53 protein-coding genes, 1 rRNA gene and 1 pseudogene (1 of these 55 running past the window's edge) are annotated in these 54,053 nt (G+C 71.4%); 22 read left to right on the forward strand and 33 right to left on the reverse strand.

What is annotated here, in order from left to right:
• Both ACFXGN_RS15055 and ACFXGN_RS15060 read left to right on the forward strand, forming a co-directional pair.
• Nucleotides 1–881, forward strand: partial view of a hypothetical protein gene (locus ACFXGN_RS15055; protein ID WP_384858395.1) — the final stretch only. 1,180 nt of this gene lie to the left of the window's left edge; only the last 881 of its 2,061 coding nucleotides appear in the window; its start codon lies beyond the left edge, outside the window; it ends in the stop codon at nt 879–881.
• Nucleotides 882–885: 4 nt separating this feature from the next.
• Complete coding sequence (locus ACFXGN_RS15060) at nt 886–2,433, forward strand: ABC transporter substrate-binding protein (protein WP_384858398.1); 1,548 nt, start codon at nt 886–888, stop codon at nt 2,431–2,433.
• 85 nt (nt 2,434–2,518) lie between these two features.
• Here ACFXGN_RS15060 and ccsB read toward each other — a convergent pair whose 3' ends face one another.
• The 7 genes from ccsB to hemL form a co-directional block, all read right to left on the reverse strand.
• Nucleotides 2,519–3,601, reverse strand: a complete 1,083-nt coding sequence (ccsB, locus tag ACFXGN_RS15065; RefSeq protein WP_384858400.1) for a c-type cytochrome biogenesis protein CcsB — start codon at nt 3,599–3,601, stop codon at nt 2,519–2,521.
• On the reverse strand, nt 3,598–5,307 hold the full coding sequence (locus tag ACFXGN_RS15070; RefSeq protein WP_384858403.1) for a cytochrome c biogenesis protein ResB: 1,710 nt from the start codon (nt 5,305–5,307) through the stop codon (nt 3,598–3,600). Before ACFXGN_RS15070 ends, ccsB begins: the two co-directional genes overlap by 4 nt.
• Before the next feature lie 5 nt (nt 5,308–5,312).
• Nucleotides 5,313–6,050 carry a cytochrome c biogenesis CcdA family protein gene (locus ACFXGN_RS15075; RefSeq protein ID WP_384858406.1) on the reverse strand — a complete coding sequence of 246 codons (738 nt, stop codon included), beginning with the start codon at nt 6,048–6,050 and terminating at the stop codon, nt 5,313–5,315.
• Nucleotides 6,051–6,054: 4 nt separating this feature from the next.
• Nucleotides 6,055–6,660 (reverse strand): TlpA family protein disulfide reductase, encoded by a 606-nt coding sequence (locus ACFXGN_RS15080; RefSeq protein WP_384858408.1) that lies wholly within the window; start codon nt 6,658–6,660, stop codon nt 6,055–6,057.
• A gap of 77 nt (nt 6,661–6,737) precedes the next feature.
• Nucleotides 6,738–8,036 carry a hypothetical protein gene (locus tag ACFXGN_RS15085; protein ID WP_384858410.1) on the reverse strand — a complete coding sequence of 433 codons (1,299 nt, stop codon included), beginning with the start codon at nt 8,034–8,036 and terminating at the stop codon, nt 6,738–6,740.
• Between the two features lie 288 nt (nt 8,037–8,324).
• Nucleotides 8,325–9,059 (reverse strand): histidine phosphatase family protein, encoded by a 735-nt coding sequence (locus ACFXGN_RS15090; RefSeq protein WP_384858412.1) that lies wholly within the window; start codon nt 9,057–9,059, stop codon nt 8,325–8,327.
• Nucleotides 9,056–10,402: a glutamate-1-semialdehyde 2,1-aminomutase gene (gene hemL, locus ACFXGN_RS15095; protein WP_384858414.1), complete on the reverse strand. Its 1,347-nt coding sequence runs from the start codon at nt 10,400–10,402 to the stop codon at nt 9,056–9,058. Before hemL ends, ACFXGN_RS15090 begins: the two co-directional genes overlap by 4 nt.
• 230 nt (nt 10,403–10,632) lie before the next feature.
• Here hemL and ACFXGN_RS15100 point away from each other — a divergent pair, with 230 nt between their 5' ends.
• A complete protein-coding gene (locus ACFXGN_RS15100) occupies nt 10,633–11,235 on the forward strand; it encodes a hypothetical protein (RefSeq protein ID WP_384858417.1) in 603 nt (200 codons plus the stop codon).
• A gap of 163 nt (nt 11,236–11,398) precedes the next feature.
• Here the strand turns inward: ACFXGN_RS15100 and ACFXGN_RS15105 are convergent, their stop codons facing one another.
• Nucleotides 11,399–13,363 (reverse strand): APC family permease, encoded by a 1,965-nt coding sequence (locus ACFXGN_RS15105; protein ID WP_384858420.1) that lies wholly within the window; start codon nt 13,361–13,363, stop codon nt 11,399–11,401.
• A gap of 184 nt (nt 13,364–13,547) precedes the next feature.
• Between ACFXGN_RS15105 and ACFXGN_RS15110 the strand changes: the two genes are divergently transcribed.
• Nucleotides 13,548–13,952, forward strand: a complete 405-nt coding sequence (locus tag ACFXGN_RS15110) for a MerR family transcriptional regulator (RefSeq protein ID WP_384858587.1) — start codon at nt 13,548–13,550, stop codon at nt 13,950–13,952.
• Between the two features lie 15 nt (nt 13,953–13,967).
• Here ACFXGN_RS15110 and ACFXGN_RS15115 read toward each other — a convergent pair whose 3' ends face one another.
• Nucleotides 13,968–14,897: an ABC transporter substrate-binding protein gene (locus ACFXGN_RS15115; RefSeq protein WP_384858423.1), complete on the reverse strand. Its 930-nt coding sequence runs from the start codon at nt 14,895–14,897 to the stop codon at nt 13,968–13,970.
• A gap of 260 nt (nt 14,898–15,157) precedes the next feature.
• Here ACFXGN_RS15115 and ACFXGN_RS15120 point away from each other — a divergent pair, with 260 nt between their 5' ends.
• Nucleotides 15,158–15,400 (forward strand): hypothetical protein, encoded by a 243-nt coding sequence (locus ACFXGN_RS15120; RefSeq protein WP_384858425.1) that lies wholly within the window; start codon nt 15,158–15,160, stop codon nt 15,398–15,400.
• A 140-nt stretch (nt 15,401–15,540) separates the two neighbouring features.
• Here ACFXGN_RS15120 and ACFXGN_RS15125 read toward each other — a convergent pair whose 3' ends face one another.
• On the reverse strand, nt 15,541–16,176 hold the full coding sequence (locus ACFXGN_RS15125) for a TIGR03086 family metal-binding protein (protein WP_384858426.1): 636 nt from the start codon (nt 16,174–16,176) through the stop codon (nt 15,541–15,543).
• Nucleotides 16,177–16,344: 168 nt separating this feature from the next.
• On the opposite strand from ACFXGN_RS15125, the gene ACFXGN_RS15130 reads away from it, so the two are divergent.
• Together ACFXGN_RS15130 and ACFXGN_RS15135 are read left to right on the forward strand one after the other, a co-directional pair.
• A complete protein-coding gene (locus ACFXGN_RS15130) occupies nt 16,345–17,205 on the forward strand; it encodes a DUF6597 domain-containing transcriptional factor (protein ID WP_384858429.1) in 861 nt (286 codons plus the stop codon).
• 14 nt (nt 17,206–17,219) lie between these two features.
• Nucleotides 17,220–17,747 (forward strand): GNAT family N-acetyltransferase, encoded by a 528-nt coding sequence (locus ACFXGN_RS15135; protein ID WP_384858432.1) that lies wholly within the window; start codon nt 17,220–17,222, stop codon nt 17,745–17,747.
• Here ACFXGN_RS15135 and ACFXGN_RS15140 read toward each other — a convergent pair.
• Complete coding sequence (locus ACFXGN_RS15140; protein ID WP_384858435.1) at nt 17,744–18,193, reverse strand: GNAT family N-acetyltransferase; 450 nt, start codon at nt 18,191–18,193, stop codon at nt 17,744–17,746. The genes ACFXGN_RS15135 and ACFXGN_RS15140 overlap by 4 nt on opposite strands.
• Before the next feature lie 237 nt (nt 18,194–18,430).
• Here ACFXGN_RS15140 and ACFXGN_RS15145 point away from each other — a divergent pair, with 237 nt between their 5' ends.
• Both ACFXGN_RS15145 and ACFXGN_RS15150 read left to right on the forward strand, forming a co-directional pair.
• A complete protein-coding gene (locus ACFXGN_RS15145; RefSeq protein ID WP_384858437.1) occupies nt 18,431–19,282 on the forward strand; it encodes an NAD(P)H-binding protein in 852 nt (283 codons plus the stop codon).
• Between the two features lie 209 nt (nt 19,283–19,491).
• A complete protein-coding gene (locus ACFXGN_RS15150) occupies nt 19,492–20,229 on the forward strand; it encodes a Mut7-C RNAse domain-containing protein (protein ID WP_384858438.1) in 738 nt (245 codons plus the stop codon).
• An 81-nt stretch (nt 20,230–20,310) separates the two neighbouring features.
• On the opposite strand, the gene ACFXGN_RS15155 is transcribed toward ACFXGN_RS15150, so the two are convergent.
• Both ACFXGN_RS15155 and ACFXGN_RS15160 read right to left on the reverse strand, forming a co-directional pair.
• A complete protein-coding gene (locus ACFXGN_RS15155; RefSeq protein WP_384858441.1) occupies nt 20,311–20,793 on the reverse strand; it encodes a MarR family winged helix-turn-helix transcriptional regulator in 483 nt (160 codons plus the stop codon).
• Between the two features lie 50 nt (nt 20,794–20,843).
• Nucleotides 20,844–21,404, reverse strand: coding sequence for a TetR family transcriptional regulator (locus tag ACFXGN_RS15160; protein WP_384858444.1), 561 nt, complete (start codon nt 21,402–21,404; stop codon nt 20,844–20,846).
• Between the two features lie 89 nt (nt 21,405–21,493).
• On the opposite strand from ACFXGN_RS15160, the gene ACFXGN_RS15165 reads away from it, so the two are divergent.
• The gene (locus tag ACFXGN_RS15165) at nt 21,494–22,945 is read left to right on the forward strand and encodes an FAD-dependent monooxygenase (protein WP_384858447.1); all 1,452 of its coding nucleotides are present in this window, start codon (nt 21,494–21,496) and stop codon (nt 22,943–22,945) included.
• A 61-nt stretch (nt 22,946–23,006) separates the two neighbouring features.
• On the opposite strand, the gene ACFXGN_RS15170 is transcribed toward ACFXGN_RS15165, so the two are convergent.
• Complete coding sequence (locus tag ACFXGN_RS15170) at nt 23,007–23,468, reverse strand: hypothetical protein (RefSeq protein WP_384858450.1); 462 nt, start codon at nt 23,466–23,468, stop codon at nt 23,007–23,009.
• A 96-nt stretch (nt 23,469–23,564) separates the two neighbouring features.
• Between ACFXGN_RS15170 and ACFXGN_RS15175 the strand changes: the two genes are divergently transcribed.
• Together ACFXGN_RS15175 and ACFXGN_RS15180 are read left to right on the forward strand one after the other, a co-directional pair.
• Nucleotides 23,565–23,900 carry a YnfA family protein gene (locus tag ACFXGN_RS15175; protein ID WP_384858452.1) on the forward strand — a complete coding sequence of 112 codons (336 nt, stop codon included), beginning with the start codon at nt 23,565–23,567 and terminating at the stop codon, nt 23,898–23,900.
• Between the two features lie 67 nt (nt 23,901–23,967).
• On the forward strand, nt 23,968–24,732 hold the full coding sequence (locus tag ACFXGN_RS15180) for an SDR family NAD(P)-dependent oxidoreductase (RefSeq protein WP_384858454.1): 765 nt from the start codon (nt 23,968–23,970) through the stop codon (nt 24,730–24,732).
• An 85-nt stretch (nt 24,733–24,817) separates the two neighbouring features.
• Here the strand turns inward: ACFXGN_RS15180 and ACFXGN_RS15185 are convergent, their stop codons facing one another.
• Nucleotides 24,818–26,011, reverse strand: a complete 1,194-nt coding sequence (locus ACFXGN_RS15185; RefSeq protein WP_384858457.1) for an RtcB family protein — start codon at nt 26,009–26,011, stop codon at nt 24,818–24,820.
• 175 nt (nt 26,012–26,186) lie between these two features.
• Here ACFXGN_RS15185 and ACFXGN_RS15190 point away from each other — a divergent pair, with 175 nt between their 5' ends.
• From ACFXGN_RS15190 to ACFXGN_RS15210, 5 genes and pseudogenes are all read left to right on the forward strand, one after another.
• Entirely contained in the window at nt 26,187–27,071 is an 885-nt protein-coding gene (locus ACFXGN_RS15190; RefSeq protein WP_384858458.1) for a DUF3558 domain-containing protein, read from the forward strand.
• A 129-nt stretch (nt 27,072–27,200) separates the two neighbouring features.
• Nucleotides 27,201–27,935: a DUF3558 domain-containing protein gene (locus ACFXGN_RS15195; protein WP_384858461.1), complete on the forward strand. Its 735-nt coding sequence runs from the start codon at nt 27,201–27,203 to the stop codon at nt 27,933–27,935.
• Nucleotides 27,936–28,053: 118 nt separating this feature from the next.
• Nucleotides 28,054–28,251, forward strand: a pseudogene (locus tag ACFXGN_RS15200) (DUF2637 domain-containing protein); the annotation flags it as partial.
• Between the two features lie 207 nt (nt 28,252–28,458).
• Nucleotides 28,459–29,324 (forward strand): IS5 family transposase gene (locus tag ACFXGN_RS15205; RefSeq protein WP_384858463.1). Its coding sequence is split into 2 segments (ribosomal slippage): nt 28,459–28,822 and nt 28,822–29,324, totalling 867 coding nucleotides; the frame shifts between segments, so codons are not numbered across the junction.
• A 41-nt stretch (nt 29,325–29,365) separates the two neighbouring features.
• Nucleotides 29,366–29,638: a hypothetical protein gene (locus ACFXGN_RS15210; protein WP_384858465.1), complete on the forward strand. Its 273-nt coding sequence runs from the start codon at nt 29,366–29,368 to the stop codon at nt 29,636–29,638.
• 398 nt (nt 29,639–30,036) lie between these two features.
• Here ACFXGN_RS15210 and ACFXGN_RS15215 read toward each other — a convergent pair whose 3' ends face one another.
• The gene (locus ACFXGN_RS15215) at nt 30,037–30,900 is read right to left on the reverse strand and encodes a DUF4231 domain-containing protein (RefSeq protein ID WP_384858467.1); all 864 of its coding nucleotides are present in this window, start codon (nt 30,898–30,900) and stop codon (nt 30,037–30,039) included.
• 118 nt (nt 30,901–31,018) lie between these two features.
• On the opposite strand from ACFXGN_RS15215, the gene ACFXGN_RS15220 reads away from it, so the two are divergent.
• The gene (locus tag ACFXGN_RS15220) at nt 31,019–31,888 is read left to right on the forward strand and encodes a hypothetical protein (RefSeq protein WP_384858468.1); all 870 of its coding nucleotides are present in this window, start codon (nt 31,019–31,021) and stop codon (nt 31,886–31,888) included.
• A 72-nt stretch (nt 31,889–31,960) separates the two neighbouring features.
• On the opposite strand, the gene lysS is transcribed toward ACFXGN_RS15220, so the two are convergent.
• Nucleotides 31,961–33,685, reverse strand: coding sequence for a lysine--tRNA ligase (gene lysS, locus ACFXGN_RS15225; RefSeq protein ID WP_384858471.1), 1,725 nt, complete (start codon nt 33,683–33,685; stop codon nt 31,961–31,963).
• A gap of 232 nt (nt 33,686–33,917) precedes the next feature.
• Here lysS and argS point away from each other — a divergent pair, with 232 nt between their 5' ends.
• On the forward strand, nt 33,918–35,687 hold the full coding sequence (argS, locus tag ACFXGN_RS15230; RefSeq protein ID WP_384858474.1) for an arginine--tRNA ligase: 1,770 nt from the start codon (nt 33,918–33,920) through the stop codon (nt 35,685–35,687).
• A gap of 75 nt (nt 35,688–35,762) precedes the next feature.
• Here argS and ACFXGN_RS15235 read toward each other — a convergent pair whose 3' ends face one another.
• The 7 genes from ACFXGN_RS15235 to ACFXGN_RS15265 form a co-directional block, all read right to left on the reverse strand.
• Nucleotides 35,763–36,032, reverse strand: a complete 270-nt coding sequence (locus ACFXGN_RS15235; RefSeq protein ID WP_351789639.1) for a DUF1876 domain-containing protein — start codon at nt 36,030–36,032, stop codon at nt 35,763–35,765.
• A gap of 156 nt (nt 36,033–36,188) precedes the next feature.
• Complete coding sequence (hemB, locus tag ACFXGN_RS15240) at nt 36,189–37,193, reverse strand: porphobilinogen synthase (RefSeq protein ID WP_384858476.1); 1,005 nt, start codon at nt 37,191–37,193, stop codon at nt 36,189–36,191.
• Between the two features lie 164 nt (nt 37,194–37,357).
• Nucleotides 37,358–39,028, reverse strand: a complete 1,671-nt coding sequence (locus ACFXGN_RS15245; protein WP_384858479.1) for a uroporphyrinogen-III synthase — start codon at nt 39,026–39,028, stop codon at nt 37,358–37,360.
• Nucleotides 39,025–40,011, reverse strand: coding sequence for a hydroxymethylbilane synthase (gene hemC, locus ACFXGN_RS15250; protein WP_384858482.1), 987 nt, complete (start codon nt 40,009–40,011; stop codon nt 39,025–39,027). The genes ACFXGN_RS15245 and hemC overlap by 4 nt, the downstream gene beginning before the upstream one ends.
• Nucleotides 40,008–41,372, reverse strand: coding sequence for a glutamyl-tRNA reductase (locus tag ACFXGN_RS15255; protein WP_384858484.1), 1,365 nt, complete (start codon nt 41,370–41,372; stop codon nt 40,008–40,010). Before ACFXGN_RS15255 ends, hemC begins: the two co-directional genes overlap by 4 nt.
• Nucleotides 41,369–42,157 (reverse strand): redox-sensing transcriptional repressor Rex, encoded by a 789-nt coding sequence (locus ACFXGN_RS15260; RefSeq protein WP_384858487.1) that lies wholly within the window; start codon nt 42,155–42,157, stop codon nt 41,369–41,371. The genes ACFXGN_RS15255 and ACFXGN_RS15260 overlap by 4 nt, the downstream gene beginning before the upstream one ends.
• Before the next feature lie 272 nt (nt 42,158–42,429).
• The gene (locus ACFXGN_RS15265; protein WP_384858490.1) at nt 42,430–42,708 is read right to left on the reverse strand and encodes a glutaredoxin family protein; all 279 of its coding nucleotides are present in this window, start codon (nt 42,706–42,708) and stop codon (nt 42,430–42,432) included.
• Nucleotides 42,709–42,923: 215 nt separating this feature from the next.
• On the opposite strand from ACFXGN_RS15265, the gene ACFXGN_RS15270 reads away from it, so the two are divergent.
• From ACFXGN_RS15270 to ACFXGN_RS15280, 3 genes are all read left to right on the forward strand, one after another.
• Nucleotides 42,924–43,865 (forward strand): HAD family hydrolase, encoded by a 942-nt coding sequence (locus tag ACFXGN_RS15270; protein ID WP_384858493.1) that lies wholly within the window; start codon nt 42,924–42,926, stop codon nt 43,863–43,865.
• Nucleotides 43,866–44,401: 536 nt separating this feature from the next.
• Nucleotides 44,402–45,193, forward strand: coding sequence for an ECF subfamily RNA polymerase sigma factor, BldN family (locus tag ACFXGN_RS15275; RefSeq protein ID WP_384858495.1), 792 nt, complete (start codon nt 44,402–44,404; stop codon nt 45,191–45,193).
• A 298-nt stretch (nt 45,194–45,491) separates the two neighbouring features.
• On the forward strand, nt 45,492–46,727 hold the full coding sequence (locus ACFXGN_RS15280; RefSeq protein ID WP_384858498.1) for a DUF5667 domain-containing protein: 1,236 nt from the start codon (nt 45,492–45,494) through the stop codon (nt 46,725–46,727).
• Nucleotides 46,728–46,878: 151 nt separating this feature from the next.
• On the opposite strand, the gene ACFXGN_RS15285 is transcribed toward ACFXGN_RS15280, so the two are convergent.
• The 9 genes from ACFXGN_RS15285 to rrf all read right to left on the reverse strand — a co-directional run.
• Entirely contained in the window at nt 46,879–47,922 is a 1,044-nt protein-coding gene (locus ACFXGN_RS15285; protein WP_384858500.1) for a lysophospholipid acyltransferase family protein, read from the reverse strand.
• A gap of 15 nt (nt 47,923–47,937) precedes the next feature.
• Entirely contained in the window at nt 47,938–49,161 is a 1,224-nt protein-coding gene (locus ACFXGN_RS15290) for an NAD-dependent epimerase/dehydratase family protein (RefSeq protein ID WP_384858503.1), read from the reverse strand.
• 136 nt (nt 49,162–49,297) lie between these two features.
• Entirely contained in the window at nt 49,298–49,396 is a 99-nt protein-coding gene (locus ACFXGN_RS15295; RefSeq protein ID WP_003948845.1) for a 30S ribosomal protein bS22, read from the reverse strand.
• A gap of 164 nt (nt 49,397–49,560) precedes the next feature.
• Complete coding sequence (locus ACFXGN_RS15300) at nt 49,561–49,770, reverse strand: helix-turn-helix domain-containing protein (protein ID WP_030223786.1); 210 nt, start codon at nt 49,768–49,770, stop codon at nt 49,561–49,563.
• 127 nt (nt 49,771–49,897) lie between these two features.
• Complete coding sequence (locus ACFXGN_RS15305; protein ID WP_384858505.1) at nt 49,898–50,713, reverse strand: phosphatase; 816 nt, start codon at nt 50,711–50,713, stop codon at nt 49,898–49,900.
• A gap of 156 nt (nt 50,714–50,869) precedes the next feature.
• Nucleotides 50,870–52,045, reverse strand: a complete 1,176-nt coding sequence (locus ACFXGN_RS15310; RefSeq protein WP_384858508.1) for an acetoin utilization protein AcuC — start codon at nt 52,043–52,045, stop codon at nt 50,870–50,872.
• Complete coding sequence (locus ACFXGN_RS15315) at nt 52,014–53,219, reverse strand: MFS transporter (RefSeq protein WP_384858511.1); 1,206 nt, start codon at nt 53,217–53,219, stop codon at nt 52,014–52,016. The genes ACFXGN_RS15310 and ACFXGN_RS15315 overlap by 32 nt, the downstream gene beginning before the upstream one ends.
• Nucleotides 53,220–53,262: 43 nt before the next feature.
• Nucleotides 53,263–53,910, reverse strand: coding sequence for an HAD family hydrolase (locus tag ACFXGN_RS15320; RefSeq protein WP_384858514.1), 648 nt, complete (start codon nt 53,908–53,910; stop codon nt 53,263–53,265).
• Nucleotides 53,911–53,977: 67 nt separating this feature from the next.
• Nucleotides 53,978–54,053, reverse strand: a 5S ribosomal RNA gene (gene rrf / locus ACFXGN_RS15325); the annotation flags it as partial.

Raw genomic sequence — 54,053 nt, forward strand, 5'->3', positions numbered from 1 at the left:
CTCCGGCGCACTCCACGGCGCACCTCACCCCGGGGCGGCTGCTCGATCTGACGGTGGAGCTCCGCGAGGACTCCCCGCCGGTGCCGGTGGCCCCCGCCCTGCTCGCCGAGCTGCTGCCGGTGCGAAGGCCGGGGCCGTACGCCGTGCTCGCCGCCGCCCACGACGAGGAGTCCGCCCGGATGCTGGCCCGCGCCCGGCTCCAGGGCGCGTCCCTGGACGGGGACGTGGCGCTGCGGGTCCGCGATCTGCTGCGCGCGGAGGACTGGCCCGAGAGCCCCCGGCACTTCGTCGCCGACCCGCTGCTGCGGGCGCTGCTGCTGCACCGGCTCCGCTTCGAGGACGGCGACCACCCCCGGTACGCGGCCTGGCACGCCGTCCACGAGACCCTGCGACGGCACTACGGGCCCGAGCCCGGCCCGTACCGGCTCCACCACGATCTGGCGCTGGGCCGCACCGACGAGGCCGTCGGCCATCTGCGGGAGACCTTTCCCGGCCCGGACGTCCTCGGCTGGCTGGGGCGGCTGCGGTTCATCGGCTCCGCCCCCCATCCGCGCGAGCGCGCCGCCGCCGGGCCCGATCCCCGCCGGGCGGCGGCCCTCGGGCAGGGGCCGCCGGGGCCGCTGCCGCCGGAGCTCGACGCCGACGCCGTCGAACTGCACCTGGCCGTGCGGCGGCTGCTGCACGCCGTATGGCTGCTGACCGATCCGCTGGCGCTGCCCGACGAGGAGGTGGCCGACCGGCTCGCGCACGAGCTGCGCAGGCTGTCCGGCCGTCATCTGACGGGCAGCGGTTCCCTCTGGGACGCGGCCACCCACTGGCCGCGTGACATCCGTGCCTGGCGGGAGCCGTCGCTGCCGCCCGGCCGCGAGGACGGAGTCTGACGTCATGCCCGACCGACTGCTCGACCCCCTGCGCCGCCGTGTCCGCACCCCTCGCCAGAAGCTCGTCGCCTCGGTCGTCGCCGCCGCCTTCGTCCTCGGGGCCGGTGGCTACGGCGTGGTCCGGCTCACCACTCCGGAGGACCGTTCCTGCGCCCCCGGGGTGGCCCGCCCGGTCGGCAGCTCCGAGTGCGTGGGCGTCAACGGCGACGGCCATGACTTCGGCGTCGCCGAACTCCGGGAGGTCGCCGGGGCCATCCGCGCCGAGAACGCCACGCTCAAGAGCGGCGAGTACGTCACCGTCGCCGTCCTGCTCCCCCTGACCTCCGCCGACGGGGGGATGCGGAACAAGGTGCTGCACGAGGTGCAGGGCGCGTACGCCGCCCAGCTCCGGGCCAACCACGAGTCCAACGGACAGCGGCCCACGATCCGGCTGGTGCTCGCCAACACCGGCCGGGGCAACGCCCACTGGAGTGCCACGGTCGATCAGGTGGTGGCGCTGGCCGGGGGTCCCGAGCGGCTGCGGGCCGTCTCCGGCATCGCCACCTCCTCCACCGAGATGCGGCAGGCGGTGACCGTCCTGACCAAGGCCAGGATCGCGGTGGTCGGCACCACGATCACCGCCGACGACATCGCCAACGGCCCGGCGGGCAAGCCGTTCCCCGGGCTCGCCCGGGTCTCCCCCACCAACAGCGACGAGGCCAGGGCGCTGGCGCACTTCGGCCGGGTCGAGGCGGCCAAGGCGCTCCTCGTCCAGGACACCCGGAGCGGTGACCACTACGTCGACACCCTGAAGGCGGCCTTCGCCACCTCGCTGAAGGACGCGCCGCTGGAGCCGCTGGAGTTCACCGCCGCGAGCGATCCCACCCAGGAGGGCACCACCGCCAACACCTTCCGCAACATCACCCACATCATCTGCGACACCCGCACCGACACGGTGTTCTTCGCGGGCCGCCACACCCAGCTGCGCCAGTTCATCAACGCGCTCGGCGACCGGGGCTGCGCGGACCGCGCCTTCACGGTCCTGACCGGTGACGAGGGCTCGTACCTGGGCGCGGACGCCAAGCTCGACAAGAACGCCCTCAAGGGGAAGCTGACCGTGCGGTACGCGGCGCTCGCCCACCCCGACGCCTGGCTGCCCGGTCCCGGCCGGAAGGTCCCCGCGACGGGCGGCTCGACCCGGGCGTACGAGGACTTCGTCCGGGACATCGCGAAGGTGACGCCGAAGGACCGGCCGGTGGCCCTCGCCGACGGGCAGGCGATCATCGCGTACGACGCCATGACGACGGCGGTGCACGCGATCCGCCAGGCCACCCCGGACGGCGCGGCCTATCCGGCGAAGGAGGACGTGGGGAACCAGTGGCCGCAGGTCAAGGGCTCGCTGCGGGTGACGGGCGCGAGCGGCTGGATCTGCCTGGACAACTACGGCAACCCGTACAACAAGGCGGTCCCGATCGTGCAGCTCGCCCCGGACGGCACCCAGCGCTTCGTCCAGATGGCGTGGCCGGAGGGCCGCCCGCCGACGGGGACGTGCCTGCCGCCGAAGCGGGGGTGACGGCGGGGGAACGGGACCGGCCCCCGGCCTCCGGGCCGGGGGCCGGGAGTACGGGGGCCGGGGGTCCGACGGCGGTGGGGCCGGATCAGACTCCGGCGTAGGAGTGCTTGCTGCTCACGAAGATGTTCACGCCGTAGTAGTTGAACAGGAAGCAGGCGAAGGCGACGAGCGCGATGTACGCGGCCTTGCGGCCCTTCCAGCCCGCCGTGGCCCGCGCGTGGAGGTACGCGGCGTAGCCGACCCAGGTGATGAAGGACCAGACCTCCTTGGCGTCCCAGCCCCAGTAGCGGCCCCAGGCGTCCCCGGCCCAGATCGCGCCCGCGATGATCGTGAACGTCCACAGCGGGAAGACGGCCGCGTTGATCCGGTAGGAGAACTTGTCGAGCGAGGCGGCCGAGGGCAGCCGCTCCAGCACCGAGCGGGCGAAGGAGCCCGGGTCCCCGCCGGTGGCGAGCTTGTTCTCGTACGAGTCGCGGAAGAGGTAGAGGACGGTGGCGACGGCCCCGAGGTAGAAGACGGCGCCGCAGAAGATCGCGGTGGAGACGTGGATCCACAGCCAGTACGAGTCGAGCGCCGGGACGAGCTGGTCGCTGGGGGTCTTCAGCCAGGTGGTGGCCACGCCCAGGTCGAGCAGGACCGTGGTGACCAGCGGCAGACCGATCCAGCGGACGTTCTTCTTGGCGAAGAGGAAGGCGAGGTACGCGCCGACCGCCACCGTGGAGAAGGTGGTGGAGAACTCGTACATGTTGCCCCAGGGGGCCCGCTGCACGGAGAGCGCCCGGGTGACCACGCCGGAGGCCTCGACCAGGAAGGCGAGGACCGTGAGCGAGACGGCGATGCGGCCGTACAGGTCGCCCTTGACGGTGCCGCCCGCCGCGCCGGGGCCGTCCGGCACGTCGCGGGCACCGGCCGCGGCGCGGGTGACGACCTTCGGCTTGTCGAGCACGGTGGTGCCGCCCGCCTTCTTGACCTGGACGGTCACGGCGGGGGCGGCGGTGGCGGCGCGCGGGGTGAGGGCGGCGGCGGTGCGGCCGACCTTGCTGCGGCTGCCCAGCACCCACTCGGCGATGTGGGCGAAGAAAGCCAGGGTGTAGACGGCCATCGAGGAGTAGATGAGCACGTCGCTCATCCGCGCCAGGCTCTCGTTGGTCGTGGCGGCGAGGATCACTTGTCGGCCTCTCCAGAAGGGGCAGGTTCTTCTGCGGGTTCGTCCGCGGGTTCCGGTGCGGGGGGCGCGTCCTGGGTGAGCGCGAGCGCGAGGTCTCCCAGTTCCTCGGGGAGCTTCGCGGACTCGCTGCGGCCGAGTCCGGCCATCTCGACGACGGTGACGCCGTCCTCGCCCCGGACGGCCCGGACCCAGATCCGGCGCCGCTGGATGAAGAGCGAGCCGGTCAGACCGGCGATGGCGGCGATGGCGCCCGCGAGCGCCATCCCGTTGCCGGGCTGCTGCGAGATCTGGAAGCTGGCCCACTCCTTGATGTCCTTCTCGAAGGTGATCGAGCCGGCGCCGTCGGGGAGGGTCAGGGTCTCGCCGGGCAGCAGTCGCTTGGCGAGCTTGCCGCCGGACGCGTCCGTGAACTGCTTCATCTTGGACTTGTCGAGCTGGTACACGTTCTGCGGCAGCCCGGAGTCGACCCGCAGGTCCCCGTGGTAGCCGGTGAGCGCCATGACGGGGAAGTCCAGTGCGGGGAACTGGGAGAACATCGTGCCCTGGCCCGCGCCCGCGAAGGTCGGCACGAAGAACGCCTGGAAGCCCAGCTGCTCCTTCTTGCCGTTCTTGTCGCGGTAGCCGTCCATCACCTTGATGGCGCCGGTGGACGTGACGTTGTTGTCGATGGGCAGCAGCGGGACGGCCGCGTTGTAGACGACCTTGCCCCGGCCGTCCCTGACGGTGACGACGGGCGCGTAGCCGTGGGCGATCAGATAGACCTTGGAGTCGCCGACCTTGAGGGGTTCGTTGACCCGGATGACGGCCTTGGTCGGCTCGCCGCCCCGCGTGTAGGTGACGGCCGCCTCGAAGGTGCGCGGGGTGCCGCGCTGGGGGCCGCTCTTCTCGTAGGTGCCGTCGAAGGCGTCGAGCTTGAAGTTGAACGGCTCCAGTTCCCCGATGCCGAACTGGGAGCCGGACTTGAAGTCGTCGTACTGGGTGAGCGTGTTGGAGAAGCCGTCGCCCTCGACGATCAGCTTGCCGCCCTCGGACTTGAAGAGCTGGCCCCAGGCGAAGGCCACGAGCATCACGATCAGGGCGACGTGGAAGGCCAGGTTCCCGGCCTCGCGCAGATAGCCCTTCTCGGCGGCGACCGCGTCCCCCGCGGTGTGGGAGCGGAACCGGCGGCCCTTGAGGAGGGCGAGCGCGGCGGTCCTGACCTCCTCGGGAGCGGCCTCGGTGCGCCAGGTGGTGTACGCGGGGAGCCGGTCCAGGCGCCGGGGGGCGCCCGGCGGACGGCTGCGGAGCTGGCCGACGAACTGTCCGGTGCGCGGCACGATGCAGCCGATGAGGGAGACGAACAGCAGTATGTAGATCGCGGAGAACCACACCGAGCTGTAGACGTCGAAGAACTGGAGCTTGTCGTAGAGCGGGCTGAGCGTCTCGTGGGCCTCCTTGAAGGCCTGCACCTTCATCTCGTCCGCGCTGTTCTGCGGGACGAGGGAGCCGGGGACGGCGCCCAGGGAGAGCATGAACAGCAGGATCAGCGCGACCCTCATGGAGGTCAGCTGCCGCCAGAACCAGCGGATCCAGCCGATGACCCCGAGTACGGGGCCGCCGACGGGGGTGTCGCCCCGGTCCTCGGTGGGGGCGGTGGAGAGGTGTTCCCCGGCGTCGCCGAGGCCCTCCTGCCGCTCCGTCGTGCCGGAAGTGTCGGTCGTACTCATGGAACTCAGATCCCCACCGTGAAACCGCTGGACCAGCCCTGCATCGTGGCGACCATGCTGTCCCACACACCTGTGAGGAGCAGGACACCGGTGACGATCATCATGCCGCCGCCGACGCGCATCACCCACACATAGTGCTTCTTCATCCAGCCGAACGCGCCGAGCGCCTTGCGGAAGGCGACGGCGGCGAGCACGAACGGCACGCCGAGTCCGAGGCAGTACGCGAAGGCGAGCACCGCCCCGCGCCCCGCGCTGGCCTCCTGGAGGGCGAGGGCGTTGACCGAGGCGAGGGTCGGGCCGATGCACGGGGTCCAGCCGATGCCGAAGAGCGCGCCGAGCAGCGGCGCGCCGAGCAGTCCGGCGACGGGCTTCTTGTGGACGCGGAACTCGCGCTGGGTGAACCAGGGCATCAGACCGAGGAAGAAGACGCCCATGAGGATCATGAGCACGCCGAGGACCGTGGTGAGCGTGCCCCGGTACTCCTGGAGGGTGGAGCCGAAGTAGCCGAAGAGCGCGCCGCCGGAGACGAACACGGCGGTGAAGCCGAGGACGAAGAGGAGGGCGCCCGCGGTCATCCGGCCGCGGCGCTGCTCGGCGAGGTCGGTGCCGGTGACCCCGGTGACGTAGGAGAGGTAGCCGGGGACGAGCGGGAGCACGCAGGGGGAGAAGAAGGAGACCAGCCCGCCGAGGACCGCGAGGGGCAGGGCGAGCAGCAGGGCTCCGCTGGTGACGGTCTCGTTCACCGGCTCACTTCTCCTTGAGGATCGGCTCGATCATCGAGCGGAGCTTCTCCTCGTTGAGCGCCATGAGGGAGCGGGCGGCGATCCTGCCCTCCTTGTCGAGGACGACGGTGGAGGGGATGGACTGCGGGCTGAGCGTGCCCTTGGGGAAGCCGAAGAGGATCAGTTCGCCCTGCGGGTCGTAGAGGCTGGGGTAGGTGACCCCGTAGTCCTTCTCGAAGGCGAGGGCGGGCTGCTTGTTGGGGTCGCGGGTGTTGAGGCCGACGAACTCGACGCCCTGGGCCTTGAGGTCCTTGGAGACCTTGGCGAAGTGCGGGGCCTCGGCCCGGCAGGGGGCGCACCAGGAGCCCCAGACGTTGAGGACGACGACCTTGCCCTTGAGGGAGGCGACGTCGAGCTGTTCGCCTTCGAGGGTCTGGCCCGCGAGCTTTCCGGGGGCCGCGCGTTCGCCCTTGGCGACGGTGGCGATGCCGCCCGCGTTGGTCACGAAGTTGGTGCCGCCACCGCCCCCGGACTTGCCGTTGCTGTCGCCGTCGCAGGCCGAGAGCGTGAGGGCGGCGGACAGCACTCCGACGGCGAGCAGGGTGCGTCGAGGGGCACGGCTAAGGCTCATGTGAAAAGTTTCGCATGGGCGTTTGGGGGATCTTGGGCACCCCCCTACGTGCCCGTAAAGCCCCTTGTCAAGATCCCCTAAGCCGTCGGCGTGGACGCGTCGGTGGTGGGGGTGGGCGGGGCGGGGCGCAGGAAGCCGTTCCAGCCTCCGGCGGGCTTCTGTCCGACGTCCAGGGTACGCAGTTTCGCGAGGATCTTCGGGTCCTGGACGTCGAGCCAGTCGGTGAACTGCCGGAAGGAGACGAGCCGCACGTCCTTCTTCCCGGCCATTCCCTTGAGGGCTTCCTCCACGGCGTCCATGTAGATGCCGCCGTTCCACTGTTCGAAGTGGTTGCCGATGAAGAAGGGGGCGCGGTTCGACGTGTACGCGCGGTCGAATCCGGCCAGATACGCTCCGGCGGCCTGCTCGCGCCAGCCCTTGTAGCGGGAGGGCATCCCCTTCGTCGTGTTCTTCGACTGGTTGGCGAGCATGTTGTAGTCCATGGAGAGGACCTCGAAGGAGCGTCCGGGGAAGGGCACCGCCTGGAGGGGCAGGTCCCAGACGCCCTGGCGCTTGTCGGGCCAGACCTGCCGGCCGCCGGGCGAGCTGGCGTCGTAGCGCCAGCCGAGCCGCTTGGCGGTGGGGAGCAGCTTGTCCTGGCCGAGGAGGCAGGGGGTGCGACCGCCGACGAGTTCCTTGGAGTAGTCGAACGGCAGCGGGTCGAGGTCGGTCCAGCCGCTGTGGGTCTTCCACTCGGTGACGAACTTCATCGCCTGGTCGATCTCGCTCTGCCACTGGGCCGGGGTCCAGTTGCCGACGGAGCCGGAGCCGCCGCAGAAGTGCCCGTTGAAGTGGGTGCCGATCTCGTGGCCCTCCAGCCACGCCTGCCGGGTGTACTTCAGGGTGTCCTTGATGTGGTCGTCGGTGAGGTAGCCGATGTCGGAGGCGCCGACGCGGTTGTTCGGCGGGCGGTAGAGGTTCTTCTTGGACTCGGGGAGGAGGTAGATCCCGGAGAGGAAGAAGGTCATCGCCGCGTCGTGGCTCTTGGCGAGTTCGAGGAAGCGGGGAAAGAGGCCGTTGCCGACCTCGCCCGCGCCGTCCCAGGAGAAGATCACGAACTGGGGCGGGGTCTGGCCGGGTTCGAGGGGGACGGGGGCGTCGGGCTGGTGCGGCTGCTTGCCGGTGTCGGCGGTGGAACCGTCGCCGATGAGCTTGACGTCGTCCTTGGTGGGGGCGGGCTTGCCGGATCCGGTCGAGGCGTCGCCGCCCTTGCCCGGTCCGGACCGCGCGGATCCGTCCTGGCCGCCCGTGCTGCACGCGGCGAGTCCCATCGCCGCCGCGGCACCGGCGCCCGCCCCGAGCAGTCCCCTTCGACTGATCCCGCTGTTCCCGCGCATGGCATCCCCATTCGAGCTGACGTACGAACTGAACGTCATCCAAACCGACAATGGGTGAGATGCCGGGAGGAACACGGAGGTTCCGGAAAATAGTACAAAAATTTTAGGGCGGTCGATTGGCATGAACACCAAACGACCGCCCCAGCACTCTGGACCGCGCGCTCCCCCCTGTCCAGAGGGGCCGGTCCGCGCCCCGGAACGTCCGGACGGACGGGACCGAGGAGCGCCCGGAACATCCGGACGGACAGGGTCGACGAGCGCCCGGAACATCCCGAGCGTCCGGACGGACTACGCGCCGAACGCCTTCGACTTCCCCTTCACCGGCTTCGCCCCCGCCAGCAGATGCGCCGGTACGAGGTCCCGGGCGGGCTCGCTGTAGCCGACCGAGACGATCTTGTCGCCCCGGTACGTGAACGAGGTCAGCGAGGCCAGCGTGCACTGCCGCCGCCGCGGGTCGTGCCACAGCCGCCGCTTCTCCACGAAGCTGCGGACGATCCAGATCGGCAGCTGATGGCTGACGCAGACCGCCTCGTGACCCCGGGCCGCGTCCTTCGCCGCGTCCAGCGCGCCCATCATGCGGACGACCTGCTCGATGTACGGCTCGCCCCAGGACGGCTGGAACGGATTGGTGAGGTGCTTCCAGTTCCCCGGCTGGCGCAGGGCCCCGTCACCGACGCCGAAGGTCTTGCCCTCGAAGACGTTCGCCGCCTCGATCAGCCGCTCGTCGCTCGCCAGGTCCAGACCGTGCGTCTTCGCCACCGGCGCCGCCGTCTCCCGCGCCCGCTCCAGCGGGGAGGCGACGACGTACGTGATGTCCCGGTCCGCCAGCGACTCCGCGACCCGGTCCGCCATCTTCCGGCCCAGCTCCGACAGGTGGTAGCCGGGGCGGCGCCCGTAGAGGACGCCCTCCGGGTTGTGCACCTCGCCGTGCCGCATCAGATGGACGACGGTGATGTCCTCGGCGCCCTTCGGGGTCTCCTTCACCGGAGCGCCCTCCTCCTCGGTCCGCGCGCGCTCGCTCATGCCGTCGCCTCCGCGGCGGCGCGGGCGGCGGCGGGCAGCGCGGCGGCGATCCGCTCGATCGCCCGCTCGTCGTGGGAGGCCGACACGAACCAGGACTCGAACGCGGACGGCGGCAGGTACACCCCGTCGGCCAGCATCGAGTGGAAGAAGGCATTGAAGCGGAAGGCTTCCTGCCGCTTCGCCTCGTCGTAGTTCCGCACCTCGTCCGCGGTGAAGAACACCGAGAACATGTTGGACGCGGTCTGCAGCCGGTGCGCCACGCCCTCCTTCGCCAGAGCGCCCGTGACCAGGCCCTGGATCTCCGCCGAGACCGCGTCCACCCGCGCGTACGCCGAGTCGTCGAGCAGCCGCAGCTGCGCGAGTCCGGCGGCCGTCGCGACCGGGTTCCCGGAGAGCGTGCCCGCCTGGTAGACCGGCCCGGCCGGGGCCAGGTGGCCCATGACGTCGGCGCGCCCGCCGAACGCGGCGGCCGGGAAGCCGCCGCCCATGACCTTGCCGAAGGTCAGCAGGTCCGCCTCGACCCCGTCCACGCCGTACCAGCCCGCCCGCGAGGTGCGGAAACCGGTCATCACCTCGTCGGAGACGTACAGCGCGCCGTTCTCCCGGCACAGGTCCGCGAGCCCCTGGTTGAAGCCGGGCAGCGGCGGCACCACGCCCATGTTGCCGGGCGAGGCCTCCGTGATGACACAGGCGATCTCGCCCGGGTGCGCGGCGAACGCGGCCCGCACGGCCTCCAGGTCGTTGTAGGGGAGCACGATCGTGTCCCCGGCCTGCGCCCCGGTCACGCCCGGGGTGTCGGGCAGCCCCAGGGTGGCCACCCCGGAACCGGCCGAGGCCAGCAGCGCGTCGACGTGGCCGTGGTAGCAGCCCGCGAACTTGACGACCTTCGCGCGCCCGGTGAACCCGCGGGCCAGCCGGATCGCGGACATCGTCGCCTCCGTGCCGGAGGAGACCAGCCGCACCTGCTCGACCGGCGCGACCCGCGCGACGATCTCCTCGGCGAGCGCCACCTCGCCCTCGCCGGGCGTCCCGAAGGAGGTCCCCCGGCCCACGGCCTCCCGCACCGCCGCGGTGACCTCGGGATGCGCGTGGCCGAGGATCATCGGACCCCACGAGCAGACGAGGTCGACGTACTCCCGCCCGTCCGCGTCGGTGAGGTAGGGACCGGAACCGGACACCATGAACCGGGGCGTTCCGCCCACGGCCCGGAAGGCACGCACCGGTGAGTTCACGCCGCCGGGCGTCACGAGGGACGCGCGGTCGAAAAGCGTCTGTGAGACTGGGGCTTCGTATGAATACGGCACTGTGATCCTGACCTGCGAGAACGACTGAGGGCACGACATCGGGAACGGACGGACGGTGCGGACATCCCCGGTATTACGCCGGGGCGTTCGCCCTCCGCGTCTGCGAAACTGGGGCGACATGGGGATGACTCACGGAATCCATGGTGTCAGAGGCCACGGCGTTCTTGCGGACAGGTGTTTCACCGTACGAACGCGGGGGAGGTCACTGACACGATGATCGGGTCGCGCGGCGGGGTCGTGTTGCCGAGAAAAAGCAGTCGGGTGGAGATATGCATCGCGGTGGCGGACCGGGCGAGGGGACGGACGATCTGGGTCCGGAGTCTGCCCGGCGGGGAAGACACCGGCGCCGACGGACCGAGGACCCGACGGCGGGCGGGCAGGGGGGCGCCACGGGCACCCCTGGCGAGCCGGCCCCCCGAAGCAGGAGCGGCCGGTTGGGAGTGACCTACAAGTACTTCGGCGCGCCCAACGGCGCCACGGCGGCCCGCGTCCCGATCTCCATGCGGCCCGAGGAGCTCGGCGGCGACGAGCTGGGCATGGGCGGCATGTTCAGCAAGATCAAGCCGGAGACCATAGCCGCGATGGTCCTCACCGGCATCCAGGGGATGCCCCTGCACAAGGTGCCGCCCCTGGAACTGGTGGTGCTGCACCCGGACTACGCGGTGGTGAGACTGCCGATGACCGTGGTCGACCCGCTGCGCGGGATCGGCGAGGAGTCGGTGGGCGCGGCGGCCTTCATCTGGTCCACGGTCCCGGACCGGGGCGGCCCGCGCGACGCGTTCGACGTCTACCAGCTGCTCCACGAGTGGCAGGACTTCTCGGTCCGCCTCCACGAGGCGGGCCACCAGCCGTACTGCCTGGTGTGGCCCTGACGGCAGGCGGACGGACCCGGGCGGGTCCGGCCGCCGCCTCGGACCCGGGTGGGCCCAGCCGTCTCGGGCCCGAGTAGGCCCAGCCGTCTCGGCCCCGGGCGGGTCCGGACGTCTCAGATCCGGGTGGGTCCCGGGCGCCTCGATCCGGGTGCGCCCGGCCGTCTCAGGACCGGCCCTCCGCCTCCCGCGCCGCCTTCGCCCGCTCGGCGGCCAGCTCACGGGCCGAGGCCAGCCGGTACGGCACGTCGATCGTCACGACGTTCTTCATGAACAGCAGCCGGGCCTTGAGCCGCAGCGCGCTCTGGTTGTGCAGCGGCTGCTCCCACCAGCGCCCCACCACGTACTCGGGGATGACCACCGAGACCACCGCGTCCCCCGTGCGCTCGGGCGCGTCCCTGACGTGCCGCAGCACCGGCTGGACGATCGAGCGGTACGGGGAGCTGAGCACCCGCAGCGGTACGTCGATGCCGTGCGCGTCCCAGCTCGCCCGGAGCACCTCCGCCTCCGCCGGGTCCTCCGCCACGGTGACCGCGGTGAGCGAGGCGGGGCGCAGGGTCAGGGCGTAGGACAGCGCCCGGAGACTGGGCGCGTTGATCGAGGCGACCAGGACCAGGACGTGGTTCTCGGCGAGGGCGCGGGGCCGGGCTCCGGCCTCCACCGTGACCTCTGCGGCGACGGCGTCGTAGTGCCGCCGCACCCCCTTCATCCCCGCGAAGAGCAGCGGCATCGCGAGGACGACGATCCAGGCGCCGTGGGTGAACTTGGTGACGAGGACGATCACGAGGACCACCGCCGTGAGGCAGGCGCCGAAGGCGTTGATGGTGAGGCGGCGGCGGATGTTGTGACGGTCCGCGGCCCCGGCGGGCGTGGCGAGTTCCCGCCGCCAGTGCTTGACCATGCCCGCCTGGGAAAGGGTGAAGGAGACGAAGACGCCGAGGATGTAGAGCTGGATGAGGCGGGTCAGCTCCGCGTCGAAGGCGACGATCAGGACGATCGCGGCGAGCGCGAGGAGGACGACGCCGTTGGAGTAGACGAGCCGGTCGCCGCGGTGGACGAGCTGCCGGGGCGCGTAGCGGTCGCGGGCGAGGACGGACGCGAGCATCGGGAAGCCGTTGAAGGCGGTGTTGGCCGCCAGGACCAGGACGCCCGCGGTGACCGCCTGGAGCAGATAGAAGAGGACGTGCCAGTCGCCGAAGGTGGCCCGTCCGATCTGGGCGAGCGCGGTGGACATCGGGGTGCCGGGGGGCAGCCCGAGCTCCGTGGGGTCCTCGGCGACGTGGACCTCGTAGACCATGGCGAGCACCGTGATCCCGAAGAACATGGTCACGGAGAGCCCGCCCATGATCGCGAGCGTCATGGCCGCGTTGCGGCTCTTCGGCCTGGCGAACGCCGGTACGCCGTTGCTGACGGCCTCGACCCCGGTGAGCGCGGTGCAGCCGGAGGCGAAGGCGCGCAGCGCGAGCAGCACCAGCGCGATCCCCGAGTAGGTGGAGACCGCCTCGACGGGCAGCCGGGCGGACTCGGCGCGGATCTCCGTACCGGTCGCCATGCGGACGGCGGCCACCGCGAACATCAGATAGATGACGCCGATGAAGGCGTAGGTGGGGAGGGCGAACCAGCGCCCCGACTCCCGTACCCCCCGCAGGTTCATCCAGGCCAGGACGGCGACGAAGAAGACCGAGAGGGCCACCGCGTGCCCGTCGAGCGAGGGAACGGCCGAGGTGATCGCGGCGACCCCGGAGACGACGGAGACGGCGACGGTCATCACGTAGTCGATGAGCAGCGCGGACGCGGCGGTGAGGGCGGCGGTCCGCCCGAGGTTCTCGGAGGAGACGACATAGGCGCCGCCCCCGCCCGGATAGGCGTAGCAGGTCTGCCGGTAGGAGGCGACGACGACCAGGAGCAGCACGACGATGCCGATCGCCGCGTACCAGGCGAGATGGAGCACCGCTAGGCCGCCGAGCGCGAGGATCAGCAGGATCTCCTCGGTGGCGTACGCGACGGAGGAGAGCGGGTCGCTGCAGAAGATCGGCAGCGCGATCCGCTTCGGCAGCAGGGTCTCCCCGAGTCGGCCGCTGTCCAACGGGCGGCCGACCAGCAGGCGTTTCGCCGCACTTCCAGCTCTCATAAGTGCTGAAGTTAGGACGAATGGTATGTAATGCGCGGAAGCCGCGCCCTGGGGGAACCCCGTACGCCTCGGGGACGCCCGCACGAGGAAGGATCTGGCCGTGAGCGGAACAGCAGAGACCCGGCAGGCCCGGGAGTTCCGGGGAGTACGGGGGCCCCGGGACGCGCGGTCGTCCGGCGCCCCCCTGCAGATCGGGGAGGTCGCCGGCCGGACCGGACTCCCCCTGCGCACCATCCGCCAGTACGAGGACAGCGGTCTGGTCGTGCCGTCCGCCGCCTCGCCGGGCGGGTTCCCGCTCTACACGGACGCCGATGTGGACCGGCTCATGGTGGTCCGCCGGATGAAGCCGCTCGGTTTCACCCTCGACGAGACCCGTGAGCTGCTGGCCGCCGTGGACCGGCTGACCGCCGACCGCGCGGGCACGGACACGGAGCTGGAACCGGAGGAGCGGGCCGCGCTGCTGGCCCGCGTCCGGCGGTACGAGCAGGCCGCGGCGGAGCGGGTCGCCGAACTGCGGGCGCAGCTGGGCCGCGCCGAGGAGTTCGCCGACTCGCTCCGCCGCACCCGTCTCACGGCGGTGCCGGTCTGACCGGGGTCCGGCCGGTCAGGGGGTGAGCGTCCGGGCCAGCTCGTGGAAGAAGCGCGCGTAGGCGGCGGGGCTGGGCGGGGTCTCGGGGTTCCAGGCGGTGCGCGGGACGTCCGCGAGGGGCCCGTCCGGCGGTGTGGCGTGGGCCCGGCTGTCGAAGAGGACCAGGTCGGGACGGAGTTCGGCGGCGCGGGCCCAGTCGGCGGTGAGCCAGTTGGCCCCGGGGCCCGGTCCGGGATCGAGCAGGCGTACGCCGAGTTCGGCGAGGCGCGCCAGCTCGGGCCAGGCGTCCGGGCGGGCCAAGTGCACCTGCTCGGGACCGGCGCCGGAGAGCGCGAGCACGGCGGCGCCGCCCCGCCCCGCGGCCTCCCGCAGCACCCGCTCGGCGACGGGCAGGACGGCGGTGGAGTGGGCGGTGCCGGACGGGGCGGTGGCGGACGGGACCGTGGTGGGCAGGGTGGTGGTGGGCAGGACGGTGGCGGGGGCCGCCGCGTCGGCCCTTCCGTCGGGGTCCGGCGGGGCGCCCAGAGCGGTGGCGAGCGCCGCGAACCGGTCGAGGATCGCCCCGAGCGCCAGCTCGCCGCCGACGGAGAGCGCCACGAGCGGCACCCCGAGCCGCTCGGCGACGGCCTCGTCCAGCGCGTACGGGCTCTTCCCGTCGTAGGTCACGTCGACGAGCACGTCCGGCCGCAGGGACCGCAGCCGCTCCTCGTCCAGGGTCCGGCCCGGCCCGAGGTACGTCACGGCCGCCGCCCCGAGCCCGCCCTCCTTCGCGGGGTCGAGCACCTCCCCGTCGTGCCCGGAGCCGTACACGGCGACCGGTGTCACCCCCAGATCGCAGAGGGCCGCCCCGGCCCGCACGTACGCCACCACCCGTCGTGGGACGCGGGCCGCCCCCAGCTCCGTACCCCTGTCGTCCGTGAATCCCCACGCCTGAGCACCGGACATGCGGCTACTCCCTCCCCGGCCGGAATGTGCCTCTTCCGCCACCTTGGAACGACTGCCCGGCCCGCACAAGAGGGCCTGCCGTCCGGTGGTGGACATCCGGCCCGGGACCAAGGTCCCGGGACCCCCTGCCGAAAGTCCTCCCCGGTGGTGTTAACTGAACAGGTCGGGAGGAAGCAGTAGGAATCGTTCGTGCCTCCGTGCCCGCGCGCCACCTGCCGGGGCGCGCCGCGCGCGGGCGGCCCCTCGCTCTGGAGTGAGCCATGTCCTTGCCCGGCCAGTTCTCCGACCCCCGTGTCCTCACCCTGTTCGGTCTGCTCGCCGTCTCGACGGTGGTGTGGCTGTCGCGCGGCCTGCGCTCCCGCGCCCGCCGCGACCGGGCTGGGGTCCCGCTGGAGCGGGTGTGGCACCCGCTGGAGTCGACGTCCCTGACGCCCGCGGAGGAACACGCCTTCGGCCAGGTCGTCTCCCGGCTCTCCCTGGGCCGGGCGGGCCGCCTCCGCTGACTTCGGGGGACGCGGGCGGGACGGGGAGCAAGGGCGATTCCGGGGCGCCGACCGGGCGGGTCGGATCTCCGGCGGCGCCCGGTCGTCCCCGGTCCCGCTCCCAGCCCTCCTCAGTCCTTTCCAGCCCTCCTCAGCCCTCCTCAGTCCTTCTCTGTCGGCGCGGAGGCGCGGGTCCCGGCCGGGCGCGGGTCGCTGATCGCGGCGGGGCGGGGGTCGCGGCCGGTCGTCGCGAGCAGCCGTTCGAAGGCGGTGGCGTCGGCGGGCGGCTCGACCGCCTCCCCGAAGACACCGGCCTTCCGGGCCATCGGCGCCATCCCCTCCACCTCCTCGGCGAGCCCCTCGACCACGGCCGGATCGGGCTCGAAGCGGCGTCCGGTGGCGCGGGCGAGGTCCCAGGCGTGCACGGTGAGGTCGAGCAGCACCATGCTGCCGACGGTCCGCGCGGGCAGGGCGAGGGACCCGGTGGTGCCCTCGTCGGCACCGGGCGCCGACCAGGCGTCCACCAGTTTCCCGGTCTCGCCCTCGAAGCTCTCGCGCCAGTCGGCGTCGGCGAGCCGGTCCGGGGCGCCGGAGAAGTCGGCGGACCGCTTGGCGGCGAGGGCCTGGAAGTTCACCACCACGTCGAAGAGGTGGTTGAGGAGAGCGCGTACGTCGTACTCGGCACAGGGCGTGGGCGCGCCCAGAGCCGTGTCGGGGGTGTCCCTGACGAGGGGCACGGCGTGCGCGGCGGCGGTACGGAGGAGGTCGCCGACGCGGGGCGGGTCGCTGTTCGTCATGAGACCGACGTTCCTGGAACATGCCCACGGCCGTCTTGAAGAAACGCGCCAGACCGAAGACTTGTCCCGCGCACGGCCCAGTACGGGGGACGGGAACGAAGACGGAGGCATTGCAGGGCCCGGGGGCGGGCTCAGGGGCGGGCTCGGGGAGACGCCTAGCATCGAAGGATGGCCGATTCCGCTCCTCGCCGGGACACGCGGGGCATCGTCGACCCCGCCGAACTGCTCGCCCGGGTCCGCTTCCGACGGTACGTCCCGGCGCCGGAGCTGCGCCCCTATCTGGAGCACTACTGGCTGATCGACTGGGATCTCGACCAGCCGTACGTCAGCCGTCTCGTCCCGCACCCGTCGGTGAACGTCGCCTTCCAGCGGTACGGGCCGATCGGCGCCCCCAGCGCCTCGGCGCACGCGTCCGCCGAGGTGTCGGGCATCGGGCGCGGTCTGTTCACCCAGGAACTGGCGGAGTCCGGCCGGGTCTGCGGGGCGCAGTTCCGGCCAGGCGGCTTCCGGCCGTTCGCGCCCGCGTGGCCGGTGTCGGTGTGGACCGGCCGCCGGGTCCCGTTGCCCGAGGTGTTCCCGCAGGGGCGGGACTCCCCGGACTCCCTGTCCCGGGTCCTCTCCCCCGACGCGGACCACGCGCGCGTGGCGGCGCTCGACGCGTTCCTGCTGGCCCACGGCCCCGCCCCCGATCCGGCCGCCGACCGGGCCATGGAACTGGTCGACCTGATCCGCACGGACCGGACGGTCCGCGGGGTCTCCCGGCTGGCGGCCTCGTCGGGCCTGTCGGCGCGCTCGCTCCAGCGGCTGTTCGCGTCCCACGTGGGCGTGGGGCCGAAGTGGGTGATCCTCCGGTACCGCGTCCATGAGGCCCTGGAACGCGCCGAGGCCGCGCGGGCTCCGGAGGGACCGGACTGGGCGGGGATCGCGGCGGAACTGGGCTACAGCGACCAGGCCCACCTCGTACGGGACTTCACGGCGACGGTCGGAGTGCCGCCGACCGCGTACGCCCGGGGACTGTCAGCCCCCTGACCTACCGTACGGACATGGAGAACGACATCTCACCCGTACGTCTCGAAGCCTGGTCCGAGGACGACGCCGAGCTGCTGCGCGCCCTGAACGCGCCGGAACTGACGGAGCATCTCGGCGGCCCGGAGACCGAGGAGCGGCTCGTCCGGCGCCACCGGCGCTATGTGGACCTGAGCGCGGACGCCATGGGAGCCGGGCGGATGTTCCGGATCACGCTGGAGCCGGAGGGGGTCGTGGCGGGCAGCATCGGTTTCTGGGTGCGCGGCGGCGACGGCGAGCCGGTGTATGAGACCGGGTGGAGCGTGCTGCCGGGCTTCCAGGGCCGGGGCGTGGCGACGGCGGCCACGCGCGCGGTGGCCGCCGAGGCCAGACGCGCGGGCCTGCACCGCTTCCTGCACGCGTACCCCTCGACGGGGAACGCGCCGTCGAACGCGGTGTGCCGCAAGGCCGGGTTCGACCTGCTCGGCGAGCGGTACCTCGAGTACCCGCCGGGCCACCTGATGCGCTGCAACGACTGGCGGCTCGACCTGGAGGGCCCGCTCTAGGAGGCGTCCCCACCCGGGGTGATCGGCCGGCTGAAGTGGAAGGCCACGATGTCGAACCGTTCGCGCAGGTAGAAGCGATGGGCGCCGGTGCGGTGGGTGCCGGAGTCGAGGTCGAGTTCACGGCAGCCCGCAGCGCGCGCGTGGCCCTCCAGATGCGCGACGAGGGCGTGACCGACACCGGTGGAGCGGCTGGCGGCGGCGGTCACGAGGTCGTCGACGTACAGCCTGCGCAGGGAGCTGGTGCTGTGGACGATCCGCCAGCCGGCCGCGCCGACGCAGCGGCCGTCGTCCGTGTAGGCGGCGCTGAAGCGCAGCCCCTGCGGATGCCCCGCCGCGTACACCTCGCGGAACAGCTCGGGGGTGAGGTGGGGCCGGAGTTCGGTGAGGACCGGAAGGAGGTCGCTCTCCAGCAGGGGGTCACCGGGCTCAAGGTCGATGATCTTCATGTGGGGACGGTACCTCGGGGTTTTGTCAGGGTTGACGGCCTGGGCACGGGCCTGGATATTTATCTGCGTTGCGCAGGTAATGCGTCACGCAGAGGATGCCCACTCCAGCTCCACCCACCTGCTCACCCCTCCCTCCTCCCTCCTCCCTCCTCCCTCCTCCCTCCTCCCTCCTCACTCACTCACTCACTCACTCACTCACTCACTCACTCACTCACTCACTCACTCACAAGGAATCCCATGACCGTCCTCGTCACCGGCAGCCGTGGCCGTGTCGCCGCTGTCCTGCTCGAACTGCTCGGCACCGCGGGGATCGAGGCCAGAGCCGGTTCCAGGAACCCCGGCGAGCTCTCCCCACCACCCGGGGTCGGCACCGTGCGGTGCGACCTCGCCGACCCGGCCACCTTCGACGCGGCCCTGGACGGCGTCGACGCGGCCTTCCTGTACGCCGAGCCGCGCCACGCCGAGACGTTCGCGGACCGGGCCCGCGCGGCGGGCGTCGGGCATGTCGTCCTGCTCTCCTCCAGCTCGGTCCTCGCCCCGGACGCCGAGCGGAACGCCATCGCCGCCTCCCACCTGACCGCCGAGCGCGCCCTCTCCACGGCGGCGGCGAAGGGAGCCTTCGAGACCACCTGTCTCCGGCCGGGCGCCTTCGCCACGAACGCCCTTCAGTGGGCCCGCCCGCTGCGGGCGGGAAGCGGGCCCGCGCTGCCCGTCCCGCAGGCGTACGGGGACCCGATCCACGAGAGGGACCTCGCCGAGGCCGCCCTCGCCGTGCTCACCGAGCCCCGGCTGCGCGGCACCGCCCACCATCTGACCGGCCCCGAGTCGCTGACCTTCGTCGAACAGCTCGCGGTCCTCGCCGGGGTGACGGGACGACCCGCCCCGCACACCGTGACCACCCCCGAGCAGTGGAAGGAGTCCGTCGCCGCCTTCATGCCGGAGGTCTTCGCCGATGCCCTGCTGTCCCACTGGTCCGCCCACGACGGACGGCCGACGCCCCTGACCCGCACCGCCGAGGAGCTGACGGGTCACCCGGCCCGCACCTTCGCCGAGTGGGCCGCCGACCACAGGGAGGCGTTCCCCGCCTGAGCACCCGGCCCGCCACACTGCCCGCGCTGCCCGCGAGGAGCGCGAGGGGCGCGCACTCGCCACCGGCACGGACCGCCCGACGGCCGAGCGGCCCCTCACAGCCCGAAGGCCCGGCCGCCCCGTCCACCGGCCCCCGACGGACCGCCGGGCCGTCCGCTTGGGAAGGAATTGCCTGGCCACCCCTCCCGGACCGGTGCCATCCTGTCCCCGTGAACGGACCGAAGATCCAGATCAGTTTCGCCCCCGGCCTCGGAGTCTTCGTCGCGGCGGAGCGCCGCACGGGCCCGACGGCCGTGACGACCGACGGCGCCTCCTCGCTCGGGCACGTCGTGGAGTCCCTCGGCGTGCCGCGCACCGAGACGGGACGGCTCCTCGTCGACGGGCGGCCCGTCGACGCCTCGCACGTCCCGGCGGCGGGCGAGACGGTCTCGGTGGAGGGTGTCGTCCGCCCGCAGCCGGTGCCGGGCGCGCCGCTCCGGTTCCTGCTCGACGTGCACCTCGGCACCCTGGCCAGGCGGCTGCGCCTGCTCGGGGTGGACACGGCCTACGAGAGCGAGGACATCGGGGACCCCGCGCTCGCCGCGCTCTCGGCCCGGGAACGGCGCGTGATGCTCTCCCGGGACCGGGGCCTGCTGCGCCGCCGCGAGCTGTGGGCGGGCGCCTACGTCTACAGCGACCGGCCGGAGGAGCAGCTCCGGGACGTCCTGGAGCGCTTCGCGCCCCCGCTCGCGCCCTGGACCCGCTGCACGGCGTGCAACGGAAGGCTGAGCGACACCGACAAGGAAGCGGTGCGCGAGCGGCTGGAGCACGGCACGGAGAAGACCTACGACGTGTTCGCCGAGTGCGTGGAGTGCGGCCGGGTCTACTGGCGCGGGGCGCACCACTCCCGCCTGGAGGAGATCGTGGCCGACGCGGTACGGGAGTTCGGCACCGCGACAACGTCCTGAGACGACGGCGGGTGTCCCTCGCCGGGGTGCCCAGCGGCGTGCCCGGCGATCCGGGCACGGGCCCGGCCGGTGGCCGGTGGGTCAGTCGAGGCCGCCGCGGAGGCGCTCGATCTGGGCGGCGCTGACCTCGACGGTCCGTCGCATATGGGCGATGAGCAGGGCGAGTTCGGCGTCGCTGTAGACCTCGAACATGGTGCCCCAGGTGTCGTTGAGCTTGCGCCACAGGTCTCCGAGCTCCGCGACCCGCTCGGGCGCGAGCGTGACCAGGACCCGACGCCGGTCCTCGGTGTCACGTTCGCGCGTCGCGTAGCCGGACCGTTCGAGGCGGTCGACGAGCCGGGTGGCCGAGCCCGTGGTGAGTCCGGTCAGCTCGGCGACCCGGCCGGTGGTCACCGGCCCCTCCTCCAGACTGAGCAGGTTCAGGCACTGCACGTCGGTCGGATGGAGCCCCAGGTGGTCGGCGACGGCCTGGTTGAACAGGGCGTAGGCGGCCATGTAGCGGCGGGCCTCCCCGAACAGCTCGTTCTTCAGGGCGGCGCGCCGGCCGGAACTCTTCTGCGGCATGTGAGGAGTGTACGAACCGGGCGTCCGACTCCCGGGGCGGGCGGGGCCGCTCAGGGGGCCTCGGCGGTCAGATAGCGCTGCACGGTCGGGCCGAGCCAGGCCACGATCTCCTCGGAGGTCATCTCGACGGCGGGCGGCAGCCTCAGCACATAGCGGGTGAGCGCCATGCCGAGGATCTGCGAGGCCACCAGCGCCGCGCGCCGGGGGGCATCGGCGGGATCGGGGCAGACGCCCCGGGTGACGGGCCCGAGCTGCTGCGCGAAGACCTGCTGCATCCGCTCGGCCCCCGCCGCGTTCGTGACGCCGACCCGGAGCATCGCGGTGAGGACCTCGTCCCGCTCCCAGCGCTCCAGGAAGTGGGTGACGAGGACGGCCCCGACGTGCCGCGCGGGAAGGGCTCCCAGCTCGGGCAGGCTGATCTCGATCTCCGACGCGGCGGCGAACAGGCCCTCCTTGTTGCCGTAGTAGCGCATGACCATCGACGGGTCGATCCCGGCGTCACGGGCGATGGCCCGGATGGTGGCGCGGTCGTATCCGTCGGAGGCGAAGCGCTCCCGGGCGGCCTCCAGGATGGCGGCCCTGGTGGCGTCGGAGCGTCGGGCGGTCTTCATACCAACAACTGTAGGCCAACAGCCGTTGACATTCCATCCGCCCGGACCCTACAGTTGCCAACAAGCGTTGACCAACAGATGTTGACCACATGGTCACGGGCACCCTGGAGGCAGCCATGAGCACCACGGAGCGGACGGACACACAGGTACTCGTCATCGGCGCGGGCCCCACCGGCCTGCTGCTCGCCGGTGACCTCGCCGCGGCGGGCATCGAGGTCACCCTCGTCGAGCGCCGCCCGCACGACCTCGGCAACCTGACCCGCGCCTTCGGCGTCCACGCCAGAACGATGGAGCAGCTGGACGCCCGGGGCCTCGCGGACGAGCTCCTCGCCACCGGCACGACCCTCGACCGCGCACGGCTCTTCGGCGCGCTCGACATCGACATCACCCAGTTGCCCAGCCGCTTCAACCATCTGCTCGTCACCCCGCAGTACGAGGTGGAGAAACTCCTGGAGCGGCGGGCCGTGAAGGCGGGCGTCACCTTCCGGTACGACACGGAGCTGCACGGACTGCGCCAGGACGCCGACTCCGTCACCGCCGATCTCACCGGACCCGACGGCGCCCCCCTCACCCTCCGGGCCCGCCATCTCGTCGGCACGGACGGCGCCCGCAGCGCGGTCCGCAACGCCTTGGGGCTGCCCTTCCCCGGCAGTTCCGTGATCCGCTCCCTCGTCCTCGCCGATGTGCGCCTCGCGGAGGAGCCCGAGGAGTCCTTCACCGTCAAGGGCTCCGGCGACACCTTCGCCTTCCTCATCCCGTTCGGCGACGGCTGGTACCGGGTGATGGGCTGGAGCCGCACCCACCAGGTGGCCGACAGCGCACCGGTCGACCTCGAAGAGGTCCGCGCGCTCGCCCGGCGCGCCCTCGGCACCGATCACGGCATGTACGACCCGCGCTGGGTCTCCCGCTTCCACAGCGACGAGCGCCAGGTCCCGTCCTACCGGGTGGGCCGGGTCTTCCTCGCCGGGGACGCCGCCCATGTGCATTCCCCCGCCGGGGGCCAGGGCATGAACACCGGACTCCAGGACGCCGCCAACCTCTCCTGGAAGCTCGCCGCCGTCCTGCGCGGTGACGCTCCCGATCCCGAGGCTCTCCTCGACAGCTACCACGCGGAGCGCCATCCGGTCGGCGCGACGGTGCTGCGCAGCAGCGGCGCGCTCCTCCGGATCGCGATGGCCCACACCCCGCTCACCCGTGGCGCCCGCACCCTCGGCATCCGCATCGTGAACAGGGTGCGGCCCGTCTCCTCCCGGGCCATGGGCATGATCAGCGGAATCGCCATCGCCTACCCGCCCCCGGCGGGCACCACCCGGCCCGCGGGCCGCCGTGCCCCGGACGCCCGGCTGCGCGAGGGGAGGCTCTACGAGCTGCTGCGCGCGGGCGAGTTCGTCCTGATCGCCCCGGAGGGGGCCCGCCCCGCGCTGCCGCCGGGCGCCCCCGTGTCCTCCGAGCGGCTCGTCCGGGCCACCTGGCGGGACCCGGGAAAGCGGGACGCGGTCCTGGTCCGCCCCGACGGCTATGTGGGATGGGCCAGCCGTTGATCCCCTGGCCCGACCGGGGGCACCCGGGAGACGGCACCCGGCCCTTCGGCGGGGCCGGGGATCAGAAGACGTAGGGGTCGCCGGTGGCGAGCACCAGGACGTGGTGCCGGTCGTTGCCCGGGTTCCGGTCGGCCACCCCGTCCCGCCAGGCCGTGGAGACGTCCACGGTCAGCTCGTCGGGGAGACCGGTGGTCCGCAGGTCGAGGGCCAGTTCACCGACGCCCCGGACGGCGGACAGCCCGCCGGTCCGGCAGGACACCACGCGGTCGCTGCTCCACAGACAGGCGGGCGGCAGCTCCTGGCCGCCCGACATCGGCTCGGAGAAGGCGAGCCGGACGGTGGCCTGGGCGAGATCGGAGGGCCCCAGGTTCTCGCTGACCAGCCAGACGCCGACCCTCCCGTCCCAGAGGGAGACATGACCGTGATGGGACAGATCGGCCTCCGGCCCGGCCACCGGCCCCCGGGCCACGGCCTCCGTCCCCGCACCCGTCACGACGACGGCCGCGAGAACGACCCCGAGCACACCTTTCCTCAATCCATGCATAAGCCCAAAATACCCATGAATCATCCGATCTTCTGACAAGCCATCAGCCCGCGTGTCCCGTGGCACGCTGCCTTCATGCTGCCCCTTCGCTCCCTCGCGCTCTTCGCCGTCGCCGCCCTCTTCGAGATCGGAGGCGCCTGGCTCGTCTGGCAGGGCGTGCGCGAGCACCGGGGCTGGGTCTGGATCGGCGCCGGAGTCATCGCCCTGGGCGCTTACGGCTTCGTCGCCACCCTCCAGCCGGACGCCGAGTTCGGCCGGGTCCTCGCGGCCTACGGAGGTGTGTTCGTCGCCGGGTCCATCGTCTGGGGCATGGCCGCGGACGGCTACCGGCCCGACCGCTGGGACGTCGTCGGCGCCCTCGTCTGCCTCGCCGGGATGGCCGTGATCATGTACGCCCCCCGAGGTCGCTGACCGAGCCCCGACCTATCCTGGCCGGGCGATCGACGAAATCGACCACCTGCGCGAGGAGCACCACGTCATGACTGCCCCCGGTACCCCCATCGCCGTCGTCACCGGAGCGAGCGGCGGCATCGGCGCCGCCACGGCCAGGCAGCTGGCGGCGGCCGGGTACCGCGTGGTCCTCACCGCCCGGCGCGGAGACCGCATCGAGGCCCTCGCCGCCGAGATCAACGAGGCCGGGCACCAGGCCGCCGCCTATGTCCTCGACGTCACCGACCGCGCCGCCGTCGACGAGTTCGCCACGGCGTTCCGCAGCCTCGCCGTCCTCGTCAACAACGCGGGCGGCGCACTCGGCGCCGACCCCGTCGCCACCGGCGACCCCGACGACTGGCGCCGGATGTACGAGGTCAACGTCATCGGCACCCTCCATGTGACGCAGGCCCTGCTCCCGGCCCTCACCGCGAGCGGCGACGGCACGGTCGTCGTCCTCTCCTCCACCGCGGGCCACGCCACCTACGAGGGCGGCGCGGGCTACGTCGCCGCCAAGAACGGCGCCCGCGTCCTCGCCGAGACCCTCCGGCTGGAGATCGTCGGCACCCCGGTCCGCGTCATCGAGATCGCCCCCGGCATGGTCAAGACCGACGAGTTCGCCACCACCCGCTTCCGGGGCGACACCGAGAAGGCCGCCAAGGTCTACGCGGGCGTGGCCGAACCCCTCACCGCGGAAGACGTCGCCGACACCATCACCTGGGCCTGCACCCGCCCCCCGCACGTCAACATCGACCTCCTGGTCGTCCGCCCCCGGGCCCAGGCCTCCAACAGTAAGATCCACCGCGAGCCGTAGGACGCGCGGGAGGGACCGGCGCACCGCACCGGCCCCTCCCCCACCCGCCACGCGGACGGCCCGCCCCAACGGGCCGCCCCGCGACTCAGCCCTTCACACAGATGACCTGCTTCAGCTTGGCGACGACCTCCACCAGGTCCCGCTGCTGGTCGATGACCTGCTCGATCGGCTTGTACGCACCCGGGATCTCGTCCACGACCCCGGAGTCCTTGCGGCACTCCACGCCCCGCGTCTGCTCCTCCAGATCACGCGTCGAGAAGCGCCGCTTCGCCTCGGTGCGGCTCATCCGCCGTCCCGCGCCGTGCGAGGCGGAGTTGAAGGACGCCTCGTTTCCCAGGCCCTTCACGATGTACGAACCCGTGCCCATCGAGCCCGGGATGATCCCGAACTCCCCCGCACCGGCCCGGATCGCGCCCTTACGGGTGACGAGCAGGTCCATGCCCGAGTACCGCTCCTCCGCCACGTAGTTGTGGTGGCAGGAGATGACCTGCTCGAAGGCCACCCGCGCCTTGCGGAACTCGCGCCGGACGACCTCCTGGAAGAGCGCCATCATGGTCGCGCGGTTGCGCTTCGCGTACTCCTGCGCCCAGAAGAGGTCGTGCCGGTAGGCCGCCATCTGCGGGGTGTCCGAGACGAACACCGCCAGGTCACGGTCGACGAGCCCCTGGTTGTGCGGCAGCTTCTGGGCCTCGCCGATGTGGTGCTCGGCCAGCTCCTTGCCGATGTTCCGGGACCCGGAGTGCAGCATCAGCCAGACCGCGCCCGACTCATCGAGACAGAATTCGATGAAGTGGTTTCCTCCACCGAGCGTCCCCATCTGCTGCCGCGCCCGTTCCTGACGGAACTTGACCGAGTCGGCGACTCCGCCGAACCGGGACCAGAAGTCGTCCCAGCCCGCCGTCGGAAACTGGAACAGCCGCCCCGGATCCACCTCCGTGCGGTGCAGACCACGGCCCACCGGAATCGCCTGCTCGATCTTCGAGCGGAGCCGCGACAGATCGCCCGGCAGGTCGTTGGCCGTCAGGGAGGTCTTCACCGCCGACATGCCGCAGCCGATGTCCACGCCGACCGCCGCAGGACAGACCGCCCCCTCCATCGCGATCACCGAACCGACCGTCGCGCCCTTGCCGTAGTGCACGTCGGGCATCACGGCCAGACCCTTGATCCACGGCAGCGTCGCCACGTTCCGCAACTGCCGCATGGCGCCGCTCTCGACCCCGCCGGGATCGGCCCACAGCCTGATCGGGACCTGCGCCCCCGGTACTTCGACGTACGACATAGCCCCTCGATTCCCCCGAAAAGTCTGAAAACGCAAAAACTGGAGCCAAAGGCCGTACAGGTGACAGCGGACCGGCATCAACAGCTGCGTGTGCGATAGACATTGTGTCCATCAGCCGGGTTCGCGCGGCAAACAGTTTTCGGGAAAGACTTTCGGGAGAAGGGAGCCTGGGACCGTGCAGCGAAAGAGGTACACCCCCGGCCGCACCGGGTCCGCGGCGCGCACCGCCGTCGTGCTCACCCTCGGCCTCGGCCTGGGGATCGGCCTCACCGGATGCTCCTCGGGCACCCCGACCGACGACGTCCCTCTCGACGCCAAGGCCGGCCCCGCCGCGGCCGTAGCGCCCCCGGGCCGCTACCGCACGCTCTTCGAGCCGTGCCGTGCCGTCCCGCAGGCCGCCCTCAAGGACATGCTCCCGGGCGCGGCCTCACTGTCCGACGCCGAGCGGAACAAGGCCTACCGGGGCGTCGCCGCCGTCACGTACGACACCGACCGGCGGGTCGGCTGCACCTGGAAGGCCGACACCCCCGACACCTCGCACCGGCTCGCCCTCGACATCGAACGGGTGGTCTCGTACGACGGCGCCGTCAGCGACGACGACCGGGCGCGGGAGGTGTACACCCGCAAGCAGGTCGCGGCGGGCATCCCGCTGCCACCTGCCGACCCGGCCACCACACCGCCCGCGACGCCCACGTCGAGCGCTCCGAACGCGTCCGCCGACGCCACCCGCACCCCGGGCGGGAACCCGACGGGCACGACCACGGCCACCGCCACGGACCAGCCCCCCACCGGCACCACCGCCGACCCCTCGAACACCGGTCTGGAACCCCGCGTCCTCGACGGGCTCGGAGAGACCGCGTTCCTCGACGAGGTCCTCAGCAAGGTCGGCGCGAGCGGACAGCAGCGGGCCGTCAGCGTGGTGTTCCGCACATCCAACGTCATCGTGACCGTCTCCTACCGGGAGCAGACCACCGGTTCCACGGAGGCCCCCGACAGCAAGGAACTGCAGGAAAAGGCCCGGAACCTGGCCCGGCTGCTCGCCGAACGACTGGAGGAGTAGCCGTCCGGCTCCGATCCGTGAGCGCGGGACGACCACGTAACGTGTCGGCGTACCCGTGGCCCCACGCCGTGGCCGCGCCCGAGCCCCACGCCGGAGCGGCCGGCCGTACGACAAGCGACTGAAGGAACCATGCAGCGATCAGCCCCGCGACTCACCCGCATACTCGCCTGCGCAGCCGTCCCGGTGATGCTCGTCGTCGCCGGCTGCTCCTCGGGCTCCGGCGACTCCGGCTCCGGTACGAGCGGGTCGAAGGACAAGGCCGCCACGGCGTCCGTGACGCCGTCGCCCTCGCAGTCGACGAAGACGGTCGAAGCGGCGAAGTTCGCGAAGCTGCCCGAGGCGTGCAAGGCGATCACCGCCAAGACCACCGCCGCCCTGGTGCCCAAGGCGAAGGCCAAGGCCGGCACCCGCGCCCCCTCCAGCGACCTCGACAGCCGCGGCGGCTGCTCCTGGAACGGCCTGGAGGACAAGGGCGTGAAGGGCTCGCAGTACCGCTGGCTCGACGTCTCCTTCTACCGCTACGCGTCGGACGTCTCCCTCGGCAGCGGCCAGGAGCGCGCCCGGAACAGCATGACGAAGGAGCTCGCGAAGGCCGAGGCCACCCCCGGCGCGCAGAAGGTCCGCGGCGCCACCGTCACGGGCATCGGCGACGAGGCGAAGACCCTGGCCTACCAGCTGCGCAAGACGAACGAGGACTTCGCCTACGCCACCGTCGTGGCCCGCACGGGCAACGTCGTGGTGATGCTCTCGTACAACGGCGCCGGATACGCGGGAGCGCCCACCCCGTCCGACAAGGCGATCATGGACGGTGCGGTGAAGGCCGCGAAGGAGGCCGTGGCCGCCGTCGCGGCAGCCAACAAGTAGTCACAAAACAGCACGGAGAGCCGTGTCGACGCGGAGCCCGTCCCTCCCCCGAGGGCCGGGCTCCGCGCACATGTGCGACTCTGTGGCGCGGATTGTCGATTGACGGGAGGGGTCGCGGGTGGCCGCGATGGAGCTGACACGCACACACCGGATACTCATCGGTCTCGTCATCGCCGGTGCGCTGATCATCGCGGGAATCGGTTTCGCGGGCTCGTACACCGCCGTGCGCGAACTCGCCGTGCTCAAGGGCTTCGGCACCTTCTCGTACTTCTTCCCGATCGGCATCGACGCGGGCATCTGCGTGCTGCTCGCCCTGTTCCGAGTCAAGTTCTTCTGTTCAACTTCTCACCTCTCCTTGGGCGGCGCTGCCAGCCCATGAAGGGGCTTCCGTTCTGGCATCAGCGGTGAGGCTGACTCACATCTTTCGGGCAGCATGACCCCGAGAGCCGCCTACGCGGGGAACCCAGGAGAGCCGCTCGACCGTCGGACTAAGACGCCGTTTCCTTTGGCTGGATGGTTCGTTATGTTGGGCATGGCGAGTCTTGCTGAGCGGTTGGTGTCGGATGAGTTGTGGGAGTTGTTCCGGCGGGTGGTGCCGGAGACGGTGGTGGTGCGGCCTCAGGGTGGTGGCCGTCGGCGGGCTGGGGATCGTGAGTGTCTTGCCGCGATCGTGTTCGTGGCCACGTCGGGCTGCGCGTGGCGGCAGGTGCCTCCGGTGTTCGGTCCGGCCTGGCCGACCGTCTACCGGCGTTTCGCGCGCTGGAGTGCGGACCGGGTCTGGGCTCGTCTCCACCAGGTCGTGCTTGATGAACTCGGTGCCCGGGGAGAACTGGACTGGTCGCGCTTCGCGATCGACTCGGCGAGTGTCCGGGCCCTCAAAGGGGGCTGTTGACCGGACCGAATCCGACCGACCGTGGCAAGAAGGGATCGAAGATCCATCTCGTCACCGACCGGTCGGGTCTGCCAGTCGCGGTCGCGATCTCCGCGGCGAACACCCACGACAGTCTCGCGCTCCAGCCGCTCGTCACGTCGATACCGCTGATCCGCAGCCGTCGCGGACCACGCCGACGACGGCCCGACAAGCTCCACGGGGACAAAGGCTACGACTATCCCCACCTGCGGCGATGGCTCCGCAGCCGCGGCATCACACCTCGTATCGCCCGCCGGGGAATCGAGACCTCACAGCGGCTCGGACGTCACCGATGGGTCATCGAGCGGACCATGTCCTGGCTCGCCGGCTGCCGTCGGCTCCACCGCCGCTACGAACGCAAAGCAGAACATTTCCTCGCCTTCACAGCCATCGCCACCACCCTCATCAACTACCGACGACTCACCAAAGGAAACGACGTCTTAGGACCTCTAAGCGCCGCCGCGTACTGGAGGTCCTAGAGTCTCTGCAGCGCTCAGGTACCAGGATTAGGTTCGCCAGAGTGGCCAAGGAGGCCGACGTCTCCAACTGGCTCACATACTCGCCTGGACTGCGCGAACGACTACGCTTCCAGCCCGGGGCAGAACTGGATCGCACCAGGAGCGGCGAACTCATTCGTCGTGTATATGGGTTGAGTAGGGAGAGCGCCTCGCTCACCAAAGAGATCCAACAAGCCCGAACAGACAACCGTACGCTTCGTGCCACGGCCGAGGGCCTGCAGGACGACCTGACCGCAGCCCGTCAGAGTTTGCGCAAGATGATGCGCAACACGTAGGAGCAGGTCCGAGCAGTGGCCGCTCAGCACTGGCAGGAAAGAAACGTCCCGTACCATGCCGGCGCTGAGCACCCGACTCCAGCAGAGGAAGCATGCCCCCGAGGAAGAGCCCGGTTCGCTTCGTCCACTTCGTCCTCGCCCCACGCATGGCACGGCGGATGTACCTGTGGACGCTGGACAACCCCGGCCTCACCTACCAGGAGGTGCTTCGGTGGGACGCCGTCTGGCTACTTGAGCGAACCAGGCTGCGACAGACCTACGGACGATGAGTTGTGGCGCTGGCAAGCGCCCTCGTTGGAACGGGCCGCAATGCGCATGAGCCTCTTCAGTCCGGCCGTCCTCGCTCGGATCCGGACTGTTCAGAGACCAACGGCTGCGAACTGAACAGGGCGCTGCCGTCATGCTCGCTCCTCTCCCGCAGAGCTCTGCTGCTCGAGTTGCAGCTCCCGCTTGCGCTGCTCTTCCTTCAGACGCTCCACGAACCGCGCGAATTTCCTCAGCCTTTCTGTCTCAGAGAGCGGATGCGCTGCATCCGGTCCTGCGTAGTCGTCAAGCATGAACTGCGAAGCGTTGTAGTGCTTCTCGATGTCATCCGCGGTTGATTGCAGGTTGTAGCCTCGTTCGCGGAACTTGAAGTAGCCAGTGATACCCGCCGATATACCCACTAGCGCACTCAATGCCGAAGTCGCGATCCCCAAAATCTGATTGGCTCCCGGATTCATCGCCACGAGCGTCGACGTCACAATCGACCCCGTGATGATGAGCACCTGGAACCAGTTGTGCACACGACGGTTCCTTGCCGCGCCATGCCGGTATTGCTCAATTAGGTCTAGGGATGCCTCGCGGTAGATCCTCAGCCCGGATGGGGAATCGAGAGGCAATTTCGCCGCAGCTGTCTGCCGATCCGACAAGGCAGTCCGAAGCGCTGCATTCTTTGCAACGACCTCTCTGCGCGTCTTCAACCACAAGCGGCCCATCAGAGTTGCCAGACCGAGCAGGATCACGAGCCCGACATACCGCGTGATGACCGGCTGGTCTCGCCACAGCCCCACAACCACGGTGTATCCAAAGAGCGCGGCAAGAGCTAGAGCACCCAATTCGCCCAGAATATAGAGTCTCTGCCATGTCTTCGCCACCCTTAGTTCGGAGACGCTTTCATCGTGGGTTCTCGTCGACTCCCGGTACTGCTGCTGGAGTTCGCGCTCCTCGGCCTCTGACATCTGGCCGGGCAGCGGAGAGCCCCCACCCGTTCCTGCAGTCATGCGTCTCCCCCGAAATCATGTCGTCGGACTGCAGGATTCTACTTCCACGCCGACGTAACGCACATACCAGCAGCACACCGCGCTGAGCAGGGGTGACGCCGGAAACATAGAGATAAGGATGAAGCTGTGGGAGCTGCGGTCGTACGAGCAGGTCATCAAGCTGGAGCAGGAGCGGATGATCTACCAGGCGCGGCTCCAGGCGCGGTACGGCCGGAGCTGGCGCCGCAAGGCGCCGGTGGAGGCCCTGATGCCGCTGCGTCTCGCGCGGTACGGGGTGCCGCTGGCGGAGACGGCCGCGGCGGGTCTGGCGGCGGCGGGCATCGATCCGGTGCTGCTGCCTCCGCCGCCGCAGGAGTCCGCGCAGCCGCAGCCGCCCGCGCTCGTCCCCTCGGCGCCGGTGCCGCAGCAGCTCCCGCAGCAGCCGGTGGAGCTCACGGCGGGACCGGTCCCGCCGCAGGGCCCGGCTCCGGTCCTCGAACAGGCCCCGGCCCCCGCGCAAGGCCCTGACCAGGGCCAGAGCCAGCCTCAGGGCCACGCACAGGCCCCCGCCCCGGTACGGCCCGAGGAGGCGGAGGAGCAGCCGACGCACCAGGAGAGCCAGTGGTTCGCGGCGCAGAAGTCCCCGGAGTCGTACGAGGGCACCTACAACCCGCGGATCGTGGAGGGTCTGGAGCCCATGCCGGTCCCGGTGCCGCAGGGGCCGGAGGACGTCCCTCCGCCGGGTCCCGAGGAGTTCGTCCCGTATCCCGAGTACGTCGAGGAGCCGCAGCCCCCGGTGGACGAGTTCGAGGAGGACGTCTTCAAGATCACCTGGACGTACGTGCAGGACAACGACCGCTTCCCGGCCGGTCCTGAGCTGGCACAGCTGGTCGCCGCGCACTACGGCCTCCGGGAGTTCCCGCCGTCCGATCTGGACATGCTGTACGGGCTGATCCCCGGCGTCCAGCAGCGGGTCGCGTCCGGCATGGCCGAGCACGACACCGCCTGACACCACGGCGCCGCGCGGTCACGGGAAAGGGCCGCCACCCGGATCGGGTGGCGGCCCTTTCGCACGTCCGGCTCAGGCTCCGAGCAGCTTGCGCACCCGGTCCGCGCCGACGGCGAGGAGCAGGGTGGGCAGCCGCGGCCCGGTCTCCCGGCTGACGAGCAGCTGGTACAGCAGGGCGAAGAAGGCGCGCTGTGCGAGCTTCAGCTCGGGCGTCGGCTTGGCCTCCGGGTCGAGACCGGCCAGCACCTTCGGGACGCCGTAGACGAGGGTGGTGAGCCCGTCGAGCGACCAGTGGGTGTCGAGGCCCGCCAGGAGCAGCCGGAGGGACTCGCGGCCCTCGTCGTCCAGGGAGCCGAGCAGTTCGGTGTCGGGCTGCTCGCGGACGATGGTGCGCTGGTCGGCCGGGACCTGGCTGGTGATCCAGTTCTCGGCGCGGTCGAGGCGCGGCCGGACCTCGTCGAGGGAGGTGACCGGGTTCTCCGGGTCGAGCTCGGTCAGGATCCGCAGGGTCTGCTCGTCGTGTCCCGCGGTGATGTCCATGACCGAGGCGAGCGTGCGGTAGGGCAGCGGGCGCGGGGTGCGCGGCAGCTCTCCGGCGGCCGTGCGGGCGGCGCGGGAGTGGGCGGCGGCGTCCGCGGGCAGCACGGTGCCGTCCGCGACCTTGGCCTCCAGCTTGTCCCACTCGTCGTAGAGCCGCTGGATCTCCTGGTCGAAGGCGATCTTGAACGACTGGTTGGGCCTGCGGCGGGCGTACAACCAGCGCAGCAGCGGGGCTTCCATGATCTTCAGCGCGTCGGCGGCGGTCGGGACGCCACCGCGCGAGGAGGACATCTTGGCCATGCCGCTGATGCCGACGAAGGCGTACATCGGGCCGATCGGCTGCACGCCGTCGAAGATCTCGCGGACGATCTGCCCGCCGACGACGAAGGACGAACCGGGCGAGGAGTGGTCGACGCCGGAAGGCTCGAAGATCACGCCCTCGTAGGCCCAGCGCATGGGCCAGTCGACCTTCCAGACCAGCTTGCCCCGGTTGAACTCGCTCAGCTTCACGGTCTCGGCGAAGCCGCAGTTCGCGCAGGTGTAGGCCAGCTCGGTGGTCTCGTCGTCGTACGAGGTGACGGTCGTCAGGTCCTTCTCGCACCGGCCGCAGTACGGCTTGTATGGGAAGTAGCCCGAGGAGCCGCCGGAGCCGTCGTCCTCGCTCGCCGCGCCGGAGCCCTCCTCGGCCTCCAGCTCGGCGTCGTCGACCGGCTTCTGCGACTGCTTCTTCGGCGCCTTCTTCGTCCGGTACTGGTCGAGGATGGCGTCGATGTCGGCGCGGTGCCGCATGGCGTGCAGGACCTGCTCGCGGTAGACACCGGCCGTGTACTGCTCGGTCTGGCTGATCGGGTCGTATGCGACGCCCAGCTCGGCCAGCGACTCGACCATGGCGGCCTTGAAGTGCTCGGCCCAGTTGGGGTGGGGCGAACCGGCGGGGGCCGGGACCGAGGTCAGCGGCTTGCCGATGTGCTCGGCCCAGGACTCGTCGATGCCCTCGATGCCGTTCGGCACCTTGCGGTAGCGGTCGTAGTCGTCCCAGGAGATCAGGTGCCTGACCTCGTGCCCCCGGCGGCGGATCTCGTCGGCGACCAGGTGCGGGGTCATGACCTCGCGGAGGTTGCCCAGGTGGATCGGGCCGGACGGGGAGAGGCCGGAGGCGACGACGACCGGTTTGCCAGGCGCACGTCGCTCCGACTCGGCGATGACCTCGTCCGCGAAACGGGAGACCCAGTCGGTCTCGGTGCTGCTCTGAGCCACGGTCGGTACGTCCTTCTTCCTGGGAGTTTCTTCCTGGGGCTGCTGCCTGAGGAGTGCTGCCTGACTTCCTGCGTCAGTCATTCTCCCAGACGGAAGACCGCTCCCCGAAGTTGTCCACAGACCGGGAAGAGTGTGCGACGGAGTTGTCCACAGGCGGGGAAACCCCGTTGTGGTGCCATGGGACACTTGACAGGCGAACCAGACCCACCGGACTCAACAGGAACGGAAGCTCATGGCCTCGGTCCCTTCCCTCGCCTCGACCGTGCAGCAGCGCCTCGCGGACGGACTCTCGGCAGCCCTGCCGGAGGCCGGCGCCGCCGACCCGCTGCTCCGACGAAGCGACCGGGCCGACTTCCAGGCCAACGGCATCCTGGCGCTGGCCAAGCGGCTCAAGGGCAACCCCCGCGAGCTGGCCACCCAGGTCGTGGCCGCCATCCCGGAGAACGACGTCCTCCGGGAGATCGAGGTCTCGGGCCCCGGCTTCCTGAACATCACGCTGACGGACGCGGCGATCGTGCGGACCCTGGCGGCCCGTGCCGCCGACGCCCGGCTCGGTGTGCCGTTCAACGAGTCGGCGGGCACCACGGTCATCGACTACGCCCAGCCGAACGTGGCGAAGGAGATGCACGTCGGGCACCTGCGCTCCGCCGTGATCGGCGCCGCGATGGTCGAGATCCTGGAGTTCACCGGTGAGACGGTGGTCCGCCGCCACCACATCGGCGACTGGGGCACCCAGTTCGGGATGCTCATCCAGTTCCTGATCGAGCACCCGCACGAGCTGGACCACTCCTCGGAGACCGAGGTCTCCGGCGAGGAGGCCATGTCGAGCCTGAACCGGCTCTACAAGGCGTCCCGCGCCCTCTTCGACTCCGACGAGGAGTTCAAGACCAGGGCCCGCGCGCGCGTGGTGGACCTCCAGGCGGGCGACGAGCGGACCCTCGCGCTCTGGCAGCGGTTCGTCGACGAGTCGAAGATCTACTTCTACTCGGTCTTCGACAAGCTCGACATGGACGTCCGGGACGCCGACGTGGTCGGCGAGTCCGGCTACAACGACATGCTGGCGGAGACCTGCCGCATCCTGGAGGAGTCGGGCGTCGCCGTCCGCTCCGAGGGCGCGCTGTGCGTCTTCTTCGACGACGTGAAGGGTCCGGACGGCAACCCGACCCCGCTGATCGTCCAGAAGTCCGACGGCGGTTTCGGGTACGCGGCGACGGACCTGTCCGCGATCCGCGACCGGGTGGGCAGCCTGAAGGCGACGACCCTGCTGTACGTGGTGGACGCCCGCCAGTCGCTGCACTTCAAGATGGTCTTCGAGACGGCCCGCCGGGCCGGGTGGCTGAACGACGACGTGCGGGCCGTCCAGCTGGCCTTCGGCACGGTCCTCGGCAAGGACGGCAAGCCGTTCAAGACCCGTGAGGGGGAGACGGTCCGGCTGGTGGACCTGCTGGACGAGGCCGTGGACCGGGCGACGACGGTCGTCCGTGAGAAGGCCGGCAAGGTGGGCCTGACCGAGTCGGAGATCGTGGAGAACGGGCAGTACGTGGGCATCGGCGCGGTCAAGTACGCCGACCTGTCGACGTCCGCCGCCCGTGACTACAAGTTCGACCTGGACCAGATGGTCTCGCTGAACGGCGACACCTCGGTGTACCTGCAGTACGCGTACGCGCGGATCAGGTCGATCTTCGGCAAGGCCGGTGACCGCACCGCGCGGGCCCACCCCGAGCTGGAGCTGGCCCCGGCCGAGCGGGCGCTCGGTCTGCACCTCGACCAGTTCGGCGAGGTGATCTCCGAGGCCGCCGCGGAGCACGCCCCGCACAAGCTGGCCGCGTACCTGTACCAGCTCGCCTCGCTGTACACGACGTTCTACGACCAGTGCCCGGTCATCAAGCCGGAGCCCGCGCGGGAGGTCGCGGAGAACCGTCTGTTCCTCTGCGACCTGACCGCCCGGACCCTCCACCAGGGCATGGCGCTCCTCGGCATCAGGACGCCCGAGCGCCTCTGACGCCGGGCCCGGGAGCGTCCCCGGGGACCGGCGCGAAAGCCCCCGGCGCGGAGAACCGTGCCGGGGGCCCCGTCGTCAGCGGATGGTGTGCGAGGTCCTGCCGGAGACCGCGTCGATCTCCGTGTGCGCCTTCTGCAGCAGTTGCGAGGCCAGGTCCATCAGGGCCCGGGCACCGGCGATCTCCTCGCCCACCCGCAGCTGGTCGGGATCGGAGGGGTGCCGGTTCGCGGTGCCGTGCGCCCGGAACTCACTGCCGTCCGAGAGCCGGACCATGGCCGCGGCCCGCGTCCGGTCGCCCTCCTCCTGGAACTCCATCTCCACATGCCATCCGACAAGCGTGTGCATCATGAGGACCACCTCCAGCGGGGTACCTGTCGGCTACCCCTCCAGAGTGCGCCGGACCACGGCCCGCCACCAGCCCGGCCCGGTCCCACCGGCCCGCCGAGGGGCCGCGCCCCGCCCCGCCCCGCCCCGCCCCGCCCCGCCCGGGAGGGAAACGCCTCAGTACCCGCCGCGTCCGAGCTTCTGCGCGACCTCGGTGGCCCAGTACGTCAGGATCGTGCCCGCCCCGGCCCGCCGGATGCCCGTCAGGGTCTCGAAGATCGCCCGGTCCCGGTCGATCCAGCCCCTCTCGGCCGCCGCCTCGACCATCGCGTACTCGCCGCTGATCTGGTACGCGGCCACCGGCACGTCCACCGACGCGGCGACCTGCGCGAGGATGTCGAGGTACGGCCCGGCCGGCTTCACCATGACCATGTCGGCGCCCTCCTCCAGGTCGAGCGCCAGCTCCCGCATCGACTCGCGCGCGTTGGCCGGGTCCTGCTGGTAGGTCTTTCGGTCGCCCTTGAGGGAGGAGCCGACGGCCTCGCGGAAGGGACCGTAGAAGGCGGAGGAGTACTTCGCGGTGTACGCGAGGATCGACACGTCCTCCTTGCCGATGGTGTCCAGGGCGTCCCTGACCACCCCGACCTGGCCGTCCATCATCCCGGAGGGCCCCACCACATGGACGCCCGCGTCGGCCTGGACCTGCGCCATCTCGGCGTAACGCTCCAGCGTGGCGTCGTTGTCGACCCGCCCGTCGGCGTCGAGGACCCCGCAGTGCCCGTGGTCGGTGTACTCGTCGAGGCAGAGGTCCGACATGACGACCAGATCGTCGCCGACCTCGGCCCGCACGTCCCGGATCGCGACCTGGAGGATGCCCTCCGGGTCCGTGCCCGCCGTTCCGACGGCGTCCTTCTTCGCGTCCTCGGGCACCCCGAAGAGCATGATGCCGGAGACCCCGGCCTCCAGCGCCTCCACCGCCGCCTTCCGCAGGGTGTCGCGCGTGTGCTGGACGACCCCGGGCATCGCCTGGATCGGCACGGGCTCGGTGATCCCCTCGCGCACGAACGCGGGGAGGATCAGATCGGCGGGATGCAGCCGCGTCTCGGCCACCATCCGGCGCATGGCGGGCGTCGTCCGCAGCCGCCGTGGCCGCGCCCCGGGAAAGGATCCGTACGAGTTCATACGCCCGAGGCTACGCCTGGGTGGACAGTGCACTTACCGACAGGGTGTTGCCGGTTCCACGGCCGCCCGCGAGCCGCCCGCACCCCGCCCACACCCCGCCCGCGCGGCCCCGGAGACGCGAAAGGTGCGGGCCCCCGAGGGACCCGCACCCCTGTCACGACCGGTCAGGTCGTACGACGCCGTCGCGCGCCCGGCCGCCGCTCGCTCGGCCGCGTCACCGGGTCGCCCGCCTCAAGGGCCGACTCCCGGCGCCGCAGCCCGAAGTCCGCGAGGGCCTCGGCGAGCTTGTGCACCGAAGGCTCCGGCGACAGCACGTCCACCCGCAGCCCGTGCTCCTCGGCCGTCTTGGCCGTGGCGGGCCCGATGCAGGCGATCACCGTCACGTTGTGCGGCTTCCCCGCGATGCCGACCAGGTTCCGCACGGTCGACGACGAGGTGAAGAGCACCGCGTCGAAGCCGCCGCCCTTGATCGCCTCGCGGGTGTCCGCGGGCGGCGGCGACGCCCGTACGGTCCGGTAGGCGGTGACGTCGTCGACCTCCCACCCGAGCTCGATCAGGCCCGCGACCAGCGTCTCCGTCGCGATGTCGGCCCGCGGCAGGAAGACGCGGTCGATCGGGTCGAAGACCGGGTCGTACGGCGGCCAGTCCTCCAGGAGCCCCGCGGCCGACTGCTCGCCGCTCGGCACCAGGTCCGGCTTCACACCGAAGTCGACCAGCGCGGCGGCCGTCTGCTCGCCCACCGCGGCGACCTTGATCCCGGCGAAGGCGCGGGCGTCGAGCCCGTACTCCTCGAACTTCTCCCGGACCGCCTTGACGGCGTTGACCGAGGTGAAGGCGATCCACTCGTAGCGGCCGGTGACCAGGCCCTTGACCGCCCGCTCCATCTGCTGCGGGGTGCGCGGCGGCTCCACGGCGATGGTCGGCACCTCGTGCGGCACCGCGCCGTAGGAACGCAACTGGTCGGAGAGCGAGGCCGCCTGCTCCTTGGTGCGCGGCACGAGCACCCGCCAGCCGAAGAGCGGCTTGGACTCGAACCACGACAGCTGGGCGCGCTGCGCCGGGGCGCTGCGCTCGCCGACCACCGCTATGACCGGCCGGTGGCCCTCGGGCGAGGGCAGGATCTTGCCCTGCTTGAAGACCTGGGCGATGGTGCCGAGCGTGGCGTTCCAGGTGCGCTGCCGGGTGGTCGTACCGCCGATGGTGACGGTGAGCGGGGTGTCGGGCTTGCGGCCCGCCGCCATCAGCTCACCGGCGGCGGCGGCCACCGAGTCGAGGGTGGTCGACACGACGACGGTGCCGTCGGAGGCTCCGACCTCGCTCCAGCACCGCTCGTCTGCGGTACGGGCGTCCACGAAGCGCACGTCCGTGCCCTGGGCGTCACGCAGCGGGACACCGGCGTACGCGGGCACGCCGACGGCCGTGGCCACACCGGGCACGACCTCGAAGGGGATGCCCTCGGCGGCGCAGGCGAGCATCTCGGCCCCCGCGTTCCCGTCGAGGCCGGGGTCGCCGGTCACCGCACGGACGACCCGCCTGCCGCCCCTCGCGGCCTCCATGACAAGATTGGCGGCATCCCTCAACACGGGGACACCGGCGGTTGTTGACGCCTCGTCAACAACTGTCAGCTCCGGCGTGCTCACCCCAGCGCGCGCGTGGCCGCGAACGACCTCTAGCACCTCCGGCTCGGCGATCAGGACATCCGCTCCGGCGAGGGCCTCGACGGCCCTGAGGGTCAGGAGCCCGGGGTCACCGGGGCCTGCGCCGAGGAATGTGACGTGCCCATGGCCCGCGAAGGCCGGGGACAGCGGGCTGGCGGTCGGGCTGGTGGGGTTCAAAGTGCTCGCTCCCCCATAAGACCGGCCGCACCCTTGGCGAGCATCTCGTCCGCGAGTTCGCGTCCGAGCGCCATGGCCTCGTCGTGCGAGGTGGGTACGGGTCCGGTGGTGGACAGCTGCACCAGCGTCGAGCCGTCGGTGGTGCCGACGACGCCGCGCAGGCGCATCTCGGTGACAACCTGCCCGTGACCGGGGTCGTCGGCCAGCAGGTCGGCCAGCGCACCCACAGGTGCGGAGCAGCCGGCCTCCAGGGCGGCGAGCAGGGATCGCTCGGCCGTCACGGCGGCCCGCGTCTGCGGGTCGTCGAGCGCGGCGAGCGTGGCGACGAGCCCGGCGTTCGCCGCCGGGCACTCGATCGCCAGGGCCCCCTGGCCGGGGGCGGGCAGCACGGAGTCGACCGACAGGCGGTCGACCGACAGGGAGCCGGTGAGCTCCTCCGTACCGCCGATGCGGTTGAGTCCGGCCGCGGCGAGGACCACGGCGTCCAGTTCGCCACCGCGCACGTAGCCGATCCGGGTGTCGATGTTGCCCCGGATCGGGACGCAGCCGAACTCCAGACCGTGGTTGCGCGCGTAGGCGTGCAGCTGGGCCGTCCGCCGGGGCGAGCCGGTGCCGATCCGGGCGCCCCGGGGCAGCCGGTCCAGCGTCAGCCCGTCGCGGGCGATCAGCACGTCGCGCGGGTCCTCGCGGCGCGGGATCGCGGCCAGCGTCAGCTCGGGGTGCCGCGCGGTCGGCAGGTCCTTCAGGGAGTGGACGGCGAAGTCCACCTCACCGGCGAGCAGCGCGTCGCGCAGGGCGGCGACGAAGACGCCGGTGCCGCCGATCTGCGCGAGGTGCTCCCGGGAGGTGTCCCCGTACGTCGTGATCTCCACGAGCTCGACGGGCCGGCCGGTCAGCCGCCGGACGGCGTCGGCCACGTGCCCGGACTGGGCCATGGCGAGCTTGCTGCGCCTGGTCCCGAGCCTCAGTGCCCTCTCGGTCATACTCGCCCTCGGTTCTTGACGTCGGCGTCATTCAGGTCGGCCCGGCTGACGGCGGCCACCGTCTCCGGGTCGAGGTCGAAGAGTGTCCGCAGCGCGTCCGCGTACCCGGCGCCGCCGGGCTCGCTGGCCAGCTGCTTGACCCGCACGGTCGGCGCGTGCAGGAGTTTGTCGACCACGCGGCGCACGGTCTGGGTGATCTCGGCGCGCTGCTTGTCGTCGAGGTCGGGCAGCCGGCCCTCCAGACGGGCGACCTCGCTCGTCACGACGTCGGCCGCCATGGTCCGCAGCGCGACGACCGTGGGGGTGATGTGGGCGGCGCGCTGGGCGGCGCCGAAGGCGGCGACCTCGTCGGAGACGATGGCGCGCACCTGGTCGACGTCGGCGGCCATGGGCGCGTCGGCGGAGGCCTCGGCGAGCGACTCGATGTCGATCAGCCGGGCCCCGGGGACGCGGTGGGCGGCGGCGTCGATGTCGCGGGGCATGGCGAGGTCGAGCAGGGCGAGCGGGGTACGGCGTCCCCGGACGGCGGTCTCGACCTCCTCGGCGGTGAGGACGAGTCCGGTGGCTCCGGTGCAGGAGACGACGACATCGGCACGTGTCAGTTCGTCGCCGACGGCAACCATCTCGACCGCGTGTGCGCTGACGCCCGTCCCGCCGGGCTCGTTCAGGATCGCGGCGAGCCGCTCGGCGCGGGCCAGGGTGCGGTTGGCGACGACGATCTCGGCGACTCCGGACCGCGCCAGCGTGGCGGCGGCCAGCGAGGACATCGAACCGGCGCCGATGACCAGCGCCTTCTTGCCCTTGGCCCAGGTGTCGACGTCGGTGGCGTCCGCGCCGTCGACGAACTGCCCCAGACCGAAGGTGACGAGCGACTGCCCGGCCCGGTCGATCCCGGTCTCGCTGTGGGCGCGCTTGCCGACCCGCAGGGCCTGCTGGAACAGGTCGTTGAGGAGGCGGCCCGCCGTGTGCAGCTCCTGCCCGAGGGCGAGGGCGTCCTTGATCTGGCCGAGGATCTGGCCCTCGCCGACGACCATCGAGTCGAGGCCGCAGGCCACCGAGAAGAGGTGGTGGACGGCCCGGTCCTCGTAGTGCACGTAGAGGTAGGGGGTCAGCTCGTCCAGGCCGACGCCGCTGTGCTGGGCGAGGAGCGTGGACAGCTCGGCGACCCCGGCGTGGAACTTGTCCACGTCCGCGTAGAGCTCGATGCGGTTGCAGGTGGCCAGGACGGTGGCCTCGGCGGCCGGTTCGGCGGCGAGGGTGTCCTGGAGGAGCTTGGCCTGGGTGTCCGGCGCGAGCGCGGCCCGCTCCAGGACGGAGACCGGGGCGCTGCGGTGGCTGAGGCCGACGACGAGGAGGCTCATGCGGGCATCACCGCGGGGACGTCCCCGTCGGGTCCCTTGCGCCCGGTGCCCGTGGTGCCGCGCGGGGTCGGCGGGGCGGGTGCGGTCCCGGCGGTGTTCGGGCCGTTCTCGGCGCCCGACTCCTCGCCCGCCTTGCGCTGCTCGTGGAAGGCGAGGATCTGCAGCTCGATGGAGAGGTCGACCTTGCGCACGTCCACGCCGTCGGGCACGGAGAGCACGGTCGGGGCGAAGTTCAGGATGGAGGTGACACCGGCGGCCACGAGCCGGTCGCAGACCTGCTGGGCGACACCGGCGGGGGTCGCGATGACGCCGATGGAGACGCCGTCCTCCTCGATGATCCTCTCCAGGTCGTCGCTGTGCTGGACGGGGATGCCCGCGACGGGCCTGCCGGTCATGGCGGGGTCGGCGTCGATCAGCGCGGCCACGCGGAAGCCGCGGGAGGCGAAACCGCCGTATCCGGCGAGCGCGGCACCGAGGTTTCCGATGCCGACGATCACGACGGGCCAGTCCTGGGTGAGCCCCAGCTCACGGGAGATCTGGTAGACGAGGTACTCGACGTCGTAGCCGACACCGCGGGTGCCGTAGGAGCCGAGGTAGCTGAAGTCCTTGCGCAGCTTCGCGGAGTTGACCCCCGCCGCCGCCGCGAGCTCCTCGGAGGAGACCGTGGGTACGGAGCGCTCCGACAGCGCGGTGAGCGCGCGGAGATACAGCGGAAGCCGGGCGACGGTGGCCTCGGGAATTCCTCGGCTACGGGTCGCCGGTCGGTGAGTTCGGCCAGTTGCCACGGTGCTCCTGCGGGATGAGCGGGGCTGCAGGCGGCCATATGTCCCAAGACCGCCCCGTCGAATGCAGGCTATGTCTTTGTGAACGCGTGCACAAAGATGGTGTCCGTTTTGTCTGGCCAAAGTGACCGGGGTCACGCGGCTGGTTCGTATCGTCGCGGAACCGCGGAGCCCGGCGGCGCGTTGAAAACGTGATGGGGGCAAAGCCGCACACTCTCCTCACGATGTCGCCCCCGGAACCCAACAAAACGTCCACGATCGTAGCCGTCTTTCGGTCACGCACCCAGTTCGCGACGGAGCCGTTCGGCGTCCACGCGCCAGAAGGTGTGCTGCTCTCCGTCGACCAGGACGACGGGGATCTGTTCCCAGTAGGCCCGGTACAGCTCCTCGTCCACGCTGATGTCCTTCTCCTCCCAGCGCGCGCCGGTCTCCGCGCAGACCGCCTCGACCACCGCGCGGGCGTCGTCGCAGAGGTGGCACCCGGGCTTGCCGATCAGCGTCACGGTCCGCGCGGCGGCGTCCGTCTTCTTCTTCCGTCCGAACATGCCGTCCATTCTCTTCCGTTCCCTTCCGTCCGGGCACCCGCTCTGTCCGCGCGTCCGGACGGGTGCCCGTTCGCGCGCCCGGAAGGAAGGGAGGACGTACGGCCGACCGCTCCTCCCGGTCCGGCCGCGCGCCCGCCGACCGCTCCTCCCGGAAGCACCGGCTGTTCACCTCCCGGCACCGTCACAAGTCGGGAAGTACCGAACAGACTGGCTATGCTCACGGCATGGCCGCTCTGGGATGGCTCACCCCTCGTAGGCGCTCCGCCACCGCGCGCAGCGTCCTCGCAGGCGAGGCCGCTGCCGAGGCAGCGCGCAAGACCTCGCTCCAGTTGGAGAGGGAGCGGGAGGAGGCGGAGGGCGAGGCCCCCGCCGAGCCCGAGTTCCCCGTCGTCGGCGACGTCCGGGCGGCGGCCTTCTTCGACCTCGACAACACCGTGATGCAGGGCGCCGCGATCTTCCACTTCGGCCGGGGGCTGTACAAGCGGAAGTTCTTCCAGCGCCGTGAACTCGCCCGGTTCGCCTGGCAGCAGGCCTGGTTCCGGCTGGCGGGCGTCGAGGACCCCGAGCACATGCAGGACGCCCGCGACAGCGCGCTGTCCATCGTCAAGGGCCACCGCGTCTCCGAACTGATGTCGATCGGCGAGGAGATCTACGACGAGTACATGGCCGACCGCATCTGGCCCGGCACCCGCGGCCTCGCCCAGGCGCACCTGGACGCCGGTCAGAAGGTCTGGCTGGTCACGGCCGCCCCGGTCGAGACCGCCACGATCATCGCCCGGCGGCTCGGCCTGACCGGCGCGCTGGGCACGGTCGCCGAGTCGGTCGAGGGCGTCTACACGGGCAGGCTGGTCGGCGAGCCCCTGCACGGACCGGCCAAGGCCGAGGCGGTACGGGCGCTGGCCGCCGCCGAGGGCCTGGACCTCAGCCGCTGCGCCGCGTACAGCGACTCGCACAACGACATCCCGATGCTGTCGCTGGTCGGACATCCGTACGCGATCAACCCGGACGCCAAGCTCCGCAAGCACGCGAAGGAACGGGAGTGGCGGCTGCGCGACTACCGGACCGGCCGCAAGGCCGCGAAGGTCGGCATCCCCGCCGCCGCGGGCCTCGGCGCCATCGCCGGGGGCACGGCCGCCGCGGTCGCCCTGCACCGCCGCCGCCACTGAGGCCACGGCCGCACCACGGCCACCAGCGCCGTCACGGCCACCAGGGACACCGGGGGCACCACCACCGGATCCGTCGCCGTGCCACCGTCCGTCCACTCGCCACCGGGGCCTGGGCGCCGCCGGACCGAAGCGTTCCGCCTGCCGATACGTTTCGGCTTCGATCATCTGCGACAACCCCGGACCAGCGGCCCTCACCCGTCCGTGGTCGAACACCCCCGCACACGTCGACCACCAGGGAATTCGGCCTCCTTACCCCGCAGCGGCCCCGATCACTCGCGCGCCCCGGACTTGAGCACAACCCAACATGCGCGCGATCACACCCGTAAGCAAAACGATCAACAACTGATCATCAATTGCGACCAGTTGCGACTACAAGCAGTAACAGAACCGACGTAACCGGTGATTTGAGCAACTGGGTGTAGCGCTGCCTGTACGAAGCGTTATTCTCCTCAAACGCACAAAGGACCCCTCACGTCGCCACGACGAGTGAACGGTCCCGCACTGCACGTGATGGAAGCTCTGCCTCTGGGAGTCCCGTGTACCCACACGTCGGGGTTGACACCTCGGGCCTGGCTACGCTGCGCGCAACGGTCCTCGACCGCTTGCGCGGCTTCGTCCCCACCGCGTACGCCGGCCCTGTCCCCGCCTTCGCCTTCGCCGCACCGGCACCCGCCGGCCCTTGCTATGCCCTGGCCGACGGCGGGGCCGCCGTGGGCAGACGCGGCGCCCGCTCCGGCTCCGGAACCTCGACCACCACCCGCCGACCCACCGCCGACAGCGACAGCGCCCGGATGATGGATCTGGTGGAACGCGCCCAAGCGGGCGAGGCCGAGGCCTTCGGGCGCCTGTACGACCAGTACAGCGACACCGTCTACCGCTACATCTACTACCGCGTCGGCGGAAAGGCGACGGCGGAGGACCTCACCAGTGAGACCTTCCTGCGCGCCCTGCGCCGGATCTCCACCTTCACCTGGCAGGGCCGCGACTTCGGTGCCTGGCTCGTCACCATCGCCAGGAACCTGGTCGCCGACCACTTCAAGTCCAGCCGCTTCCGCCTGGAAGTCACCACCGGCGAGATGCTCGACGCCAACGAGGTCGAGCGCAGCCCCGAGGACTCCGTCCTGGAGTCCCTCTCCAACGCCGCCCTGCTCGACGCGGTCCGCCGCCTCAACCCCCAGCAGCAGGAGTGCGTGACCCTCCGATTCCTCCAGGGCCTCTCGGTCGCCGAGACCGCCCGGGTCATGGGGAAGAACGAGGGAGCGATCAAGACCCTTCAGTACCGGGCCGTACGCACCCTGGCCCGACTCCTCCCGGACGACGCCCGCTGACCCGGACGCGCCCCCCACACGCGCCCCCGCTCTCCGTCCCCTCACTCGGGCACCACCACTCCCCCCACACCCCCACGACCCCCATCCAACTCACAGTCGGTGACGCCTCGATGACGCACTGGTCCGATCATCTTTCGCGCGTAACCCAAGTGCCGCGCCGCTCGTTGTGCGGGATGCAGGCTCCCTGTGGACACGCCATGTCCGCGGCCACTCACTCTTTCGTGTGGATGCGCTCAAGGTGTGCAACCCTCCGGACACCCCGGGGAGTCGACCGTCATGACGAGAGGAGGTGCCGCCAGTGATCGCGAACGTATCGGCGCACCGGCGGGCGAACGCCTTCGCCCAGGCCCTGGAGGACCGGGCGTCCGAGGACACTGCGACCGAGCAGCCCGAGGCCCCGGTCGAACCTGCCGAGCAGGGGCGACTGTTGGCCCTGGCGAGCGGTCTCGGCGAACTGCCGAAACCACAGCTGGACCCCGAGGTCAAGGTGGTGCAGCGAGCCCAGCTCGTCGCCGCCATGGAAGCGATGCTCATGGAGGGCAGCGCAGCCGCGGGTCCCACGGTGCCGGAGCAGCGGAGTTCGAGCGGCAAGGGCGCCCACCGGGCGTCCCCGCTGCGCAAGCTCCGCCCCCGGTCCCGCTGGACCAAGGGGCTCGCCGCGGGCGGCCTCACGGTCGGTGTGGCCGCGGGCGCCTTCGGCGGAGTGGCCGCGGCCAGCTCCGACGCGCTTCCCGGTGACTCGCTCTACGGGCTCAAGCGGGGCATGGAGGACATCAAGCTGGGAATGGCGGACGACGACGCGGACCGCGGCGGCATCTACCTCGACCAGGCGTCCACCCGGCTCAGCGAGGCCCGCAGACTGATGGAGCGGGGCCGCTCCGGCGACCTCGACCACGAGTCCCTCACCGAGATCCGCCGGGTACTCAGCGGAATGCAGCACGACGCCTCGGAGGGACACCGTCTGCTCCGTCAGGCGTACGACCGGGACGGCGAGATCGGCCCGATGGCCCGGCTCAACTCCTTCGCCCAGGCCCACCGGGACACCTGGAACGGCATCCGCGACCGGCTCCCCGTGCAGCTCACGGACGTCGGCAGCGAGGTGACGAACGTCTTCGAGGCCATAGACGAAGAGGTCGAGCCGCTCCAGTCGGTCCTGCCCAGGACCCCTGAGAAGGGTGCCATCGGCTCCCAGAGCCCCGGTGGCGGGCCTGACACGGCGAAGGAGTCCCCGGGCACGGACAGCCACCGTCCGCCGTCCGCCCACGAGACGCCTCCGGCGGGCGGCCACCCCGCACCGCCGCACTCGTCCGGCCCGAGCAGCGGTCCGAGCACGGACGGCGGCACCGGTTCCCCGGAGAACGACGGGCTGCTCAGCGGCAGTGCGGGAGGGCTGCTCAGGCCGCCCGCTCCGACCGGCCCGTCGACGCTGCCTCCGGGCGCCCACGCGACCCCTGACGTGCCGGACGTGACCCTTCCGCCACTCCTGCCGGGCCTGCTACCGGGCCTCGGCATCGACAGCGAGGACGCTCGCTAGCAAGGAGAAGGGGCGCCCCCACGGACGGGGGGCGCCCCTTCGTCCATCCCCCGTCAGCCCACCGGCCCGTCGACCTGTCCCACGGTCAGCTCGTCGTACTGTCGGTCCGCCTGTTCATCCGCTCATCTGTCCGCATCCGTCCATCTGCCCGTCAGAAGAAGACCGACCGGCGCTGCACCAGCAACTTGTAGAGCGTGTGCTGGATCTGCTCCCGCACCTGATCCGTCAGGTTGAACATCAGCATCGGGTCCTCCACCGCCTCCGGCGCGTACGACTCCGTCGGGATCGGCTCACCGAACTGGATCGTCCACTTCGTCGGCAGCGGCAGCGCCCCGAGCGGCCCCAGCCAGGGGAAGGTCGGGGTCAGCGGGAAGTACGGGAAGCCCAGCAGCCGCGCCAGCGTCTTCGCGTTCCCGACCATCGGGTATATCTCCTCGGCCCCGACGATCGAGCAGGGCACGATCGGCACCCCGGCCCGCAGCGCCGTCGAGACGAAGCCGCCCCGGCCGAACCGCTGGAGCTTGTACCGCTCGCCGAAGGGCTTCCCGATGCCCTTGAAACCCTCCGGCATCACACCCACGATCTCGCCCGCCCGCAGCAGCCGCTCCGCGTCCTCGGCGCAGGCCAGCGTGTGCCCCGCCTTGCGGGCCAGCTCGTTGACGACCGGCAGGACGAAGACCAGGTCCGCGGCGAGCAGTCGCAGGTGCCGCCCGGCCGGGTGGTGGTCGTGGACGGCGACCTGCATCATCAGCCCGTCCAGCGGCAGGGTCCCGGAATGGTTGGCGACGATCAGCGCCCCGCCCTCGGACGGGATGTTCTCGACACCCTTCACCTCGACCCGGAAGTACTTCTCGTACAACGGGCGCAGCAGCGACATCAGGACCTGGTCGGTCAGCTCCTCGTCGTAGCCGAACTCGTCCACCTCGTAGTCGCCGGTGATCCGCCGCCGCAGGAAGGACAGCCCGCCCGCGAGCCGCCGCTCCCAGCCGTCGGCCTCCGGGCCCCCGGAGGCCGCGCCCCCGGCCGGGGTCTCCTCGGCGTCCTGCCGGACGTCACCGGGCCCTGACGCCCGCTGGGCGGCCTGCTGAGGGCCCGGCAGGGCCCGTACGGCCGCGGACTCGCCGTCCGTACGGCCGGGCCGCCGCCGGGCCCTGGACCGGTCGTCGTCGAACGGAATGACCTTGGCGTCCGCCATCGCTGTCCGGTCTCCTCAGGCGCCGTCGTGAAGGGGAGTAACAGGTGTAACGGGGGTAACGGGTGGGACAGGAGCCCCTGGCACACCAGAAGCCCCAGAAGAATCGGAGGAAGCACCGGTCGGGGTGCCACCGGTCACGGACCCACCGCCCGCGGGGCCTCCAGCGACGGGGCCACCGGCCCACGTCCCCGGGCCCGCTCCGCCCCCCACCGGCACCCCGAGCCGGTCCGCGAGCCGGTCCACCGCCCTCGCGACCGTCTCCGGCGGCAGCAGCCCCGGCCCCCTCCCCCGTACGAAGTCGGCGAAGGTCTCGGCGGTCGTGCGGCGCGGCGAGAAACCGAACACCTCACGCGTCTGGACCGTGGAGACGACCCTGCCGTGCGTGAGGAGCCTGATCTGCTCGGGCGCGAAGTCCGTGATCCCGACGGCCCTCAGCGCCGTGCCCACCCAGGTGACCGCGGGCAGCAGCACCGGCACGGTCGGCCGCCCGAGCCGCCGGGCGCACTGGGAGAGCAGCAGCACCCCGTCACCCGCCACATTGAACGTGCCGCTGTTCTGGGTGGCCCTGCGCGGCTCGTGCGCGGCCAGCCGCAGCACGTCGACGACGTCGTCCTCGTGGACGAACTGGAGCCTCGGGTCGTAGCCGAGGACGGTCGGCAGGACGGGCAGCGCCAGGTACTCGGCGAGCGGGGAGTCGATGCGGGGCCCGAGGATGTTGGCGAACCGCAGCACGCACACGGCCACGTCCGGGCGGCGCCGGGCGAACCCGCGCACGTACCCCTCGACCTCGACGGCGTCCTTCGCGAAACCCCCGCTCGGCAGCGACTTCGCGGGCGTCGTCTCGGTGAAGACGGCCGGGTCGCGGGGCGCGGCACCGTAGACGCCGGTACTCGACTTGATCACGAGCCGGCCGACCCTCGGGGACTTCTGGCAGGCGCCGAGCAGCTGCATGGTGCCGATGACGTTGGTCTCCTTGACCGACGTACGGCCGCCTCCGCCGATCGCCGTCCCGGTGACGTCCAGATGGACCACCGTGTCGACGTCGTGCGTGGCGAGGACCTTGGCGATCTCCGGCAGGCGGATGTCCGCGCGCACGAACTCGGCCGCACCGAGGCCGTGCGCCGGTTCGACCGCGTCCACCGCGATCACCCGTTCCACCTCGGGATCCCGCTGGATCCGCCGTACGAAACGGCCTCCGAGGTGCCGGGCAGCACCGGTGACGAGCACGACCCTGCCCACGATCAGCGCCTTCCCTCGGTCTTCCGTTGCCCGCCACGGTAGCGCCTCGGGACTTCCGCGCAATGAGGCGTGGCCCCTCACCGCGAACGGTGAGGGGCCACGCCTGACGCACGGATCGCTGCGGTGCAGCGGTCGCTTACTTCTTGTTGCGACGCTGAACGCGCGTGCGCTTGAGCAGCTTGCGGTGCTTCTTCTTGGCCATCCGCTTACGCCGCTTCTTGATAACAGAGCCCACGACTACCCTCGCTCACTTCTCGGAACATCCTCGCCTCCCGGCGAGAATCGGTGCGGGGCGTCTGGGCCCACACGACCTACGTCGGCCTAGCCTACCGTCCCGAGCACCGCGCTTGTAATCCGAGGGACATACGGAGCTTTCCCGGCGTTGTCGCCGCGCTCGCGCTACGCGGTCCCCACCCCCACGAAGGACTCCCGCAGGTACTCGTGCACCGCCTGTTCCGGCACCCGGAAGGACCTGCCCACCCGGATCGCCGGCAGATGACCGCTGTGCACCAAGCGGTACACGGTCATCTTGGAGACGCGCATCACCGAGGCTACTTCCGCCACGGTCAGAAACTTGACCTCGTTGAGAGGTCGATCGCCAGCAGCCATGACCCACCTGTACCTTCCGCCGCGACGCCCACCGGCTTCCCCTCCGGTGACTCTTCGTCGCCAAGCGCTCACGCTCCAGACTAGGGGCGGGTGGTACGAGTGGGGAAGAGGAGCTGCCATCGACCGTTTACCGTGACAGACACGCTCGATTGAGTACATAGCGTGTGAGCGGGCGGTAGTGGTCGGAGCGCACCCCGTCGTCAAGCGGAACGACCACCGACACCTGCCCCTCCGCCTCACCGACGAACAGCGCGGGATCATCCGTATCGGCCAGACCGATGGCCTCGATACCCAGCTGACCTGCACCGCAGACCCAGCCGTGGTCCCCCACCACGAGCTCGGGCAGCGGCCCCCCGACCTCGGCGGCGCCCTCCAGCGCGACCCGAACCGGCAGCGGCGAGTGGGAATGCGCCCCCGGCACACGCCCTCCCCCCGACGGCCCCGGTTCTCGCACCAGCGCGACCCCCCGGACGTAGTCGAGAAGGTGCGTGCGTACGCCGAACCGGGTCGTTATGTCGACACATCTCCCCTGCGCCGGGGTGAGGACAAGACATCCCGCCGCCGACAACGCGTCTGCGAGAGCGACGTAGAAACCGAGCAGACGATGCGGATGACCCGTCCCGAGGAGCACCGGAACCCTCCGCGCCGCCGCCTCTCCCAGCCGCGCGGCGAACGCGTCGAGCGCCTGGAGGGTCCGCTCCGGATCGATCGCGTCCGGCCCAGACCGGTGCGCCGGATCACCCGACACCCCGCACTTGTCGGCCATCAGCCGCAGCAGTTCCGCCTCGTCCCACCCCCGGACGGGATCCAGCCCCAGCAGCACCCTCGGATCACGCGCCGCGAAGAGCCGGTAACTCCGCAGGTTCGCCTCCCGCGAGGTCGCCACCGTGCCCGCCAACCCCGCCGCCAACAGATGCGCCCGCAGCGCCCCGGTACCCCACACCCCCACGATGCTCCCGGAACACGCGGGTCCGGGACCCCGGATTCCCCCGCACACCGCACTGTCGGCGTAACACCCGCCAGAACGTTCCTGCACTCCCCCGGCCGACCCACCTGAACGCCCGCGCGGAAGTCGGGACGCGGGCTTCCCTGCGACCTCTCAGGCCAGCAGCCCCCGCAAGGGGAAAGCCGCCTTGCGGGTCGCGAGCACCGCCTGGTCGAGCCGGTCCGCCGGGTCGTATCCCGCCGCCCACTCCCGGAAGCCCACCGGCCACCGCCCGTCCGTCATCCGCGCGGGACCCGGCTGGCGGGTCCGCGCGTACACCTCGTCCCGCCAGGACCCCGGGATCACCGACGCCGGGTCCACCGGAGCGTGCGCGGCGATCCCCACCAGATGCGTCCACGACCGGGGTACGACGTCCACCACCGCGTACCCGCCGCCGCCCAGCGCCAGCCAGCGCCCCTCGGCGTACTCGTGCGCCAGCTCGTGGCACGCCTCCTGCACCGCCCGCTGCGCGTCGAGCGACACCGCCAGGTGTGCCAGCGGGTCCTCGAAGTGCGTGTCCGCCCCGTGCTGCGTGACGAGGACCTGCGGCCGGAACTCCGCCAACAGCTCCGGCACGACCGCGTGGAAGGCCCGCACCCATCCCGCGTCCCCCGTCCCGGCGGGCAGCGCCACATTCACCGCACCGCCCTCACCGGGCCCGTCCGCGCCCGTCTCCTCCGGCCACCCCGTCTGCGGGAAAAGGGTCCGCGGGTGCTCGTGCAACGACACGGTCAGCACCCGGGGGTCCTCCCAGAACGCCGCCTGCACCCCGTCTCCGTGGTGCACGTCCACATCCACGTACGCCACCCGCTCCGCGCCCAGTTCGAGCAGCCGGGCGATCGCCAGGGAGGCGTCGTTGTAGATGCAGAAGCCCGAGGCCGCCCCCGGCATCGCGTGGTGCAGTCCGCCGGCGAAGTTCACCGCGTGCGCGGCCTCGCCCCGCCACAGGGCCTCCGCCGCCCCCACCGACTGCCCGGCGATCAGCGCCGCCACCTCGTGCATCCCGGCGAACGCCGGATCGTCGACCGTGCCGAGCCCGTACGCCTGGTCGGCCCGGCGCGGCTCCAGCGACGCGGCCCGCACCGCCGCCACGTAGTCCTCGCGGTGCACGAGCCGCAGCGTCGAGTCCCCCGCGGGCTTCGCGGCCACCACGTCCACCGCCCGGTCGAGCCCGAAGGCCCGCACCAGCGACATCGTCAGCGCGAGCCGGACCGGGTCCATCGGGTGCTCGGACCCGAAGTCGTACCGCGTGACAGCTTCATCCCACATCAACAGTGCGCGGCTGCTCATGCCCGCCACCGTATCGGGCCCCGCGCGCCCCGAACGACGTGGCGTACACCACCGTCACCAGGACGAGCAGCATCGGCACGAACATCGCCCACCGGTAGCTCCACGCGTCCCCGAGGGCGCCCACCAGCGGCGAACCGATCAGGAACCCGACGTAGTTGAAGACGTTGAGCCGGGCCACCGCCGCGTCGCTGTTCCCCGGGAAGAGCCGCCCGGCCGCCGCGAACGTCTGCGGCACCAGCACGCTCAGCCCGAGCCCGAGCACCGTGAACCCGGCGATCCCCGCCCAGGCCCCCGGCGACACCGCCACCAGACCGAAGCCGACCGCCGCGAGCACCGCACCGCCCCGCACGACGGCCACCGCCCCCAGCCGCCGCACCCCGAAGTCCCCGACGGTCCGGCCGAGCAGCGTCGTCACCATGTACGCGTTGTACGGCACGGTCGCCAGCTCCTCCGAACCGCCGAGCACGTCCTGGAGGTACTTGGCACTCCAGTTGGAGACCGTCGAGTCCCCTATGTACGCGAAGGTCATCACCAGACACAGCGGCAGCAGCAACCGGAGAGGAACCCCGCTCCCCTTCTCCCCCGCCGCCGTCGGCTCCTCGACCGGCCCTTCCCCACCGGCCGCGTACCACCGGCTCCCGACGATCACGACGGGCAGCAGAACGGCCACCACCGGCAGGTACGACACGAACAACGACAGGTGCCAGTGCGCCCCCACCCAGGCCAGCGAGGCCCCCGCGATGCCCCCGAGGCTGTACGAGGCGTGGAATCCGAGCATGATGCTCCGCCCGTACGCCCGCTGGAGGCTCACCCCCAGCATGTTCATGGAGGCGTCGAGGGCGCCCACGGCGAGCCCGAACAGCCCCAGCGCGACCGCCGCGTGCCACAGCTCGGAGCCCATGCCCACGGCCAGGAGCGCGAGCAGTACGAAGGGCTGTGCCCAGCGCAGCACCACGGCGGGCCCGACCCGCGCGACGACCTTCTCGGTCACCACGCTCGCCACCCCGGCCAGGATCGGCACGGCCGCCAGGAAGGCCGGCAGCAGCCCGTCGGAGATCCCGTACCGGTCCTGGATCGCCGGTATTCGGGTCACGAGCAGGGCAAAGGTGACCCCCTGTACGAAGAAACTGACCGCCAGGGATCCCCGCCCACGCCGCAACCGCGCATCCGTCATGGCGGCACAGCGTACGGCCGGAAACTACCGCTGGGTAGATGGATCACAGACCCAATATCACCGGCAGTTCGTCCATCGCGCCGAAGTACCCGGTGGCCCCGTCGAGCTTCTCCGCGGGAGTCATCGCGGTGAACCCGTAGACGTCCATCCCTGCCGCCACCGCCGCCCGCACCCCGAGCGCGCTGTCCTCGACGACCACGCACCGCTGCGGCTCCACCCCCATCCGCGCGGCGGCGTGGAGGAAGAGGTCGGGCGCCGGCTTGCCACGGCCCACGTCCTCGGCGCTGAAGACGATCTCGTCCCGGAACCAGGCGTCGAGCCCGGTCTTACGGTGTCCCACCCTGATCCGCTCATGGCTCCCGGAGGACGCCACGCAGTACGGCACCCCGCTCCGCGCGAGCAGCTCGACGACCTTCCCGGCTCCGGGGACGCCCTCCAGCCGCTCCTGGAACGCGGCGAAGACCCGGGCGTGGAACGTCTCGTCGAAGTCCGCGGGCAGCCGCTGCCCACCGCGTTCCTCGACCAGGTCGTGAATGCGGTGCATGGCGGACCCCATGTAGTCCCGCACGGATTCCTCGTACGTGGTGGGGTGCCCAAGTTCCGTCAGATAGGCGGCCAGCAGTGTGTTGGAAATCGGCTCGCTGTCCACGAGCACACCGTCGTTGTCGAAGATGACCAGGTCGTAGCGCATGGGCCCAGTTTAGAACGCAAAAATGCCTCAACCCCCGGACAGAGTCCAGGGGTTGAGGCTAAAAATTGTTCGGCGGTGTCCTACTCTCCCACAGGGTCCCCCCTGCAGTACCATCGGCGCTGAAAGGCTTAGCTTCCGGGTTC

The sequence above is a fragment of the Streptomyces sp. NPDC059247 genome (assembly GCF_042754005.1).
In the GTDB taxonomy this organism is placed as follows: domain Bacteria; phylum Actinomycetota; class Actinomycetes; order Streptomycetales; family Streptomycetaceae; genus Streptomyces.

Bases quoted from the DNA above. Each gene is read 5' to 3' on its own strand.
- ACFXGN_RS15165 (WP_384858447.1), top strand. From the start codon at position 21,494: ATGGTCACGGGCACCCTGGAGGCAGCCATGAGCACCACGGAGCGGACG.
- hemL (WP_384858414.1), bottom strand. From the start codon at position 10,402: ATGTCGTGCCCTCAGTCGTTCTCGCAGGTCAGGATCACAGTGCCGTAT.
- ACFXGN_RS15215 (WP_384858467.1), bottom strand. From the start codon at position 30,900: ATGACTGCAGGAACGGGTGGGGGCTCTCCGCTGCCCGGCCAGATGTCA.
- ACFXGN_RS15135 (WP_384858432.1), top strand. From the start codon at position 17,220: ATGGAGAACGACATCTCACCCGTACGTCTCGAAGCCTGGTCCGAGGAC.
- ACFXGN_RS15140 (WP_384858435.1), bottom strand. From the start codon at position 18,193: ATGAAGATCATCGACCTTGAGCCCGGTGACCCCCTGCTGGAGAGCGAC.
- ACFXGN_RS15285 (WP_384858500.1), bottom strand. From the start codon at position 47,922: ATGGCGGACGCCAAGGTCATTCCGTTCGACGACGACCGGTCCAGGGCC.
- ACFXGN_RS15185 (WP_384858457.1), bottom strand. From the start codon at position 26,011: ATGTCGTACGTCGAAGTACCGGGGGCGCAGGTCCCGATCAGGCTGTGG.
- argS (WP_384858474.1), top strand. From the start codon at position 33,918: ATGGCCTCGGTCCCTTCCCTCGCCTCGACCGTGCAGCAGCGCCTCGCG.
- ACFXGN_RS15120 (WP_384858425.1), top strand. From the start codon at position 15,158: ATGTCCTTGCCCGGCCAGTTCTCCGACCCCCGTGTCCTCACCCTGTTC.
- ACFXGN_RS15315 (WP_384858511.1), bottom strand. From the start codon at position 53,219: ATGACGGATGCGCGGTTGCGGCGTGGGCGGGGATCCCTGGCGGTCAGT.
- ACFXGN_RS15070 (WP_384858403.1), bottom strand. From the start codon at position 5,307: ATGAGTACGACCGACACTTCCGGCACGACGGAGCGGCAGGAGGGCCTC.
- hemC (WP_384858482.1), bottom strand. From the start codon at position 40,011: ATGACCGAGAGGGCACTGAGGCTCGGGACCAGGCGCAGCAAGCTCGCC.
- ACFXGN_RS15080 (WP_384858408.1), bottom strand. From the start codon at position 6,660: ATGAGCCTTAGCCGTGCCCCTCGACGCACCCTGCTCGCCGTCGGAGTG.
- ACFXGN_RS15100 (WP_384858417.1), top strand. From the start codon at position 10,633: ATGCATCGCGGTGGCGGACCGGGCGAGGGGACGGACGATCTGGGTCCG.
- ACFXGN_RS15220 (WP_384858468.1), top strand. From the start codon at position 31,019: ATGAAGCTGTGGGAGCTGCGGTCGTACGAGCAGGTCATCAAGCTGGAG.
- ACFXGN_RS15180 (WP_384858454.1), top strand. From the start codon at position 23,968: ATGACTGCCCCCGGTACCCCCATCGCCGTCGTCACCGGAGCGAGCGGC.
- ACFXGN_RS15255 (WP_384858484.1), bottom strand. From the start codon at position 41,372: ATGAGCCTCCTCGTCGTCGGCCTCAGCCACCGCAGCGCCCCGGTCTCC.
- ACFXGN_RS15300 (WP_030223786.1), bottom strand. From the start codon at position 49,770: ATGGCTGCTGGCGATCGACCTCTCAACGAGGTCAAGTTTCTGACCGTG.
- ACFXGN_RS15130 (WP_384858429.1), top strand. From the start codon at position 16,345: ATGGCCGATTCCGCTCCTCGCCGGGACACGCGGGGCATCGTCGACCCC.
- ACFXGN_RS15235 (WP_351789639.1), bottom strand. From the start codon at position 36,032: ATGCACACGCTTGTCGGATGGCATGTGGAGATGGAGTTCCAGGAGGAG.
- ACFXGN_RS15195 (WP_384858461.1), top strand. From the start codon at position 27,201: ATGCAGCGATCAGCCCCGCGACTCACCCGCATACTCGCCTGCGCAGCC.
- ACFXGN_RS15125 (WP_384858426.1), bottom strand. From the start codon at position 16,176: ATGACGAACAGCGACCCGCCCCGCGTCGGCGACCTCCTCCGTACCGCC.
- ACFXGN_RS15145 (WP_384858437.1), top strand. From the start codon at position 18,431: ATGACCGTCCTCGTCACCGGCAGCCGTGGCCGTGTCGCCGCTGTCCTG.
- ACFXGN_RS15175 (WP_384858452.1), top strand. From the start codon at position 23,565: ATGCTGCCCCTTCGCTCCCTCGCGCTCTTCGCCGTCGCCGCCCTCTTC.
- ACFXGN_RS15160 (WP_384858444.1), bottom strand. From the start codon at position 21,404: ATGAAGACCGCCCGACGCTCCGACGCCACCAGGGCCGCCATCCTGGAG.
- ACFXGN_RS15105 (WP_384858420.1), bottom strand. From the start codon at position 13,363: ATGAGAGCTGGAAGTGCGGCGAAACGCCTGCTGGTCGGCCGCCCGTTG.
- ACFXGN_RS15320 (WP_384858514.1), bottom strand. From the start codon at position 53,910: ATGCGCTACGACCTGGTCATCTTCGACAACGACGGTGTGCTCGTGGAC.
- ACFXGN_RS15060 (WP_384858398.1), top strand. From the start codon at position 886: ATGCCCGACCGACTGCTCGACCCCCTGCGCCGCCGTGTCCGCACCCCT.
- ACFXGN_RS15085 (WP_384858410.1), bottom strand. From the start codon at position 8,036: ATGCGCGGGAACAGCGGGATCAGTCGAAGGGGACTGCTCGGGGCGGGC.
- ACFXGN_RS15115 (WP_384858423.1), bottom strand. From the start codon at position 14,897: ATGTCCGGTGCTCAGGCGTGGGGATTCACGGACGACAGGGGTACGGAG.
- ACFXGN_RS15270 (WP_384858493.1), top strand. From the start codon at position 42,924: ATGGCCGCTCTGGGATGGCTCACCCCTCGTAGGCGCTCCGCCACCGCG.
- ACFXGN_RS15090 (WP_384858412.1), bottom strand. From the start codon at position 9,059: ATGAGCGAGCGCGCGCGGACCGAGGAGGAGGGCGCTCCGGTGAAGGAG.
- ACFXGN_RS15265 (WP_384858490.1), bottom strand. From the start codon at position 42,708: ATGGACGGCATGTTCGGACGGAAGAAGAAGACGGACGCCGCCGCGCGG.
- ACFXGN_RS15155 (WP_384858441.1), bottom strand. From the start codon at position 20,793: ATGCCGCAGAAGAGTTCCGGCCGGCGCGCCGCCCTGAAGAACGAGCTG.
- hemB (WP_384858476.1), bottom strand. From the start codon at position 37,193: ATGAACTCGTACGGATCCTTTCCCGGGGCGCGGCCACGGCGGCTGCGG.
- ACFXGN_RS15310 (WP_384858508.1), bottom strand. From the start codon at position 52,045: ATGAGCAGCCGCGCACTGTTGATGTGGGATGAAGCTGTCACGCGGTAC.